A 55,969-nucleotide genomic window follows, 5' to 3' on the forward strand; every position below is an offset into this window, starting at 1 on the left:
CGTCACCGTGGTGCCGTAGGTCGTGCGTGCCTCCGGAGCCGCCGTCAGTGCGCATGCGCGTGCCCGCCGTGGTGATGATGGTGGCCGTGGTGGTCGCCGTCGTCGTCGGGATGGAAGTGCGGCTGCTGCGGCAGCCCCACCTTGTCCTCGAAACCGGGCATCGCGATCCGGTACACACACGAGTCGCAGTTCATCCGCACCTCGCCGGCGGCCGCCTCCCGGTACCGCTCCATCACCAGGTCGAGCAGCTCCGGCTCGGGCCCGATGACGTCCGCCGAGCGCACCTCGGCCTCGGGGTGCGCGGCCGCCCAGCCCTCGGTCTGCTGCCGCACCCGCTCCGGCAGGATCCCGGTGAACAGGAAGTACGGCAGGACGACGATCCGGCGCGCCCCCAGTTTCAGGCACCGGTCGAGTCCGCTCGGCACGTCGGGCGCGGCCAGCGACACGAACGCGGTCTCCACCCCGGCGTACCCGCGCCCCTCCCACAGCAGCCGCGCCGCCCTGTGCACCTCGGCGTTGGCGTCGGGGTCCGTGGAACCCCGGCCCACCAGCAGCACGGTCACGTCCGCCCGGTCCATCGGGGCGCGTCCCCCGCCGTCGCCCAGCGCCTCGTCCAGCCGCCGCTCGAGCACGGCCAGCAGCGAGGGGTGCGGGCCCAGCGGACGCCCGTACGTGTACGAGATCCCCGGGTGCCGTTCCTTCTCCCGGGCCAGCGCGGCCGGGATGTCGCCCTTGGCGTGGCCGGCGGAGACCAGCATCAGCGGAACGGCGGCGAACCGTCGTACCCCCCGCTCGACCAGCTCGGTCACGGCCTCGCCCAGCGGGGGCGGGGACAGCTCGATGAAGCCGCCGGCGACGGGCAGTTCGGGGTGGCGGCGCCCCAGCTCCCGTACGAAGTCGCGGAACGCCTCGGCCCCGGCTTCGTCCCGGGTGCCATGGCCGGCGATGAGCAGGGCGGGCGGGGTGGTCACAGCGTCTCCTCGGAAGTGGGGTGGTACAGCAGGGCGTTGAGCGCGGCGGCGGCGACCGCCGAACCGCCCTTCTCGGACACGTTGCTCACGGCGGGCAGCCCGCTCTCGCGCAACGCGGCCTTGGACTCGGCCGCGCCGACGAAGCCGACGGGCAGGCCGATGACGAGCACGGGGGAGGCGTCCAGTGTCAGCAGTTCCTCCAGGGCGGTCGGCGCGTTGCCGATCACCCAGAGCGCTCCGGGCCCCACCTGCTCGTACGCGAGGCGGATCGCGTGCGCGGAACGGGTCAGGCCGGGACCGGACTCGGCGTCCTTCAGCCGGCACACGGTCTCCCGGCGGGTGATCCCGGCGGCGACCATCTCCACGTCCACGACGACCGGCGCCCCGGCGTGCAGCGCGGCATGCGCCTTCGCCAGGTCGCCCTCGTCGGTCACGAGGTCGCTCGCGTACTCCAGGTCGGCGGCGGAGTGGATGACCCGTTCCACCACGGCGCGGGTCAGCGGCGGGAAGTGCGAGGTGTCCAGGCGGGCCCGCAGCCGCCGGAAGGACTCCTCCTCGATGGGGTGGACGACCCGGTTCACTCGGCCCCCTCCGGAACGCTTTCCTGCCAGCGGTAACCGCGCGGCGTGACCATGCGCCCGGCGATGTTCCGGGTCGCGGTGTTGCCCACCGTCACGACGGTCATCATGTCGACCCACGCCGGGTCCAGCGCGCCCAGGGTGGTCACCCGGCTCGACTCGTCGGGGCGCGAGGCGTTGCGTACGACACCGACCGGCGTCGTCGGCTCGCGGTGCTCGGCGAGGATCGCGAGCGCCTTCGGCAGCTGCCAGTCACGGCCCCGGGAGCGCGGGTTGTAGAAGGTGACCACGATGTCCGCCTCGGCGGCGGCCCGCACCCGGCGCTCGATGACCTCCCACGGCGTGTGCAGGTCGGACAGGCTGATGGAGACATGGTCGTGGCCGAGCGGCGCGCCCAGGATCGCCCCGGCGGCGAGCGCCGCGGTGACGCCCGGGACGCCGACCACGTCGATGTCGTCGGAGGCCTCGGCGAGCGCGGGGGAGGCCATCGCGTACACGCCGGCGTCCCCGCTGCCGATCAGGGCGACGGCATGCCCGGCCCGCGCCTCGGCGACCGCGGTCCGCGCCCGCTCCTCCTCGGCGCCGAGACCCGACTCCAGGACGCGGGTACCGGGCCGCAGCAGGTCGCGGATCTGGTCGACGTACTGGTCGAGCCCGACGAGCACGGAGGCGCGCCGGAGTTCGGCCTTGGCGCGCGGGGTGAGCAGATCGCGGGCGCCGGGTCCGAGCCCGACGACCGCGAGCCGCCCGCGCGCGAGTCGCCGTACGACGGCACAGGTCGCCATGGCGGGCCGGCCGTCCGCAGGGGCCGACTTCCGCTTGGGGACGAGCAGTTCGCCGCCGCGCACCAGGGCCGCGGCCTCCGCGACGGACGGGGTGCCGACGGCGGTCAGGGGCGCGTCGGAGGGGTTGGGCACCGCTACCGCGGCCAACTCCTCGGCGGCGTACGTCACCAGGGGGACCCCGAGCCGGGCGGCCGCCTCGACGATGCCGGGCTCCTCGGCCTTGGCGTCGACGGTGGCGAGTTCGGCGATGCTACGAGGGGAGAGCCCCGCGTCCCGCAACGCCTCCTCGACGAGGGTGAGCACCTCGTCGACGGGAGCGCCCTTGGAGGCGCCGACGCCCACGACGAGGGACGGCGGGCGCAACAGCACCTCGCGCTCGGCGGGTTCGACCGCCCGGTCGGTCAGCCGGACCGTGTACGCGCCCTCCCCGGCCAACGGCAGCGGGGGCAGCGGCCACGTCAGCTCGGTGCGCAGGGCGACCGGTTCACCGTCCAGCAGGGCCCGTGACACGGTCGCCACCGAGCCCTCGACCGGGAAGCCCAGGGTGTCGAGGCCGGGCAGTCCGACGGAGTCCGTCGCGGTGGTCACCACCGGCCGCGCGGCCAGTACCTCGCCCACCTCCCGGGCGAGTTCGTTCGCGCCGCCCGCGTGCCCGCCGACCAGGGACACGGCGAACCGCCCGCCCTCGTCGACGCACACCACACCCGGGTCGGCCGTCTTCTCGCCCAGCAGCGGGGCGATCAGCCGGACCACCGCCCCCGTGGCCAGGAAACACACCAGTTGCCCGCACTCCGCGAACGCGGACCGCACGGCGTCCCCGACCGGGCCGTCGTACACCCGCGTGCGGTCCGGCCACGCCGCGGCCAGCCGGTCGCGTGCCGCCGCCCCCGCCGCGGTGGCGGAAATGAGGCCGATCACTGAGCAACTCCTTCTTCGGAAAGGGGGATTCGGGACCCCCACAGCAGGAACACGGGATTGGCCGCCGCCAGCCGGGTCACGTCACCCGGCAGCGGCGCGAGACGCGAGGACTGCAGCAGCACACCGTCGCAGGAGAACCCGGCACCGGTCAGCGCCTCGCGCGCCGCCGGTACCCGGTCCAGGGCGGCCAGCGCGACCACCACCGACCGCCGGGCCCGCAGCGCGCAGGCGCCGACCACGGCGGGCAGCTCCTGGCCCCCGCCGCCGACGAACACGGCGTCGGGATCCGGGAGTCCGGCCAGGGCCTCGGGCGCCGTACCGTGCACCACGTCCACGTACACGCCGTGCGCCCGCGCGTTGGCGGCGATCCGCTCGACCCCGTCCGCGGCCTTCTCCACGGCGACGACGGCCGCCCCCAGCCGGGCGCACTCCACCGCCACCGACCCGGAACCCGCGCCGACGTCCCAGACCAGGTCGCCGAGGCGTGGTCCGAGCCGGGCCAGCGCCAGCGCCCGGACCTCGAACTTGGTGATCATCGAGTCCCGGTGCGCGAACTCCCGCTCGTCCAGGGCCCATCGGGCAGGCCCGGCGGGCACCCCGGCGACGGTACGCACCGCACCGAGCGCCCGCGCCGGGTCCAGACACAGCACCACGCTGACGTCCGCTCCCCAGTCCCGGCCGGCGGCCTCGGCGGGCGTGACCCACTCGACGCGCTCCCGCTCGGGATCACCGAGCGCGCTCGCGACGACGAGCCGCCGGTCCGCCGGTACCGCGGCCCCCAGCTCCGCCGGGCCCGCCCCGGGACCCGTCAGCACCGCCACCTTCGGATGCGCCCGGCAGACGTGGACCGCCGTACGCGGCTCCCGCCCGTGCGCGCTCACCACCACCGCGTCGTCCCACGGCAGCCCGACCCGTGCGAACGCGGCGGCGACGGACGACACCCCCGCCCGCACCTCCAGCCGCTCCGGCCCGAACCGCTCGGCCAGCGCCCGCACGATCCCGAAGAACCCGGGGTCGCCGGAGGCCAGCACGGCCACGGCCCGGTCCTTGCCGGCGTACTCCTCGATGGCGTCGAGCGCGGGCGCCAGCGGCCCGAGGACGATCCGTTCGGCCCCCTCCGGCAGCCGGACCGCGTCCAGGTGCCGCCGGCCGCCGACCACCAGCTCGGCCCCGGCCAGCGCCTCCGCAGCCAGGGGCGCCCCCGTCCCCGTACCGATGACCGTGATCATGTACTGGCCCCCCGCTCGCGCAGCGCCTTCCGCGCCTCCGGGTCGGCCTTGCGGAAGCCGTGGAAGTGGCCGGGGTGGTAGAGGTGCGAGCGGGTGCCGTGGGCGTCCAGGGCGGGGCCGACCAGGAACAGGGTGTGCTTCCAGAGCTTGTGCTCCTTGACCGTCTCCTCCAGCGTCTCGATCGTGCACCTCACGACCAGTTCCTCCGGCCAGGTCGCCTGGTAGGCGACGACCACCGGTGTCGACGTCGGATAGCCGCCCTCCAGCAGTTCCCGCACCAGCTGCCCGCTGCGCGCGGCGGAGAGGAAGATCGCCATGGTGGTGCCGTGCCGGGCGAACTCCCGTACCTCCTCGCCCGGCGGCATCGGCGTCTTGCCGCCGCCGAGCCGGGTCAGGACGACGGACTGGGCGACCTCGGGAATGGTCAGCTCGCGCTGGGCGAGCGCGGCGACGGCCGAGAAGGAGGACACGCCCGGCACGATCTCGACCTCGACGCCGATCCCGGCACACCGGTCGACCTGCTCCTGGGTACCGCCCCACAGGGCCGGATCGCCGGAGTGGATCCGGGCGACCCGCAGCCCCTGCGCCCGGGCCCGCTCGTAGACGGCGACGACGTCCTCCAACGACATCGTCGCCGAGTCGAGGATCTCGGCGTCCTCGCGCGCGTGCTGCAGGACCTCCGCCTGGACCAGGCTCGCGGCCCAGATCACCACGTCGGCCTCGGCGATCGCACGCGCGGCCCGGAACGTCAGCAGATCGGCGGCGCCGGGGCCGGCCCCGACGAAGGTCACCTTGCCGGTGGGGGCGGCGCCGAAGGCAGTGGCCGCGACAGCGGCAGAGGCAGCGGCATCGGCCATGGAAAATCGGTCCTCTCTGGACAAACGGTGTTACGGGTGCTGCAGGATGTGCGCTGGGGCGGTTCGATCGGATAGCAAGGGCACATGGCGGTCTTCGTCGCGCTCGGCGCGTTCCTGATGACGCTGGCCGGCGGCTGGACGGCACAGCGCGTGACCGACCGTCGCCATCTGGTCCTGGGCCTGGCCGGCGGCCTGATGCTCGGGGTGGTCGGCCTCGACCTGCTGCCGGAGGCCCTGCACGCGGCCGGCCGGGAGATCTTCGGCGTACCGGCCGCTCTGCTGCTCTTCGTGGCCGGGTTCCTGCTGGCCCATCTGGTGGAACGCACGCTGGCCCTCCGGCAGGCCGCGCACGGCGGCGCCGAGCACGGTCACCGGGCGCCCGAGGTGGGCCTGACGGCGGCCGGTGCGATGGTCGGGCACAGCGCGATGGACGGCGTGGCGATCGGCGCGGCCTTCCAGGTGGGCGGCGGCATGGGCGCGGCGGTCGCGCTGGCCGTGATCGCGCACGACTTCGCGGACGGCTTCAACACGTTCACCATCACCAGCCTCTACGGCAACGCCCGCCGCCGGGCGATAGGCATGCTGATCGCCGACGCGTGCGCGCCCGTCCTGGGCGCCCTGTCGACCGTCTTCTTCACCATCCCGGAGACCGTGCTCGGCGGCTATCTCGGCCTCTTCGGCGGTGTCCTGCTCTATCTGGCCGCCGCCGAGATCCTCCCCGAGGCCCACCACGAACACCCGGCCCGCTCCACCCTGCTGTGCACGGTGGCCGGGGCCGCCTTCATCTGGCTGGTGGTGGGCATCTCGGGCTGAGGCGCTCACAGTTTCCCGCCTCTGCCACCGTCCCGGCGCGGCGGGGCGATGAGCGTGGAGAGATACGGCAGCGGGGAACCGTCGAGGTCGGCGGCGGGCCTGATGGACTCCTCGTCAAGCCCCAGCGCCGACCCCCACACGGCGTCCGCGATCCGCCCGGTCTCCCGCAGCGCCTCGGCGACCGCACCGGCCTGCCGCCCGAACTTGTACGCCACGACCGTCCCCGGCCCGCTCAGCGCGTCCTTCAGCACCTCGGCGCCCGCCGTCACCGGCACCAGCGTCAGCGGCTCGGTCCCCTCGGTGAGCACGGCACCGGAACGGGCGGCGAGGTCCTGCATCGCGGTGATGCCGGGCACGGTCTCCACGACCACGCCCGGCACCAGCCCGGCGATGGTCTGCGCGAGATAGGTGAAGGTCGAGTAGACGTTCGGGTCCCCGATGGTGGCGAAGGCGACGGACCCGTGCTCGCGCAGCAACTCCGCGACCTTGGCGCCCGCCGCGTCCCAGGCGGCCTCGCGCCGCCCCCGGTCAGTGCGCTCGTTCAGCGCGAACACGACCCGGACGACCTTGTCCGCGGCGACGTAGTGCAACACCGTCGCCTCGGCACGCCCCCGCTCACCCGTGTCCATCACGGGTACGACGACGACATCGGCCGCGCGCAGGGCGTTGACCCCCTTGACGGTCACCAGCTCGGGATCGCCGGGACCCACCCCGACTCCGGTCAACCTGCTGCTGCTCATGACGTCCGGCACCTCTCCACGAACCTTCGGGCCACACCGGGCTCGGCCGCCCAGTGCGTGTGCAGATAACTCGCGTGCACACCCTGCTGTACAAAACCCTCGACCCGCGGCCGGGGGGTGCGCACACCCCACGCGGGCGCCGCACCGGCCCCCGGCTCGACCGCGGTCCGGTGAAACTCGTGCCCCCGCATCCGCGTGCCGGCGACGGCCAGCACACTGTCGCTCACGGCGACCGCGTCCCGGTAGCCGAGAGTCAGCCGCTCGGTCATCCGCGCGCGGACGTCCAGCACGCCGCACATCGCCAGCCCGTCCAGCTCCCGGCACAGATAGAGCAGACCGGCACACTCGGCGGCGACCGGAGCACCGCTCTGAGCGAGGGCACCGACGGCCTTGCGCAGCGGCTCGTTGGCGGACAGCTCGGCGGCGTACACCTCGGGGAACCCCCCGCCGACGACCAACCCCCGTGTGCCGTCCGGCAGTCGCTCGTCCCGCAGCGGATCGAACGGCATGACCTCGGCCCCGGCGGCGACCAGCAACTCGGTGTGCTCGGCATAGGAGAAGGTGAAGGCGGCCCCGGAGGCAACAGCGACCACGGGCCGCGCACCCCCGGCATTCAGCCCGTCCGGCGTTTGAGGACGAGGCCGTTCAGGCCGAAGCGGGGGTCCGGGGGCGGCAGCCCCCGAAGCCGGGGCCGAAGGGGCGCCCGCCCCTGGTGAGGATGGGGGTCCCCCCGCTCGAGCGAAGCCGAGAGTGGGGGAGGGTAGGGGCGGCGGGGGCGAGGAAACCACGGAAGCCAAGGCCGCACCCGCATCCCACGCCGCACCCGGCACCACACCGGCCCCCCGGGCCAGCCCCAGCAGCGCTTCCAGGTCACACCCGTCGGAGACCCGCGCGGCCATCGCCCCCACCGCGTCCACCGCCTCACCCCGCCGCTCGGCGACCGGCACCAACCCCAGATGCCGCGACGGCGTAGCCACCTGAGCCACCCGCCGCAGCACGCCGAACACCGGCACCCCGGAAGACTCCAGCGCCTCCCGCAGCAACTCCTCGTGCCGGTCCGACGCCACCTTGTTCAGGATCACGCCCCCGACCCGCACCTCCGGATCCCAGGACGCGAACCCGTGCACCAGCGCAGCCACCGACCGCGACTGCGACGACGCGTCCACGACCAGTACCACCGGCGCCCGCAGCAACTTCGCGACATGAGCGGTGGACGCCAGCTCACCTTCCCCGGCGGCCCCGTCGTACAGCCCCATCACACCCTCGACCACGGCGACGTCGCAGCCGCGCGCACCGTGCGCGAACAGCGGCCCGATCAGCTCCGGCCCGCACAGATACGCGTCGAGGTTCCGCCCCACCCGCCCGGTCGCGAGCGCGTGGTACCCGGGGTCGATGTAGTCCGGCCCGACCTTGTGCGGGGACACGGCGAGCCCCCGCGCGGCGAACGCGGCCATCAACCCCGTGGCAACGGTGGTCTTGCCGCTGCCGGACGACGGCGCGGCGATGACCAGCCGTGGGACGGAAGACATCACCACTCGATGCCCCTCTGCCCCTTCTGCCCCACGTCCATCGGGTGCTTGACCTTGGACATGTCGGTGACGAGGTCGGCGAAGTCCACCAGCCGCTCCGGCGCGTTCCGCCCGGTGATCACGACATGCTGGTTCCCGGGACGGTTCCGCAGCACCTCGACGACCTCGTCGGTGTCCACCCACCCCCAGTGCATGGGGTACGCGAACTCGTCGAGCACGTACAGCTGGTACGTCTCCGCCGCCAGGTCCCGCTTGACCTGCTCCCAGCCCTCCCGGGCCTTCTCCTCGTTGCTGTAGTTGTCCCCCTGGAGATCCCGCTGCACCCAGGACCACCCCTCGCCCATCTTGTGCCAGGCGACGGTCCCGCCCTCCCCGGAGTCGCCGAGCACCCGCAGCGCCCGCTCCTCGCCGACCTTCCACTTCGCCGACTTGACGAACTGGAACACCCCGATCGGCCACCCCTGGTTCCAGGCGCGCAGCGCCAGCCCGAACGCGGCGGTGGACTTGCCCTTGCCGACGCCCGTGTGCACGACGACAAGAGGCCGATTACGACGCTGACGGGTCGTCAGTCCGTCGTCCGGTACGACACTCGGCTGTCCCTGCGGCACTACGCGGCCCTCCTTGAACGACTCTGCACGTCCTTGACCAGCCCGGCGATCGAGTCCGCCCGCAACTCGTCGAGCGTCACCGCCGTACCGCCCAGCTCACCGGCCAACTGCCTGGCGAGCCCGAGCCGTACCGGCCCCGACTCGCAGTCCACGACCACCGAGGCGACCCCGTCGGCCGCGAACAGCCGCGCCGCCCGCCCGGCGAGCGCGACCGGCTCCGGCCCACCGGTGGCCCGCCCGTCCGTCACCACGACGACGAGCGCCCGCCGCGCCGGATCCCGCAACCGCTCCACCCGCAGCACGTCATGCGCCTTGAGCAACCCGGCGGCGAGGGGCGTACGCCCCCCGGTCGGCAGCGCCTCCAGCCGGGCCGCCGCCGCGTCCACGGACGAGGTCGGCGGCAGCGCCACATCGGCGGCCGAGCCCCGGAAGGTCACCAGCCCCACCTTGTCCCGCCGCTGGTACGCGTCGAGCAGCAGCGACAGCACGGCCCCCTTCACGGCGCTCATCCGCTGCCGGGCCGCCATCGACCCGGACGCGTCGACCAGGAACAGCACGAGGTTGCCCTCCCGCCCCTCCCGGGCCGCCTGCCGCAGATCGTCCCGCCGGACCACCAGGCCAGGACCGGACCGTCCACGCGCCCGCTGGTGCGGGGCGGCGGCCTGCACGGTCGCCGCCAGGTGCAGCTTGGTCAGGGCACCCCGGGGCCGCCGCGCACCCGTCGTACGGCCGTGCTCGGTGCGTGCCCGGGACCGCCGGCCGGCGGCGCCGGTGCCGATCCCCGGCACGGTCAGCACCTTGGTGCGGAAGGGCTCGGCGGCCCGCGTCGGCGCCTGCTCGCCCGAGCCGCCGCCGGAGGCCTGCGGCTCGCCGTCCTCCCCGGCCTCGGGCCGCGCACCCGTGTCGCCGCCCTGCGGGTCGCCGTCGTCGGGCGCCGGCCGGCCGCCGCCCCCGCCGGGACCGTCCGGATCGGGATCGTCGTCCTCGGACTCCCCGGAGAACTCCTCCAGCGTCTGGTCCAGCTTGTCCTCGTCGAGGCCCGGCGCGTCGAAGGGGTTACGGCGCCTGCGGTGCGGCAGCGCGAGCAGCGCCGCCTGCCGGACGTCCTCCGCCAGCACCTCGGTCCGCCCGGCCCACGCGGCCAGCGCGGTCGCCGTCCGCGCCATCACGATGTCGGCGCGCATACCGTCGACCTCGAAGGCCGCGCAGGTCGCCGCTATCTGCCGCAGCGCCCCGTCGCCCAGCCGCACCGACGGCAGCAACGCCCGTGCCGCCACGATCCGTTGCCGTACGGCGGCCTCCTCGTCGGCCCAGCGCGCCGCGAAACCGGCCGGATCGTCGTCGTACGCGAGCCGTCGCCGTACGACCTCCACCCGCTGGTCGGGCTCGCGGGAGGCGGCCACCTCCACGGTCAGTCCGAACCGGTCCAGCAACTGCGGCCGCAGCTCGCCCTCTTCGGGGTTCATGGTGCCGACGAGCAGGAACTTCGCGGCGTGCCGTACCGAGACACCCTCGCGCTCCACGTACGAGGCGCCCATCGCGGCCGCGTCCAGCAGCAGGTCGACCAGGTGGTCGTGGAGGAGGTTGACCTCGTCGACGTAGAGGATGCCCCGGTGGGCGTCGGCCAGCAGGCCCGGCTCGAAGGCCTTCACGCCCTCCGCCAGGGCCCGTTCGATGTCGAGGGCGCCGACCAGCCGGTCCTCGGAGGCGCCGACCGGCAGTTCGACCATGCGCGCCGGGCGGGACTCGAAGGCACCGGGCTCGTGCGGTCCGTCCGGGCAGGCCGGGTCCGGGGCGGCCGGGTCGCAGGAGAAGCGGCAGCCGGCGACGACGTCCACGGCCGGCAGCAGCACCGAAAGGGCGCGTACTGCCGTGGACTTGGCGGTGCCCTTCTCGCCGCGCACCAGCACGCCGCCGACCGCCGGCGACACGGCGTTCAGCAGCAGCGCCAGCCGCAGGTCGTCCTGGCCGACGACGGCCGTAAAGGGGAAGGGGGTGGTCACTGGTCGCCCTCCAAGTCGCCTTCGAGCTCCAGGTAGGTGGCGCGCAGCCGCTCCAGGGTGTCCGAGTCCGGCTCGGCCCACAGGCCCCGGTCGGCGGCCTCCAGGAGCCGTTCGGTGATGCCGCGCAGCGCCCACGGGTTGGACTTCTTCATGAAGTCCCGGTTCTCCGCGTCGAAGACGTACTCCGCGCTGAGCTTCTCGTACATCCAGTCGTCCACCACCCCGGCCGTGGCGTCATAGCCGAAGAGGTAGTCGACGGTCGCCGCCATCTCGAAGGCGCCCTTGTAGCCGTGCCGGCGCATGGCCGCCATCCAGCGCGGGTTGACCACCCGGGCCCGGAAGACGCGGTGCGTCTCCTCGCCGAGGGTGCGGGTCTTCACCTGGTCGGGCGTGGCCGAATCACCCACGTACGCCTCGGGGTTGGTGCCGGTCAGATGGCGCACCATCGCGACCATGCCGCCGTGGTACTGGAAGTAGTCGTCGGCGTCGACCAGGTCGTGCTCGCGCGTGTCCACGTTCTTCGCGGCGACCGCGATCCGCCGGAACGCGGTCTCCATGTCCCCGCGCGCCGCCCGCCCGTCGAGTCCGCGCCCGTAGGCGTAGCCGCCCCAGACGGCGTACACCTCGGCGAGGTCGGCGTCGGAGCGCCAGTTGCGGGCGTCGATCAGCGGCAGCAGGCCCGCGCCGTACGCGCCCGGCTTGGAGCCGAAGATACGGGCGGTGGCGCGTCGCCGGTCGCCGTGCTCGGCGGTGTCCTCGTCGGCGTGGGCGCGCACGTAGTTCCGGTCGGCGGGTTCGTCCAGTTCGGCGACCTTGCGCACGGCGTCGTCGATCAGCCCGACCACGTGCGGGAACGCGTCCCGGAAGAAGCCGGAGATCCGGACCGTGACGTCGATGCGCGGCCGGCCCAGTTCGTCCAGCGGGACCACCTCGAAGCCGGTCACGCGCCGCGACGCCTCGTCCCAGACCGGACGGCAGCCCAGCAGTGCCAGGATCTCGGCGATGTCGTCGCCCTGGGTGCGCATCGCGGAGGTGCCCCACACCGTCAGCCCGACGGACTTCGGGTACGCACCGGTGTCCTGGAGGTACCGCTGCACCAGCGAGTCGGCGAGGGACTGGCCGACCTCCCAGCTCAGCCGGGAGGGAATGGCCTTGGGGTCGACCGAGTAGAAGTTGCGGCCGGTCGGCAGGACGTTGACCAGCCCACGGGTGGGGGAGCCGGACGGCCCCGCCGGTACGTAACCGCCGTCGAGTGCCTTGAGGATGTGGCCGATCTCGTCCGTGGTGCGGGCCAGCCGGGGGACCACCTCGGCGCAGGCGAACTCCAGCACGGCGACGGCCTCGGGGAGTTCGGTGCCGAGGACGTCACGGATGAGGGAACGGCTGTCCGAGACGGCCCAGTCGCGCTCCTCCATCCCTTCCGCGATCCGTCGGCAGAGCTGCTCCAGCAGGTCGATGGCGTCGGCGGCCGTGCGGGCCGGACCCTCGACGAGATCGGACAGCTCGACCGGCACCTTCACCGGCGCACCCGGCTCGGCGAGCAGCTCCTTCTCGGCCAGACCGAAGTGCGCGGCCAGCGAGGCCCTGAGCCCCGGCAGCGCGTTGGCCTGCCCGCCCCACACCTGCGAGGCCCGCAGCACGGCCAGCACCAGGTTCACGCGCGCCTCGCCGACCGGACCACCGCCGAGGATGTGCAGGCCGTCGCGGATCTGCACGTCCTTGATCTCGCACAGATAGCCGTCGATGTGCATGACGAACTCGTCGAAGTCGGCGTCGTCCGGCTGGTCGTCCACATGCAGGTCGTGGTGGAGCTCGGCCGCCTTGACCAGCGTCCAGATCTGCGCCCGCACGGCCGGTGCCTTCGTCGGGTCCAGGTCGGAGACCAGCGCGTACTCGTCGAGCAGCTGTTCCAGCTTGGCCAGGTCGCCGTAGGTGTCGGCACGGGCCATCGGCGGGACCAGATGGTCGACGACGGTGGCGTGTCCGCGCCGCTTGGCCTGGGTGCCCTCGCCGGGGTCGTTGACGATGAACGGGTAGATCAGGGGCAGCTCGCCGAGGACCGCGTCGGGTGCGCAGCCGGCGCTCAGCCCGAGCCCCTTGCCGGGCAGCCATTCCATCGTGCCGTGCTTGCCCATGTGCACGACCGCGTCCGCGCCGAAGGAGTTCTCGAGCCACCGGTAGGCCGCCATGTAGTGGTGCGACGGCGGCATGTCCGGGTCGTGGTAGATCGCGATCGGGTTCTCGCCGAAGCCGCGCGGCGGCTGGATCATCACGACGACGTTCCCGAACCGCAGGGAGGCGAGGACGATGTCGTCGCCGTCGACGTAGAGGGAGCCCGGCGGCTCGCCCCACGCCTCGGTCATCGCGTCCCGCAGCTGAGGGTCGAGCTTCTCGAACCACGCCCGGTAGTCCGCGAGCGGCACCCTTGCGGGCGCCGAGGCCAGCTGCTCCTCGGTCAGCCACTCCACGTCGTGCCCGCCGGCCTCGATCAGACGGTGGATCAACTCGTCCCCGCCGGAGGGGTATTCGGTGACGCCGTAGCCGGCCTCCTTGAGGGCGTCCAGGACCCGCACCGCCGAGGCCGGCGTGTCAAGACCGACCGCGTTGCCGACCCGCGAGTGCTTGGTCGGGTAGGCGGTGAAGACCAGCGCGACGCGCTTGTCCGCGTTCGGTTTGTGCTTCAACCGCGCGTGCCGCAGGGCGATTCCGGCGACCCGTCCGGCCCGCTCGGGGTCGGCGACGTACACCGGGACGTCGGCTCCGTCGTCGTCGACCCGCTCCTTGAAGGAGAAGGGGACCGTGATGAGCCGTCCGTCGAACTCCGGGATGGCGACCTGCATCGCCGCGTCCATGGGGGAGAGGGCGGCGTCGGATCCGTCCCAGGTGCTCTTCGACGAGGTCAGGCAGAGGCCCTGCAGCACCGGGACGTTCAGATCGGCGAGCGCCCCGATGTCCCAGGCCTCCTCGTCACCGCCGGCCGAGGCCTGCGAGGCGTGGGTGCCGCCGGCCGCCAGCACGGTGGCGACCAGCGCGTCGGCTCCGGCGAGGATCTCGTACAGCCCGGCGTCCGCCCCGCGCAGCGAACCGCAGTACACCGGAAGGGCGTTGGCGCCCCGCGCCTCGATCGCGTCGCACAGGGTGTCCACGAAGGCGGTGTTGCCGCTCAGTTCGTGGGCCCGGTAGAAGAGCACCCCGACCGTGGGGCGGCCGGCCCGGATCTCGTAGGAGCCGTGCACCCCGAACTCGGGCATCTTCTGCGGCTCGGCGAACCCCTCGCCGGTCAGCAGCACGGTGTCGGACAGGAACCGGGACAGCTCCAGCAGGTTCGCGGGGCCGCCCTCGACGAGGTAGCGCAGCGCCTCCGCGACCACACCGGCCGGCACCGACGACTCGGCCATCAACTCGGCGTCCGGCACGGTCTCGCCGCCCAGGAGCACGGTCGGCACACCGGACGCCCGGAGCGCGGCGAGCCCGTCCTCCCAGGCCCGCTTGCCGCCGAGCAGCCGTACGACGGCGATGTCCGCGCCCTCGATCAGCGCGGGCAGCTCCTCCGTGACGTCGACGCGCGTCGGATTGCCGATCCGGTAGTCGGCACCGGAGGCGGCCCGGGCCGCCAGCAGATCGGTGTCGGCGGTCGACAACAACAACACAGTGCTCATGCGGGCGCTCCCGGTGGGATGAAGGGCAGTCCTTGCGGCGCGCCCGACTCGATGAGCCGCCAGAGCGCGTCGGTGTCCGCGTGCTGTTCGATCAGGTCGCCGAGCCGGTCGAGCTGCTCCTCGCGCAGCGCGGCGAACGAGGTGTCGGGGGCCGGCACGAACCGGCGGCCCGCGGCGGCCGCCACCTCGCGCAGAAAGGCCCGGCGGAAGCCGTCCGACTCCAGGGAGCCGTGCCAGTGGGTGCCCCAGGTCTGCCCGACCCGGCAGCCGTCCAGGAAGGCTTCCCCTCCGGTGACTTCGGCGACTCCGTGATGGATCTCGTACCCCTCGACGCGCTCGCCGAGGGCCTCGCCGACGGGCCGGGTGAGGGTCTTCTCCCGGGCGAACCGAACCCGTACGGGCAGGACCCCGAGACCGGCCACCTGCCCGCGGCGGCTCTCGACCTCGTCCTCGATGTGCTCCCCGAGGACCTGGAAGCCGCCGCAGATGCCGAGCACCGGCCGCCCCTCGGCGGCCCTGCGCCGCAGGGCGTCTGCGAGCCCCCGTTCCCGCAGCCACTCCAGGGCCCGGACCGTCCCCCGGGTCCCCGGGATCACGACGAGATCGGCGTCGGCGAGTTCCTCGGGCCGGTCCACGAACCGCACCACGACACCCGGTTCGGCGGCCAGCGCGTCCACGTCCGTGAAGTTGGACATCAGGGGGATGGCACAGACGGCGACCCGCAGCACGTCCGCACCGACGGGCGGGGCCGTGTTCGACTCCCGGACGGTCCCGCGCAGCGAGACCCTCCCCCACGCTCGGCTTCGCTCGCGCGGGGGGACCCCCATCCCGTCCTCCTCGTCGATCCCGAGCCCGTGCCGGAAGGGGAGCACGCCGTAGGTGTGCCGCCCGGTGAGGCCGTGCAGCATGTCGAGGCCGGGCTCCAGCAGGGAGACATCGCCCCGGAACTTGTTGACGAGGAACCCGGCGACGAGGGCCTGGTCCTCCGGCGAGAGCAGGGCCACGGTGCCGAAGAAGGAGGCGAACACGCCCCCGCGGTCGATGTCCCCGACGACGAGCACCGGGATCCGCGCGTTGCGCGCGATTCCCATGTTCACGATGTCGGTCCGGCGCAGATTGATCTCCGCCGGACTGCCCGCCCCCTCACAGATCACCGCGTCATACGTGCCCCGCAACTCGGCGAGACAGTCGAGCACGGTCCCGAGCAGCTTCTGCTGCCGCCCGCCGTGATAGCCGCGTGCACTGAGCTCGCCCACCGGCTTCCCGAGCAGCACGACCTGGCTGCTCTGCTCGCCGCCCGGCTTGAGCAGCACGGGGTTCATCAGCGCGGTCGGCTCGACCCGGCAGGCCTGTGCCTGCATGGCCTGGGCCCGCCCGATCTCGGCGCCCTCCCGCGTGACGAAGGAGTTGAGGGACATGTTCTGCGCCTTGAACGGCGCGACCTTGACGCCCTGCCGCACCAGCCACCGGCAGATACCGGCGGTGACCACGCTCTTCCCGGCGTCGGAGGTGGTACCGGCCACGAGGAGACCGCCGCCGTTCATGACGCACCCCCCGACCGCTGTGCCGGGCGCCGCGAGAGCGCCCCGCGCAGCAGGGCCCCGGCCGCGCCGGCCCCGAGCGCCAGCCATCCCACCCGCCGCGACAACCGCACCGCCCGTTCGATGTCCGCGACTTCCACGGTCCGTCCCTCCCTGTTCAGCACAGGCCGATGCTCGACCCGGCCGCCGTACGACAGAGTCCCGCCGAGCCGTACTCCCAGCGCCCCGGCGAACGACGCCTCCACCGGCCCGGCGTTGGGACTCGGGTGCTGGGCCGCGTCGGCCCGCCAGGCCCGTACGGCCCCCCGCCCGTCGTCCCCGGCCAGCGCGGCCAGTACGGCGGTGAGCCGGGCCCCCGGCCAGCCCGCCACGTCGTCAAGCCGCGCCGAAGCCCACCCGTACCGCCGGTACCGGGCCGACTTGTGACCCACCATGGCGTCCAGGGTGTTGACGGCCCGGAACCCGAGCAGCCCCGGCACCCCGCCCACGGCCCCCCACACCAGCGCACCCACGACCGCGTCACTGGTGTTCTCGGCGACGGACTCCACGACCGCCCGGGCGATCCCGTCGGCGTCCAGGGCCTGCGGGTCCCTCCCGCACAGATGCGGCAGCCGGGCCCGCGCGGCCTCGACGTCCCCCGCCTCCAGGGCGCGCCCGATGGCACCGGCCTCCCGGGCGAGTGAAGTGCCCCCGACGACGGCCCAGGTGGCGGTCGCGGTGAGCGCGACGGACGCGGCGGTGGACGGTCGTACGAGCCGCTGGGCCAGGGCCCCCAGAGTCACGGCGCCGCCGGCGCACACCGCGGTGTGCAGCGCGCCCCACCCGCGGTGGTCCCGCCACAGCACCTGTTCGACGGCTCCGGCCGCCCGCCCGAACGCGGCGACCGGGTGCCCGCGGCGCGGATCGCCGAGCAGCAGATCGCCGAGAAGGCCGGCGGCGGCGCCGTACGCGAAGACGCGACCGGCACCCATCGGCTCAGCCCGCCGCGGGGGCGGGAACGGGCCTGGTACTCAACCTCGAACGGCAGCCGCGCATGGCGATATGTCCTCACTCAGGGTGTCCACGCCCTGGTTCGACGAGACCGGCGGTGAGAGTTCCTGGCTCCCGGGGATTGCTACCCCGGTGACAGTGGCGGGACCGCGCCGGATTCGCACCGGCTTCCTCTCTTGCCGCCGTACTTGGCTCCGGAAGTCCACCACGCCTCCGGAAGACCCGTCAACTTGCCGTTGACCTGCGAGGGGAGTGTGTGGGAAGGCCCACACCGGTGGTTTAGCGGGGCTGGTGGGACATGCCGAAGGCTCCTCCCGAGCGGGTCGGGGAGGAGCCTTCGGCGGCCGCGGGCGGTCGGCCCGGTCAGGCCTTGGCCACGATCAGGTGGATGCCGTAGGCCACGGCGGCCGCGCAGGCCGCGAAACACAGGTAGGCGGCGGTCACGGCCAGGGCCGCGGAGTTGCCCTGGGCCGTGGCGCGTTCGCGGGCGGAGAGGCCCTTGATGCCGAGGGTGAAGAGGGCCACCATGCCCACGGTGACCACGAGGCTGACGCCGAAGACGGAGCCGATGGCTGCCCAGTCGATGTTCATGTCGGTTCTTCCTCGGGGGTCAGACGGTCGCGGCCGGGTCGGTGGCGGCGGCCGGCGCGGGTGACGGGGCGGGGGACGGGATCGTGGCGGTGAGGTCGTCGGTCACCGTGCCCGCGGGCGGCGGGGTCACGGCGGCCATCGCCGCGGTCACCACGCCGGCCGGCTCCGCGCCGTCGGTGTCGTTGACGTTGGCGCTGTCCACCACTTCGCGGCGGGAGAGCTTCCAGATCGCGCCGCTGGAGGCGACGAGGAAGACGGCGACGACCGCCGTGCCCCAGTCGCCGAGGTCCGTCACGGACTCGGCGAGCGCGCCGACCAGCGCGGCCGCGGGGAGGGTGAGCACCCAGGCGATCATCATGCGGGTCGCGGTGGACCAGCGGACCGCGCCGCCCTTGCGGCCCAGGCCCGCGCCCATCACGGAACCGGAGACGACGTGCGTGGTGGAGAGGGAGAAGCCGAGGTGGGACGAGGCCAGGATGGCGGTGGCCGCGCTGGTCTGGGCGGCGAAGCCCTGCTGCGGCTGGAGGTCGGTCAGGCCCTTGCCCATGGTGCGGATGATCCGCCAGCCGCCGATGTAGGTGCCGAGCGCGATGGCGAGGCCGGCGGAGAGGATGACCCAGGTGGGAGGGTTCGAGTCGGGTGCGACGGCACCGCCCGCGACCAGCGCCAGGGTGATGATGCCCATCGTCTTCTGCGCGTCGTTGGTGCCGTGCGCGAGTGAGACCAGGCCGGCGGAGGCGATCTGGCCGGCGCGGAAGCCCTTGCGGGTGGCGTTGTCGTCGGCGTTCTTGCCGATCGCGTACGACAGGCGGGTGGAGAGCATCGCCGCGAGGCCCGCGACCACGGGGGCGGCGACCGCGGGGAGCAGGACCTTGGTGACCAGTACGTCGCCGTGGACCGCGCCGAAGCCGGCGGAGGCGACGGTGGCACCGATCAGACCGCCCATCAGGGCGTGCGAGGAACTGGAGGGCAGGCCCACCAGCCACGTCACCAGGTTCCAGAGGATCGCGCCGACCAGGGCGGCGAAGATGACCTCGGGGCGGATGCCGTTCTCGTCGACCAGGCCTTTGGAGATCGTGTTGGCGACCTCCACGGAGAGGAAGGCGCCCACCAGGTTCAGCGCGGCGGACATGGTCACCGCGATCTTGGGCTTGAGTGCGCCGGTCGAGATGGTCGTGGCCATCGCGTTGGCGGTGTCGTGGAAACCGTTCGTGAAATCGAACGCGAGTGCGGTCACCACCACAATCGCGAGGATCAGCGAGAAGTTTTCCATTTACCCAGACAATCTATAGAGGTCATCGGCCGTTGGACCGTAGGCAATCTGGATGAACGGAAGGTGAACTGAGGTGGTCTCTGTGGTGTCTGTGATCGGACGCGAGGTAATCGCGTGCGGGGACGGGCGAGGCCGCCGTCCCGTTTCCGGTCCGGCGGCCCGGTCGCCCCTTGGCTAGGAGCCCTTGGCGAACGACTTCAGCCGGCTCGCCGACCCGTTGAAGAGATTCTGGTCACCCGGCAGGCTGCCGCTGTTGTCGTACTGCCAGAAGGTCCAGTGCGACCATCCGGCCGGCAGTGCTCCCGCGTCCGCCGAGCCGTGGCGGGCGATCCACAGGGCGTGGCTCGCCGCGAAGGCGCTGCTGCCGCCGGTGCAGAGGTTCCACCAGTGGGTGGTCGTGTAGATCACCGGCCGCTGACCGGTCTCCCGCTTCAGTTCGTCGCTGAAGGACTTGATCCACTTGATCATCGTGGAGTGGCTCAGCCCGTAGCACCTGTGCTTCTTGTCGTACGGGTTGTACTCGATGTCGAGCGCGGGCGGCAGGGTCCAGCCGTCCGCGGTCCAGGTGCCGCCATGGCCCGCGAAGTACGCGGCCTGCCGGGCGCCCGACGACTTGTTCGGCAGGGCGAAGTGGTAGGCGCCCCGCATGATTCCGGCCTCGCGTGAACCGTTGTACTGCTGGCCGAAGTACGGGTTGCGGTAGGTGGTGGACTCGGTCGCCTTGATGTAGACGAACGTGGCGCCTTTCGCCTTGGCGCCCGACCAGTCGACGTTCTCCTGGTGCGAGGAGACGTCGTGCCCCTTCGGCAGGCTCGCCGCGGACGCCGTCGGCCCGGCGAACACGGTCGCGCCGCCCGAGAGGGCGAGCGCGGCCACGGCCGCCGCGAGGCCGCGGGCGAGGTGACGGTGGTGGTGGCGTCGGTGGCGTCGGTGGCGCGACGGAGAGCGGTCACGGGCCATGTTTCCCCCCGGAATGGCGACGTGTACGAAAAATCGTCCAGAGATTATTGGAAGATCGGCGTATCGTCGGCGATCTTCGGCCAAGCCATGAAATGGGGTTTTTGTGCCGTTTTGCCCTCTACTGGATTCGGGACGTCCGGCCTAAAGTGCCCGCCGTACAAGCCGGTTGAGGCGCTGCCTGACAGGATCGGGCCATGGCTGAGCAAGGGCGGCACGAGCGCGACGGACGGGACGGACGCGGCGGCGCGCAGGGTGTGTCGGAGCCGCGAAGGCGGGGTGTACGCGCGGAGGAGGCGAGCGCCTGGCGCGAACTCGTCGCCACCGCCCGCCGTACGGTGGCCGACGGACTGGTCGTCGGCACCTCCGGCAACGTCTCGGTCCGCGTCGGCGACACCGTGCTGGTCACACCGTCGGGCGTGCCGTACGAGCGGCTCACCCCCGACGACGTGACGGGCGTCGACCTCACCGGCCGCCAGGTCCTCGGCACCCTGGTCCCGACCAGCGAACTGCCGATGCATCTCGCGATCTACGGCGGTACGGACGCCGGTGCCGTCGTGCACACCCACGCCGTCCACGCGACGGCCGTCTCGACGCTGGTCCCCGAGCTTCCGGCGATCCACTACATGTCCGCCGCGCTCGGCGGTGCCGTCCGGGTTGCCCCGTATGCGACATACGGCACCGAGGAGTTGGCCGAGAACATGCTCCGCGCCTTGACCGACCGCTCCGGCTGCCTCCTCCAGAACCACGGCACGATCACCTACGGCACCACGCTGACCCAGGCCTACGACCGCACGGCCCAACTGGAGTGGATGTGCCGCCTGTGGCTGACGGCGTCCTCGGTGCCGGGTCTGACCCCGACCCTGCTGTCACCGGAACAGGTGGCGGAGGTGGGGGAACGGCTGCGGGGGTACGGCCAGCAGACGGGGTGAACCCCGATGGGCCCGCTTCCTCTCGTCGGACTCCTTGAGCTTTTCCGCCGCGAGGGCGCCGGGCCGTGGGTCCGTGCCGGCGTGCCCGCCTTCGTCCTGCAGCGCTGCCCGAGTTCTGTCCGTCCCGAGGGTGCCGGGCCGCGACGCCCGTTCGTGACGGCGTGCCGCCTCCTTCTCGTCGCGTTCTTCTGGCCGCACTGCTGCCTTCCTTCGCCGCGAAGGCGCCACGCTTCGACGGCGCCACGCTTCGACGGCGCCACGCTTCGACGGCGCCACGCTTCGAGGGCGCCACGCCGCGACGTACCTTTCCGGCGGTGCCGAACCCGTGGGCCCGCTCTCGAAAGCTCCGCCCGCGCGACACTCGGCCCCCTTCTCCACTGGCCGCCGTCCCGGTCCGCCCCGACACTGGACAGGTGCGCCCAGTCAAAGTCACGGCTGCCGCCGTCGGTGCCGTACTCGCCGCCGGTGCGGCCGGCGTGGCCGCGGGGAGGTTCGCCAGTGGCGCCGCGCTGAAGGCGCCGCCGGGCCGGCCCCTGCCCACCGAGCCCCGGCTCACCGTGCACGGCGCCGCGGCCGACCGCGTCACCCTCACCCGGGACCTCGCCTCGCTGCGCCCCGGCACCTACGGCCTGGCCGGCGACGGCTCGCACGCGGTCGTCGGCGCCGTCCTGGAGTCCGCCGCGAGCACCCCCGACACCGTCGTACGGCGGCTGGAGCAGGTGACCCACGGCACCCTCGAGACCGGCGACAAGGTCTGGCTCACCCCCAACGTCCACATCGGCAACCCGGGCTCCGCCCTGGGCCTGGACCACGCCGACGTCGACCTGCCCGGCGAACTCGGTTCGCTGCCCGCCTGGTTCGTGCCCGGCTACCGGGACACCTGGGTGATCGCGGTGCACGGTCTCGGCACCACCCGCGAACTCCCCATGAACGTCATGCGGTTCCTGCACGGCCGGCGCCTGCCCGTCCTCGCCCTCGCCTACCGCGGCGACCTCGGCGCCCCGCGCTCCCGGGACGGCCTGAACCACCTCGGCGAGAGCGAGTGGCGCGACCTGGACGCGGCGATCCGCTACGCCGTCCGCTACGGCGCCCGCCGTGTCGTCCTGTACGGCTGGTCCACCGGCGCCACCATGGCGCTGCGCGCCGCCGCCCACTCGGCGCTGCGCGAGCGCGTCTCCGGGCTGGTCCTGGACTCGCCGGTGCTCAGCTGGGAGGCCACCCTGCGGGCCCTCGCCCAGGCCCGGCACACCCCCGAGCCGCTGCTGCCGCTCGCGGTGCGCGCCGCCCAGGGGCGTGCCGGCCTGCACGCCGACCACGTCGGCGCCCCCGTCGACCCGGAGCAGCTCACCGTGCCCACGCTGATCGTCCACGGCCCGGACGACGCGGTGGCCCCTTGGACGTACTCCCGTCGGCTCGCCGCCCGGCGCCCCGACCTCATCGCCCTGCACACCGTGCCGGACGCCCCGCACAGCGCCATGTGGAACGCCGATCCCCAGCAGTACGAGGAGCGCCTGCGCCGGTTCCTCACGCCTCTGATGTGATGTCCCCTCTCGTGCGAGATGGCGCCCTTGATGTGATTTTCTCCGCACGCGCGGCCCTTCCCTGACCAGGCCCCGACGCAAGCCGGAAGCCCCGATTCCAGTCGGTCCCGAGGGTTCCGTTTAAGGCCGTACCACTGGCCTGAACATGTCTCCTCGCCTCCCGTCGGGCCCCGTGCGTTGGCCAGCCCCGTCGCCCGCCGTGACATTCCGTTTGGGTTTTCGGACCGTCAACCGGAAGACTGCACCCGTGACGTCCCGTATCCCGCGCGACTCAAGGCTTCGACTCGTCCGAACGCGACCCCTGGCCGCCGCCCCCCGAGCGATGAACCAGCGGCCCGCGCGCCGCCCCGCACCCCGCCCGCCCGAGGGCACCCCGGCCCCCGCCGAACTGGCCAGAATGGCGCGGTCCGGGCTGGCCGGGGCGGCCCGAGTCGCCCGGTGGGCCGACACGGCCCTCGGGCCGGGCAGCGACGGCGCGACCGCCGACGGCAAGGCCACTCTCTCCGAGGCGTCCGCCGAACGCGCGTCCGGCGATCTGGGCCTGACCCTGGCTCAGGTCCGCGCCGACTGGGACACCGCCCGACTCGCCGGACTGGTCGAGGTACACGGCGACAGCGCACGCCCCGGCTGGCGCCTGCGCGCCTGGGATCGCGACGACAGCGCCGTGCTGCGCGGCTGGGTCGCCCTCTTCGACGCCTGGTCGCTCGCCCATCCGGAGCCGGCGGAGTTCGAGGCCGCCGCCGTCGCCGAGGTGGTCTCGGCCATGCCCCAGGTGCTCTCCTTCCTCCAGCTGTCCGCCGGCCCCGTCCCGGTCGAGCAGCTCCTGGACCTGCTGCGACAGCGGGTCACCGAACTGCGCACCGAGCGCTGCGAGGTCCCCTACGAGACGGAGACCGGGATCGGTGGCGGGTCCGGGTCCGCCGTTCCCGTCGCCGCCTTGTCCCACGCCCGCACGGACCTGGTGGACCGCGCACCGGCCGACGATCCCGCCCCCGCGGAGGACGCCGAGCTCGCTCCCCTCCTCGACTGGTCCCTGCACGCGCTCGCCTCCGTCGGCGCGCTGACCTACGGCGGCGGTCAGGCCACCCTCACCCCGCTGGGCAGCTGGGCGGTCTGGGTCAAGCTGGAGCAGATCTGCGTGGCCGCGCAGAGCCCCGCCGGGAACATCGAGGTCGCCGCCGAGGAGATGCTGCGCGGCTGCGCCCAGCTCCGCCCCAACGCGGCCCGCGCCGAGTACCGCGCCTGGCTCGCCGCCCGCCCCGTCGGCAGCGCCGTCGCCGAACTCGTCGCCGCCGCCCGCGGCGAGGACGCTCTGCTGCGCGGCCTCGCCTTCGAGGCGCTGCGTGTGGTCGGCGCCCCCGCCGAACCGGACGTCCGCGCGGTCGTCGACGAGCCGACCCTGCGGCCGTACGCCCTGCTGTGGCTGGCCGAGCACGACGGGGTCGATCCGGAGGACGCCCACGAGGTGCTCACCCGCGAAGAGGCCACCTGGCTCTGGGTGGACACGGCCGCCGCGGTCGCCGACCACGGTGAGGCACCGCTGCTGGTCCGCCATCTGGAGTCGGCGCTGCAGCCCACCGTCCCCGCACTGCTCGACGAGGTGCGCGCCGTCGGTCACCCGCGCACCGTGCAGGTCCTGGTCGCCCTCGCCGCCGCCCACCCCGACCCGGCGCTGGCCAAAGCCGTCCGCCGGGCCGCCTTCCAGGTGCACACCGGCGGATGACGGCGGAGGCGGGTCGGGAGGGTCAGGCCGCTATCTCCGGGGCGTAGGTGCCGAAGCTCCAGATGTTGCCCTCGACGTCACGGGCCATGTAGTCCCGCGAGCCGTAGTCCTGGTCCGTCGGGGGCATCAGGATCTCGGCGCCGTGGTCCACGGCCCGCTGGTGGTGTGCGTCGACGTCGTCCACGACGATGTACACCCCGGTCGGGCCCGCGCCCTCCATCGCCGCGTCGAAACGGCCGCCGCGGCCCTGGGAACCCAGCATGATCGCGCCGTTGCCCTGCACCAGCTCGGCATGGAGCACCATGCCGTCCTCGCCCTCGTACACCGACAGTTCGGTGAAGCCGAAGGCCTCCGTCAGTTGCTTGATCGCCGCCTTCGCATCCGCGTAAAGCAGCGACGGATAGATGCTCGGCCGTCCGCCGGTCGTGCCTGCCATGCCGATCACTCCCCTTGTGTGCCGGTCCCCCGAAAGCCTTCGTCCGGTCTGCTGCACAGTCTGGCACCCGGCACTGACAACGCCCCCGGCCCGCGCCGCCGGTGCAGGCCGGCGACCCCATGGCTCAGCTGTTCATCGGTTCATCTCATCAGTTCACTCAGCGGTTCATCGGAAGGTGTTGCACTGCGCCATGTCTCCGGTCCGGTACCCCTGGTAGAACCACTGCTGGCGCTGCCGTGCCGATCCGTGCGTCCAGGTCTCCGGCGTCACCCGTCCCTGGTACCGCTCCTGGATCCGGTCGTCGCCCACGGCCGCCGCCGCGTCGAGACCGTCCCGGATGTCGGCGTCCGTCAGGCTGGTGATCAGGGGCCTGCCGGTCGACTCGTCCTTCGTGGTCGTCGCGTGCCGCGCCCACACCCCGGCGTAGCAGTCCGCCTGGAGCTCCACCCGTACCGCGTTGCTGTTCACACCCGTCAGGTTGTCCTGCGACCTGCTCAACGTGCCCATCAGGTCCTGCACATGGTGCCCGTACTCGTGCGCCACGACGTACGCCTGGGCGAACGGGCCGCCGGTCGCGCCGAACTTGGACCGCAGCTCGTCGAAGAAGCCGAGGTCCAGATAGACCTTCCGGTCGCCCGGGCAGTAGAACGGCCCGACCGCCGAGGTCGCCGTCCCGCACGCGGTGCCGACTCGCCCGCCGAAGAAGACGGTCGGGGCGTTCGTGTAGGTGCCCCGGCGCTCCTGGAACTCCTGCCTCCAGAAGTCCTGCACGCTGTTGACCACCGCCACCATCCGGCAGTCGTCCTTGGTGTTCGCGTCCCGTCCGGTACGGCAGCTCTGCTGCACCTGCGCCAGAGAGGAGGAGGTGGGAGCGGGCGAGCTGTCACCGGAGGAGAGGCCCAGCTGGTCGGGGCCGATACCGAGGAACAGGGCGAGGAGCAGTGCGATGAGGCCGGCCAGGCCGCCGCCGATGGTCGCCTTTCCGCCCGGGACGCGGCTGCCGCGCACGTCCTGGACTTCGGAGGTGTCCAGGTTCGCATCGTCGTCGAACTGCATGGGGCACCGCCTTCTGCTCGCACCGTCCTCCGCATCCACCTTGCGCCATCCCGGCCGCCACTTCGCGCCGATGGCCCGACGAACGCCCGATCGGGCGACGTCCCGCCCCACCCCCGCGTCACGCCCATCCCCGCCTCGCGGCCGTGACTACGCTCTGCGCCTGATCCATGGGACAAGGACGCCCACCCGGGCGCCGAAGGGGGTAGCGGTGCCCGTTCTGCCACACAGGACGACCCCACCGCCCGGCACAGCCGACGGCTTCCGCACCGAGGCCCCCGGCACGGACGGCCTCCGGGCCGCGGTCGCCACAGTCGACGGCCCCCGCAGCCCCGTCCCCGCGATCGGCGGCCTCCTGGAAGCGGCCCCCACCACGGACCCCTCGCGGGCCCCTGCCAACGGCGCCCGGAACCAGGCCCCTGCAGCCGCCCCCATCAGGGCCCCGGCCTCCGTTCCCCATGGCCTCCGGCCTCCGGCCCCGGTCCCCGCTCCCGACTGCCTCCGTGCCCCGGCCTCGGTTCCCGACTGCCTCCGGCCCCTGGCCCCCGTACCCGTACGCCCACCTGACGGTCCCCGCATGTCCGCCCCATCGCCGCCTCCCGCCGATGTCCACCCGGCCTCCTTCCCCTCAGCCCTCGCCTCACGCCGGCCCCCCACCCGCCACCGCCTTCCCGTCACCCTCGCTCGCCACCTCCTCCGCCTCGCTCTCGCCGCGCTCCTCGCCGGTGTCCTCCTCTGCGTGGTTCAGCAGGTTCGGCCCGCGCCCTACGGCGACCACCTCACCCCCGGTCCGGCGGCGCACAGTGCACGCGCGCGTGGGGCGGTGGTCGAGGCGTATGAAGGGCGGACCCTGCGGTGGCGGTACGCGCGCGTGGGGCGGCGTCCGCTGAGCGTGCTGCCCGCGCGCGGGCACGCGTTCGCCGTCTGGGACGACGGGCTCGTCACCGACACCGACGGCCGTTCCGTGCGCTGGCACCGCGCCCTGCCCGCGGCCACCGGCTGGCTCCGGCGACAGGGCGGCACCGGCGTCCTGCGCCCCCTCGGCCGCGGCGTCCTCGCGGTCGTCACCCCGGCCCGCATCGCCGCGTACCGCACCTCGGACGGCGACCTGCGCTGGGTGCTGCCCGCCCGCGCGGGCTGTGCGTTCCGTCCCGAACGTGCCGTACGTCACGGCCCCGCCCTGCTCGTCGCCCAGCCCTGCGCGCACGGCGCCTGGACCGCGCAGCTCATCGCCGTGGACGACCTCGGCCGGATCGCCCCGCACCGCGCACCCCTCGGCAACGATCTCCCCGGTAGCCGCCCCGAACACCCGCACGCCGAAAAAGCGCTTGCGCCGCCCCGTTAGACTTGGCCCATGGCCATTCTCCTCGCGCATTAGACGGCGGGAACGCCCTCAGCCGCCCACCCGTCAAACCCCGTACGCACTGGAGTCTGTCCGTGATCTCCGCCTCCGGTATCGAGTTGCGCGCCGGTGCGCGCGTCCTCATCGAGAACGCCACCTTCCGCGTCGCCAAAGGCGACCGCATCGGTCTGGTCGGCCGCAACGGCGCCGGCAAGACCACCCTCACCAAGGTCCTGGCCGGCGACGGCATCCCCGCCGCGGGCACCGTCACCCGCTCCGGCGAGGTCGGCTACCTCCCGCAGGACCCCCGCACCGGCGACCTCGACGTCCTCGCCCGCGACCGCGTCCTCTCCGCGCGCGGCCTCGACGTGCTGATCCGCAAGATGCGCGAGAACGAGCAGCGCATCGCCAACGGCCAGGGCGCCACCCGCGAGAAGGCGCTGCGGCAGTACGAGCGCCAGGAGACCGAGTTCCTCACCAAGGGCGGGTACTCCGCCGAGGCCGAGGCCGCCACCATCGCCGCCGCGCTCAACCTGCCCGACCGGGTGCTCGGCCAGCCCCTGCACACGCTCTCCGGCGGTCAGCGCCGCCGTATCGAGCTGGCCCGGATCCTGTTCTCGGACGCGGACACGCTCCTGCTCGACGAGCCGACCAACCACCTGGACGCCGACTCGATCGTCTGGCTGCGCGACTACCTGAAGACCTACCGCGGCGGCTTCATCGTGATCTCCCACGACGTCGACCTGGTCGAGACGGTCGTCAACAAGGTCTTCTACCTGGACGCCAACCGCTCCCAGATCGACGTCTACAACATGGGCTGGAAGCTCTACCAGCAGCAGCGCGAGGCCGACGAGAAGCGCCGCAAGCGGGAGCGCGCCAACGCCGAGAAGAAGGCGGCCGCGCTCCACTCGCAGGCCGACAAGATGCGCGCCAAGGCCACCAAGACGGTCGCCGCGCAGAACATGGCCCGCCGCGCGGACAAGCTGCTGGCCGGCCTGGACGCCGTCCGGGTCTCCGACAAGGTCGCCAAGCTCCGCTTCCCGGACCCCGCGCCCTGCGGCAAGACCCCGCTGACCGCCGAGGGCCTGTCGAAGTCGTACGGCTCGCTGGAGATCTTCACCGACGTCGACCTGGCCATCGACAAGGGCTCCCGGGTGGTCATCCTCGGCCTCAACGGCGCCGGCAAGACCACCCTGCTGCGGCTGCTCGGCGGCGTCGAGCAGCCCGACACCGGCGAGGTGCTCGAGGGCCACGGCCTCAAGCTCGGCTACTACGCCCAGGAGCACGAGACCCTGGACCCGGAGCGCACCGTCCTGGAGAACATGCGCTCGGCGGCACCCGACATGGACCTCGTCGAGGTCCGCAAGGTGCTGGGCTCGTTCCTGTTCTCCGGCGACGACGTCGACAAGCCGGCCGGTGTCCTCTCCGGCGGTGAGAAGACCCGGCTCGCCCTGGCCACCCTGGTCGTCTCCTCGGCGAACGTCCTGCTCCTCGACGAGCCGACCAACAACCTCGACCCCGCCAGCCGCGAGGAGATCCTCGGCGCCCTGCGCACCTACAAGGGCGCGGTCGTCCTCGTCACCCACGACGAGGGCGCCGTCGAGGCGCTCCAGCCCGAGCGGATCATCCTGCTCCCCGACGGTGTCGAGGACCTGTGGGGCGCCGACTACGCGGACCTGGTCGCGCTCGCCTGAGAACGGGTCCTGTCGTCCTCGCTTGATCGAATGCCTGATCCACTGGCTATGGATCATTCGGCTTAGCGGTGATCCATCATCTGAGTGAGATCTCCTCGTATCGAGGTGTGTCCTGCACCGATTTCGCGGCCGATCCCTTTGTCGACAAGGGGTCGGCCGCTTTCCGTGTCTGACCTGGTACTTCGTGGAAGAACCCGTTCGGCCCCATGGGCAGCACCCCCAGGAATCATGGATTCCGCTTGTGGGGATGCGCTCCTGTCGTCACAACGATGTCTCACGGACCTTGCCGAATGGGTGGCCATCGCGCCCCGGAGGGGTGATCATGAGGGGACCAGAGCGCACTTCCCATGAGGAGGCACGGGTGGCCGAGACTCTGAAGAAGGGCAGCCGGGTAACCGGCGCCGCGCGCGACAAGCTCGCGGCAGACCTGAAGAAGAAGTACGACTCCGGTGCGAGCATTCGGGCACTGGCCGAGGAAACCGGCCGCTCGTATGGCTTCGTCCACCGGATGCTCAGTGAGTCGGGTGTCACGCTGCGTGGGCGTGGCGGGGCGACGCGGGGAAAGAAAGCCGCGTCCTGACCCCGGGCGGCCCACCGCTTCGATGGTGGCCACCCGGTCGGCCGACTGATCGGCCGGGTGGTTACTGTGCAGTCACTTAGCATGCCGTACGGCAATGCGTGATGACCGCACACATCGGAGGCGCCCCATGGCTTCGCCCGACCAGGATCTCGTTCCTGTTCTCGACAAGGACGGCGTACGGCTCACCGTGGACGACGCGCTCGCCACGGTGACGTTGACCAACCCGGCCAAGCGCAACGCCCAGAGCCCCGCGCTGTGGCGGGCGTTGGCGGAGGCCGGGCGGTCGCTGCCGGGGTCGGTCCGCGTTGTCGTGCTGCGCGGTGAGGGCCAGTCCTTCTCCGCGGGCCTCGACCGGCAGATGTTCTCGCCGGAGGGGATCCCGGGCGAGCCGACCTTCGTCGAACTCGCGCGCCGTGACGACGCCGGACTCGACGCGACCATCGCCGAATACCAGCAGGCGTTCACCTGGTGGCGACGCAACGACCTCGTGTCGATCGCCGCCGTGCAGGGTCACGCCATCGGGGCCGGCTTCCAGTTGGCTCTCGCCTGTGACCTGCGCGTCGTCGCGGACGACGTGCAGTTCGCCATGCGCGAGACCAGCCTCGGCCTGGTGCCCGACCTCACGGGCACGCACCCGCTGGTCTCCCTCGTCGGCTACGCCCGCGCGCTGGAGATCTGCGCGACCGGACGGTTCGTACAGGCCGAGGAGGCGGTGACGTCGGGGCTCGCCAACCTCGCGGTGCCCGGTGCCGAACTCGACGCCGCCGTGCGGGACCTGGCCGCGGCGCTGCTGGCCGCGCCCCGGGACGCGGTGGTGGAGACCAAGGCGCTGCTGCGGGGCGCCGGCGACCGTACCTACGAGGAGCAGCGGGCCGCTGAGCGGCAGGCTCAGGCTCGGCGGCTGCGGGACCTGGCGGGCGTGGGCGAGTAGTTCGGTGCGGGCGGGTGGGGGGCTGGTCGCGGCCACGCGGCGACAGCCGCGTATCGACACAGTCCCGCGCCCCTTTCGGGAGGCTTCAGCCGACGCCCGTCACCAGCACGGCCACCGTGGGGTGCTCCTCCAGTGCCGCGCCGACCGCTGAACGGACCCTCCTGGCCACGTCCACGGCCCTGAGCCCGTCGGTCAGTGCCACCTCCACCCGCACATGCCGACGCGGCAGCGCGGCCTCGAAGTGCACCTCCCGGCTCAGCGCCCCCGTCACCCGCACCACCCCCGGCACCGCCAGCGCCGCCGTCGTCACCCGCGCCCCGTCCGGATCGGCGCCCTCCCGGACCGACGGCGGCCGAGGCGGACGTACGGCCTCCGGCTCCGCCCGGTCCGCCGCCAGCAGGTCGGTCACCCGCAGGTCCACCTCGGCCACCGCCAGCCCGAGCCGTGCCGTCGCCGCGGCCGCCAGGACCCGGCGCAGTCGGGCCGCCGTGGTCGGCAGCGGCTCGTCGGCGGTCGCCGCGAAGTCCGCCGACAGCCGCAGCGGCCCCGGCGGCACGGCACCGGGCGGTGGCGGTACGACGGGTTCCGCCACGTCCTCCGGATCCGCCGGCGCGATCCGCACCGCCCCCAGCCGTACCCCCGGCACCTCGGCCGCCGCCCGCCGCAGCACCGCGTCGGCCGCCGCCTCCGTGAGCCACGCCCCGTCGTGCGGGCCGCCCAGCGGGAGCAGTCTGCCGAAGCCCAGGGGATGCCGTACCGCGTCTGTCCACCGGTCCGCCGTCATTGCTCCAGCCTGCCGCATCACCGGGGCGTGACAGGGCATCCGCACTTACCTTGGTCGCAGGACGACCACCGGAAGGGGCGCACGGCGATGACGGAGTTGGCGGCGGAGCCGGAAAAGGACCCGAAGGACCCGACGGCAGGGACCCGGAAGACCGTCAGACGCGGTGGCGGTGACCCGTCGACCAGGGGCCGGACCACGATCGCCGACGGGGTGGTGGAGAAGATCGCCGGACTGGCGGCCCGGGACGTGGTCGGTGTGCACGCGATGGGTAGCGGACTCGCCCGCACCTTCGGTGTGGTGCGCGACCGGGTGCCGGGCGGCTCCAAGTCGGTCACCCGGGGTGTGAAGGCCGAGGTCGGCGAGGTACAGACCGCGCTCGACCTGGAGATCGTCGTGGACTACGGCGTCTCGATCGCGGACGTGGCCCACGCGGTGCGGGAGAACGTGATCGCGGCTGTGGAACGCATGACCGGGCTCGAAGTGGTCGAGGTCAACATCGCGGTGAGTGATGTGAAGCTGCCCGAAGAAGAGGAAGAGGAGCCGGAGTCCCGGCTTCAGTGACGGCTGAGGGGAACGCACCATGAACTTGGCCGTGGTCGGCATGATCGCCGGCATGGCGCTGGGCTTCGCCGGATACTTCGGCGGGTTCGGCGCCTTCCTGCTGGTGGCGGCGCTGGGCGCCGTCGGGTTCGTCGTCGGCAGGTTCGCGGAGGGAGACCTCGAACCCGGCGACTTCTTCCGCGGTCGCGACGACCGGCGTGACCGGCGGCGATGACCACCACGAGCGGTGAGACGCGCAGGCCTGCGACGGTCGTGGCGCCCGGCGAGCGCGGTGCCGTCCGGATCGCCGACCGGGTGGTGGCGAAGATCGCGGCACAGGCGGCCCGCGAGGTCATCGGCCCCCTCCCGAAGGACGCCGTGGCCCCGCACGCCACGGTGGCGGTCCACCACGGCACCGCCCGCGTCCGGGTCCACCTCGAACTGGACTATCCGTCCGACATCGCAGCCCGCTGCGCGGCCGTGCGTCGGCATGTGGTCGAGCGGGTAGGCGCGTTGGTGGACATGGAGGTGCGGGAGGTCGCCGTGCACGTCGAACGGCTGCACCCGGCCCAGAGACAGGGGAGGGCAGGATGAGCACCGAGCAGACGCAGGTCATCGAGAAGCCACCCGAGGCCGCGCCGCCGCCGGCCGGCCACGAGGCCCGCTTCTGGTCGCCGCGCCGGGCACCCGCGGCCCTGGTCGCCGTCCTGCTCCTGGTGACGGCGGCCGCCTTCCTGTACGACATCGCGGCCGTACGGGCCCACCACCCCGCGATGCACTGGCGCCGCGAACTGGCCCGGCAACTCGCGCGGCAGCCCCTCGACGACATCTGGGTCCTGGTCGGCGCGGGCCTCGTTGCCGCCCTCGGCGCCTGGCTGCTGACCCTGGCCGTCACGCCGGGCCTGCGGGACGTCCTGCCGATGCGCCGCAGCCACCCCGACGTGCGCGCCGGGCTGCGCCGCGACGCGGCCGCGATGGCGCTGCGCGACCGGGCCATGGAGATCTCGGGCGTACGCCGGGTGCGGGTACGACTGCGCCGCTCCCGTGTCCATGTCCTCGCCGTCTCCCACTTCCGTGAACTCGACGAGGTGCGGGCCGACCTGGACGCGGCACTCGCCGACGCGCTCCACGGCCTGGGGCTGGCCCACCCGCCCAGGCTGACCCTGCACGTCGTCCGCCCCGGCCGGAAGGGATGAGCCATGCTCACGGCGATCAACCGCGTACTGACCGGTCTGGCGGGCCTGGTGCTCCTCGCCCTGGGCGGCGCGGTCCTGGCCGTCGGCCTCGGCGCCCCGGCCCCCTCCTGGTGGATCCACGACGGCCGTCACGACGTCCTCCTCACCACCGCCGAACGCACCCACTGGCGTGGCGCCGGCTGGTGGTGGCCGACGGTCCTGGCCGCCCTGGCGGTCCTGCTTCTGCTGTCCCTCTGGTGGCTGACCGCGCAACTGCGCCGACGCCGTCTGACCGAGGTCCTGGTGGACACCGGGGACGGCGAGGGCGCGTTGCTGCGCGGCAGGGCCCTGGAGACGGTCCTGGCGACCGACGCGGCCCACCAGCAGGGCGTGACTCGCGCCCAGGCGGTCCTGAGGGGCAGGCGGACGGCTCCGGAGGTACGGGTGTGGCTCCAGCTGGACCCGGACGTGCCACCGCGCGAGGCCCTGGACGACCTCACCACGCGGGCGCTGGCCCACGCCCGAGACTCGGCGGCCCTGAAGAGACTCCCGGCGGAGGTCCGGCTGACATCGGTGAAACACCGCGCGGAGCGCGTCACCTGACACCCCGCCCGGCGGACCGGCTCGGGTCACGGGAATCTCCGCCCGCCAAACCGGGTTGCTTGCCGTTGCCATGATGACGACGGGAAGGGGACGGGCGCCGATGAGCCTTCGTCAGTTCGAGTACGCCCTGGCCGTTGCCGAGGAGGGCTCGGTGACCGCGGCCGCGGAGCGGCTGCACGTCGCCCAGCCGTCGATGTCCCAGCAGATCCGCGCCCTGGAGCGGGAACTCGGCGTGGAACTGTTCGCCCGTACGCCGACCGGACTGGTGCCCACCGTCGTCGGCCGTGCGTTCCTGCGGGAGGCGGAGGCCGCGGTGAGCGCGGCCCGGCGGGCGAGGGCGACGGCGCGGGCCGGCGCCGACGAACTGGCGGGCGAGCTGGTGGTGGCGGTGCAGATGGGCTTCGGCACCCGGCAGCTGCCGCGTGCGCTGGGCGCGCTGCGCCACCGCTACCCGCGCCTGGAGATCACCGTCTTCGAGGAGCCGGGCGCCGCCGAGCTGGAGCGGCTGTGCCGCCAGGGCGTGCTGAACCTCGCCCTGATGGCGGCGTGCCGGCGGACCCCCTCCGACGCCCACCACCTCGGCGACGAGGAGCTCGTCGTGGTGCTGGGCGCCGGGCACCGGCAACTCGCCGCGGACCGCGTCGACCTGCGGGAGCTGGCGGGGGAGCCGTGGGTGCGGTTCGACCGCGACAGCGCGCTCGACGCCCTACTGCTGGACGTGCTGCGGACCAACGAACTGGCCCCGGCCACGGCCGCGCGGGTGTCCCAGACGGCGACCGCGGTGCGCTGGGCCGCCCACGGGCTCGGGGTGACGCTCGTCCCGGCCTCCGCGGTGCCCGCCGGCCACGAGCACCTCGTACGCCCGGTGTTCCCGGCCGTGACCCAGCCCGTCGTCGCCGTGCTCCGGCCCGGCGCGGGCCCGGCGGAGACGGCCCTGCTCGAATTCCTGCGCAAGGAGACCTGGTCCGATTCCGCTTTCTTCGCACCGGTTTCCGCACCGGTTTCCTGAGTCCCGAGAAGGATGCGGGCGTCACCGGATTACTTCTGCGGAAAACGGTGTTCCGGAATTCCGCCGGAATTCCGCCGGAATTCCGTGGGCGTCAGCCCCGGGGGAATTCGCCGCCGTCCACGATGAGATTGCTCCCGGTCAGCCAGCTCGCCCGTTCGGACGCGAGGAACAGCACCGCGTGGGCGATGTCGTCGGGCCGGCCGTCGCGCCCCAGCGGCGCGGTGTCGCCGGCGTTGACCGTGCCCGGCTTCAGGTCCAGGCGTGCCCACTGCTCCCGTGTCTCCTGACCGCCGGGAGTGGCGACCCTGCCGGGAGTCACGGTGTTGACCCGGATCCCGAACGGGGCCTGCTCCGAGGCCAGCCCCCGGCTGTAGTTCTCCAGTGCCGCCTTCGCCGCCGTGTAGTGCAGGAACGGCGCCACCGGGGTGAGTACCGCGGCCGAGGAGACATGCACGATCACCCCCGAACGCCGCTCCCGCATCCCAGGCACCAGCAGCGCGTCCAGCCGTACCGACGCCAGGAAGTTCAGGTCCAGCGCCTCCTGCCACTCCTCGTCGGGGATGGCCGTGGTGCCTCCGTACGGCCGCCCCCCGCCCGCGTTGTGGACCACGATGTCCACCCCGCCGAGCACCTCCTGCGCGGCCGCGGCCAGGGCCTCCGCGCCGGCCCGGGTCCGCACGTCGGCCGCCACGAAGGCGGCCCCCTCCGGCACCGTGCCCGTCGCCGACCTGGCGGTGGTGAGCACCTCGGCGCCCGCGTCCAGGAATCGGCGCACCACAGCCGCGCCGATTCCGCGAGAACCCCCCGTGACGAGTGCCCGCTTTCCGGCGAGTTCCCGCGTTCCCGATCCGTTCTCGATGGTGGCCATACCACCCGTTCCTTTCCCTCGCGTTTCCGTTCGCTGTTCACGGTACGGAGGGAAAAGAACCAGAGGCAAAGACGAAATAGCAGCGGCTGCCATAGGGAATCCCTATGGCGTCCCGACCGTCAGAATCCGTGCCGCATGCCCCCGTCGACCGGCACCATGATCCCCGTCAGATAGGACGCCCCCGGCGACAGCAGAAACGCGCCCACCCGCCCGAACTCCTCCGGCGTCCCGTACCGCCGCAGCGGAATCCGGGACTCGTTCTCCATCCGCGTCGCCGCGGGGTCGGCCGACAGCGCGTCCAGCGCCCGCGCCCGGTCCGTGTCGATCCGCGACGGCAGCAGCCCCACCACCCGGATCCCGCGCGGCCCCAACTCGTCCGCGAGTGACTTGGCGAACCCGGCGAGCCCCGGCCGCAGCGCGTTCGAGATCGTCAGCCCGGGAATCGGCTCGTACACCGACCCGGACAGCACGAACCCGATGACGCCGCCGTCCTCCAACTCGCCCGCGGCCGCGCGCGCGAGCCGAACGGCCCCCAGGAACACCGCCTCGTAGGCGGTCTGCCACTGTTCGTCCGTGTTGTCGGCGACGAACCCGGCCGGAGGCCCACCCACGCTCACGAGAATGCCGTCGAAACGCCCGAACCGCTCACGGGCCGCCGCGATCACCCGCTCCGGCGCGTCCTCCTCCGCGTTGTCGACGGCGATGCCCGCCGCGTTCGGCCCCAGCTCGGCCACCGCCTCGGCGACCCGCTCCTCGTCCCGTCCGGTCACCACGACCTTCGCCCCGTCGGCGACCAGTTCGCGCGCGGTCGCGTTGCCCAGCCCGCGGGTCGCCCCGGTGACGACGTACACCCGGTCCTTCAGTCCAAGATCCATGCGCCCTATCCTGCCTCTTCGCCGCCGAACAGTGTGAGGGCGGTGTTCACCAGCCCGATGTGGCTGAACGCCTGCGGGAAGTTGCCCAGCTGGCGCCCGAGTTTCGGTTCGTACTCCTCGGAGAGCAGTCCCACGTCGTTGACGAGTCCCACCAGCCGTTCGAACAGTTTCTTCGCCTCGTCGGTACGGCCCGTCATGTGCAGCGCGTCGGCCAGCCAGAACGAGCAGGCCAGGAAGGCGCCCTCGCCGCCCGGCATGCCGTCGACGCCGATCGCGTCGGTGTCGTAGCGGCGCACGAAGCCGTTGTGGCCCAGGTCGTCGCGGATCGCGTCCACCGTGCCGATCACCCGCGGGTCGTCCGGCGGCAGGAAACCGAAGCGGGGGATCAGCAGCAGGGCGGCGTCGAGTTCGCGCGAGCCGTAGTACTGGGTGAAGGTGTTGCGCTTCGGGTCGTAGCCCTTCTCGCACACCTCCCGGTGCACCTCCTCGCGGAGCGCGCGCCAGCGCTCCAGTTCGCCCTCCAGCTCCGCGTGCTCCTCCAGGGTGCGTACCGCGCGGTCCGCGGCCACCCACACCAGCACCTTGGAGTGCACGAAGTGCCGGCGGCCGCCGCGCACCTCCCACAGGCCCTCGTCCGGCTGACGCCAGATCTTCTCCAGGAACTTCATCAGCGAGCACTGGATGGCCCACATGTGCGGCCTGGTGGGCAGGCCGGCGTTGCGGGACAGCGACAGCGAGTCCATGACCTCGCCGTACACGTCCAACTGGAGCTGGTCGACGGCGCCGTTGCCGACGCGCACCGGCGCCGAGTCGGCGAAGCCGGGCAGCCAGGGCAGTTCGAACTCGGGCAGTCGGCGCTCACCGGCCAGGCCGTACATGATCTGCAGGTCCGCCGGGTCGCCGGCGACCGCGCGCACCAGCCAGTCGCGCCAGGCCTGGGCCTCCTTGTGATAGCCGGCCGACAGCAGGGCGCCGAGGGTGAGGGTGGAGTCGCGCAGCCAGCAGAAGCGGTAGTCCCAGTTGCGCACCCCGCCCAGCTCCTCGGGCAGCGAGCTGGTGGCGGCGGCGACGATACCGCCGGTCGGCGTGTACGTGAGCGCCTTGAGCGTGATCAGGGAGCGCATCACGGTGTCCCGGTGGGGGCCCTCGTAGGTGCAGCGCGCGCTCCACCGTCGCCAGCCGGTGACGCTGGAGCGCAGCGCCTCGTACGGGTCCACCAGCGGGGGCCGCGGCTCGTGCGAGGGGTGCCAGGTGAGCACGAACGCGACCCGCTCGCCCTGCGCGACGGTGAACTCCGAGTGCGTGCCGAAGTCCTCGCCCCAGGTCCGTACGGACGGTTCGCTGCGCAGCCACACCGAGTCGGGACCGGCGACGGCGACCCGGTTGCCGCCCGAGCGGCGCATCCAGGGGACGACCGAGCCGTAGTCGAAGCGGAGTCGGAGCGTGCTGTGCACGGTGACGTGGCCGCTGACGCCCTCGACGATGCGTACCACGTCGGGCGCACGGTCGCGCTGGGGCATCAGGTCGGTGACGCGGACCGTGCCCTCGGGGGTCTCCCACTCGGTGTCCAGGACCAGCGTGTCGGGCCGGTAGGCGCGCCGGGTGCACGTGCCGGCGTCCTTCGGGGCGATCCGCCAGTGGCCGTTGTCCTCATCGCCCAGGAGCCTGGCGAAGCAGGCGGCCGAGTCGAACCGGGGCACGCACAGCCAGTCGATGGAGCCGTCCCGGCCGACCAGGGCGGCGGTCTGTTCGTCGCCGATGAGGGCGTAGTCCTCGATGCGTCGGTCCACGGGTTCCGGTTTCCCGCCGGGCCGGTGGGCCAATCAGGGGATGCGCCGGGGGAGTGACACCGGGCTCAGACGGCGGCCGCCGGTTCCGCTTCCGCCGCGGGCTCTTCCTTCGCCGCCTCCTCGCGGGCGCGGGCCTCACGGCGGACCAGCACGAACCAGCCGTAGGGGACGCCCGCGGCGAACAGCCACCACTGGATCATGTACGCGTAGTTCAGCGGGGCGTCTTCCTTGCCCGGGTCGGAGATCTGCTCCGGGGTGTCGCCCTTGGGCTCGGGCGCGGTCTGCTGGATGTAGCCGCCCAGCACCTGCTTGCCGAGCCTGCGGGCCTGTTCCTCGCTGTTGATCAGCATGATCTGCCGGTCGGGCAGGCCCTTGAGGTCCTTGATGCCGCTCGCCGCGGTGGTCTCGTCGGGCATCAGCCGGCCCTGGATGGTGACCCGGCCGGCCGGCGGGGCCGGGACCTTCGGGAACGCGGTCTGGCTCGGGCCGTCCGAGGAGATCCAGCCCCGGTTGACCAGCATTACCTTGCCGTCGGCCAGCACGAACGGGGTGAGGACGTGGTAGCCGACCTCGTCGTCGGAGTTGGTACGACGCCGGACGACGACCTCGTGGGCGGTGTCGAAGGTGCCGGTCGCGGTGACGGTGTGGTACCGCTCCTTGCGGGTCACCGCGTGCCCCGGCTCGGTCACCTGCTCCACCGGCACCGGCTTGGCGTCGAGTGCCTGCGCCACCAGGGCGTTACGGGCGCTGCGCTCCTCGTACCGGTGCTTCTGCCAGAACCCCAGGCGGATCATCGTGGGGATCAGAAGCAGGGAGATCAGGGTGAGGATCACCCACTGCCGGGTCAACAGGAAGCGGTACACGAACAAAGACCGTACCCCTCGCGTATCGGCCCCCTGAGGGAGGGTCCCCCAGAGGGCCGGCGACATCCCTGTCTCGGCGGTCACACGCGGTCGACGATGCCCGCCTTCCCGGCCGCGCGGGCGCAGTGGGCACCGCAGTACCACTGGTTCTCGGCCTCGACGCCCTGGCCGATGATCGAGACCTGGCAGTGCTCGCAGACGGGGGCCATGCGGTGGATCGCACAGGAGAAGCAGTCGAAGACATGGACCGCGCCCTGTGCGTGCACCTCGAAGGTCATTCCGTAGTCATTGCCGCAAACTTCACATTTCGCCATATGGCACAGGGTGGGCGGTCGGCTCCCCGCGGGCGAGCGGGCGCCGGGCGAGTCGCCCGGCAATCACCCGTCCGTACGGCCCCGGCGCGCGGTCACTTCTCCGCTGCCGGTGTGGATGCCGGCGCCACGTCCCGCAGCAACTGCCCGAAAGCCGCCTCGTCGACGACCGGCGTGCCGAACTGGCGCGCCTTGACCACCTTCGAGGTGCCCGAGTCCGGGTCGTTGGTGACCAGCAGACTGGTGAGCCGCGAGATGCTCGTCGACACATGCAGACCGGCCTCGACGGCCCGGTCCTCCAGGAGCTCCCGCTCGGTCGAGGTGTCCCCGGAGAACGCCACCCGCATGCCCTGCCTGAGCGGCCTGCCGTCCTCGTACCGCCCCGGGTTCGGATACGGACAGGCCGGCCGCTTGCGGGCCGGACGCCAGCTGGTCGGACGGTAGCCGCCGCCGTAACCGCCGCTCACCTGCTGCCCGATCCGGGGCGTCTCCGACCACTCCGTCAGCGGCCGGCACTCGAGCAGCGGCAGCCGTACGTTGCCCGCCGCCGCGGCCCGCAGACTGGGCCGGAACGCCTCCGCCAGCACGCGCGCGTCGTCCAGCGCGTGGTGCGCCCGCCGCTGCACCACGCCGAAGTGCGCGGCCAGGGTCTCCAGCTTGTGGTTGGTCAGCGGCAGCCCCAACTCCTTGGAGAGCGCGATCGTGCACAGCCGCTGCTTCACCGGGGGCTCGCTCTTCGCGCGTGCGTACTCGCGCGCGATCATCTGCCAGTCGAAGACCGCGTTGTGCGCCACCAGCACCCGGCCGTCGAGCCGGGCCGCGAACTCCTCGGCGATGTCGGTGAAGAGGGGCGCCCCTTCGAGCACCTCGCTCGTCAGACCGTGGATCCACACCGGGCCCGGGTCGCGCTCGGGATTGACCAGCGTGTACCAGTGGTCCTCGACCTCGCCGCGCCCGTCCAGCCGGTAGACGGCCGCGGAGATTATCCGGTCGTCCCGGGCCAGTCCGGTGGTCTCCACGTCGACGACCGCGTACCCCTCGGGATACGCGGCCGGCCACGGGGCGCCGGCGGAGACTGCGGTCGTCAGGTCTTCGAGCATGGTCATTGAGGATACGGGCCCCGGCCGACAGTCCGGTCCGTCAGGTCGCCCGTAGCCACCGCCCGTTCGCATGTCCTGATTGCCCTTCGCGTGGCTATGGACCTTTTCGCCGCCCGGTGCGACCGTGCACCCCGCCCGCCGCTGACGCGGCGACGACTCCGCGGCGCTCGGCACCGCCGAGGGCTGGTATCCGCTGGTGATGCCGATGACGCACGAGCGCTTCCTCACCGGCGGCCGTGAGGTCTTCGCGGAGCCCGAGAAGCTCGGTGAGGTGACCGTGGGGCGCGAGGGCGGCCGGTGTCCCCTTCGTCGGCGCCGGCTTCATGCGCCCGCACGAGGTGCCGCTGCGCGACCGCATCGGCCTGGACAGGTCATGTGGGCCAGCGACTACCCGCACGACAAGGGCACCTAGCGTTCCTGGAAGACGAGGGCACCTACCGTTCCTGGAAACTGAGCGGGAGTGAGTTCTGTTGCCAGAACGTGTGCTTCAAGCACCCTCGCTCGTCAACTGTTCACCACCCCTACACCCGTGAGGGCCTGCGCTTCGCCTGCGCGGGCGTACCGCGCGACGAGGTCGCGGCGATGCTCGGCGGCAACGCGGCCCGCGGGTACGGCTTCGACCTCGACCTCCTCGCCCGATCGCGGCCGAGGTGGGACCGAGCGTGGCGGAGATCGGGGAACCGCTGCGGGAGTCGCCGGCGGACGCCACGAGTCCGGTGTTCGCGCGGGGGGCCTAGGTGCGGGTCTGGTGACGTCGGTACTCCCCACGCCGGGGCCGGGGTGCGATCCTCCGTGTCGTGACGGAACAGACGCACGACAACGAGGCCCACGGGGGCGCGCTCGGCTCCCGGCTGAACTGGCTGCGGGCGGCCGTACTGGGCGCCAACGACGGCATCGTGTCGACGGCGGGCATCGTCGTCGGCGTCGCGGGCGCCACCGACGACCGGGGCGCCCTGCTGACGGCGGGCCTGGCGGGGCTGCTCGCCGGGTCGATGTCCATGGCGGCGGGGGAGTACGTGTCGGTGTCCACCCAACGCGACTCGGAACTGGCCGCGCTCGCGCTGGAGAAGCGCGAGCTGAAGGAGCAGCCCGAGGCGGAACTGGAGGAGCTGACCGAACTGCTGGAGCGGCGCGGGCTGTCCCGGGAGGTGGCGCGGGAGGCGGCGGTCCAGCTCACCGAGCGGGACGCGCTGAAGGCCCACGCGAGCGTGGAGCTGGGTATCGACCCGGACGAGCTGACCAACCCGTGGAACGCCGCGCTGGCGAGCTTCCTGGCGTTCACCGTCGGGGCGCTGCTGCCGCTGCTGGCGATCGTGCTGCCGCCCGCCGACTGGCGGCTTCCGGTGACCGTGGGGTCGGTGCTGGCCGCGCTGGTCCTGACGGGATGGAGCAGCGCGCGGCTGGGGGCGGCGGCGGTGGGTCCGGCGATGGTGCGGAACGTGGTGGGCGGCGCGCTGGCCATGGGCGTCACCTATGCGGCGGGGACGCTGCTGGGGGCGGCGGGGGTCTAGCGGCCGCCCGGTTGGGGGAGATCGCCAACAAGCAAGCGCATACCGCAGGTAATACTTGTGGGTAACAACGTCTAGCCGCAGCCCACCAGCGGTTCTACGGTGCCCCCATGCCGAACCTGCCCGATGTCGTGCTGTGGTCGATACCCGCCTTCGTGCTGCTCACCGTGATCGAGGTGATCAGCTACCGCATCCATCCCGACGAGGACACCGACGGGTACGAGGCCAAGGACGCCGCCACCAGCGTCGGCATGGGGCTCGGGTCGCTCGTCTTCGACTTCGTCTGGAAGATCCCGATCGTCGCGATCTACACGGCGGTCTACGAACTCACCCCGCTGCGCGTTCCCGTCCTGTGGTGGACGGTCCCGCTGATGCTGTTCGCGCAGGACTTCTTCTACTACTGGTCCCACCGCGGTCACCACGTCATCCGCATCCTGTGGGCCTGCCACGTCGTCCACCACTCCAGCAAGAAGTTCAACCTCACCACCGCACTGCGCCAGCCCTGGACCTCGCTGACGGTCTGGCCGTTCTACGTCCCGCTCGTCGCCATCGGTGTGCACCCGGCCGCGCTCGCCTTCTGCTCCTCCGCGAACCTCGTCTACCAGTTCTGGATCCACACCGAACGCATCGACAAGATGCCCCGGTGGTTCGAGTTCGTGTTCAACACGCCGTCCCACCACCGCGTGCACCACGCCTCCCAAGGCGGTTATCTGGACCGCAACTTCGGCGGGATCCTGATCATCTGGGACCGGTTGTTCGGATCGTGGGTGCCGGAGGTCGAGCGGCCGGTGTACGGGTTGACCAAGAACATCAACACGTTCAACCCGATCAAGGTGGCCACCCACGAGTACCTGGCCATCGGCAGGGACCTGAAGGCCGCGCGCAATTGGCGGGAGCGGGCCGGGCGACTGTTCCGGGGGCCCGGCTGGGCGCCGGCGCCCGCCGTGGAGCAGGCCGAGGAGTCCGTGGCCGCGTGAGCGCGTCCCGGGCGCTGCTCGCCGCCTTCGCTCTCGCCGCCGCGGCCGACCTCGGCTGCCTCGCCGCCGGCTTCCACCCCGGGCACGTGGTCGCCAAGGTGCTCCTGATGCCGCTGCTCGCCGCCCGGGCCGCCCGCGCGGGCGGCCCGCGGCTGCTCGTCGCCGCCCTGCTGTGCGGCTGGGGCGGCGATGTGCTGCTGCTCTCCGACGCCGACCCCGCCTTCATGGCGGGGATGGCCTGCTTCGCCGCCGGACACGTCTGTTATCTCGTCCTGTTCCGCCGCCAGGGACCGGCACACGCGCGTGCCCACGTTCTCGCCGTCGCCTACGCCGCCGCCCTCGTCACCCTGGTCGCGCTGCTGTGGCCGGACCTGCCCGCAGGCCTCCGTGTCCCCGTCGCCGGCTACAGCACCCTGCTCACCGCCATGGCGTACACGGCGGTCACCCGGCTCGGCCCGGTCGCCGGGCTCGGCGGTGCGCTCTTCATGCTCTCCGACACCCTCATCGCGACCGGTGTCGCCGACTGGCCGCAGCTCCCCAGACCCGACTTCTGGATCATGCTGACCTACGTGACGGGGCAGTTCCTGCTGGTCCGGGGCACCCTCGACGCGCGGCTCGCACCGGCCACGGCGTACCGTGAAGTGCGCCCGACCACCCCCTGAGCGCACCCACGACACCGCACGAGAGGGATCCTCGCCATGCGCGCCACCACCATCCACGCCCCGTACGACATGCGCGTGGAGGACGTGCCCGACCCGGTGGTGCAGCTGCCCACCGACGCCGTCGTACGGGTGCTGCGCGCCTGTATCTGCGGCAGCGACCTGTGGGCCTACCGGGGCGAGGCGGCCCGGCAGCCGGGGCAGCGCATCGGGCACGAGTTCCTGGGCGTCGTCGAGGAGACCGGCTCCGAGGTGGGCACCGTCCGGCGCGGCGACCTCGTGGTGGCCCCCTTCATGTGGTCCGACGGCGTCTGCGACTACTGCCGCGAGGGTCTGACCACCTCCTGCGAGCACGGCGGCTTCTGGGGCTCGGTGGGGTACGACGGCGGCCAGGGCGAGGCCGTGCGCGTCCCGTTCGCCGACGGCACCCTGGTCCAGCTGCCCAAGGACGCGGCCTCCGACAACCACCTGCTGACCGCCCTGCTGACCCTCTCCGACGTCCTCGGCACCGGCCACCACGCGGCCCTCGGCGCGGGCGCCCGTCCCGGTGCCACGGTCGCCGTCGTCGGGGACGGCGCGGTCGGCCTGTGCGCCGTGCTGGCAGCCAAGCGGCTGGGTGCCGAGCGGATCATCGCGCTGGGCCGGCACGAGGTCCGCACCGACATCGCGCGCCGTTTCGGCGCCACCGACGTCGTCGCCGAGCGCGGGGACGCGGCCGTGGCGGCCGTCCGCGAACTCACCCGGGGCCAGGGCGCGCACTCCGTCGTGGAGGCCGTGGGCACCGAACAGTCCATGCGGACGGCCGTCGAGATCACCCGGGACGGCGGCGCCATCGGCTTCGTCGGCGTCCCGCACGGCAGTGGCACCGGTCTGGACCTCTCCGTCATGTTCGACCGGAACATCGCCCTGCGCGGCGGAGTCGCCCCGGTCCGCGCCTACATCCCCGACCTGCTGCCCGACGTCCTCGCCGGCACCGTCGACCCCTCGCCGGTCTTCGACCTGACCGTCGGCATCGAGGGCGTGCCCGACGGCTACAAGGCGATGGACGAGCGCACCGCCCTCAAGGTGCTCGTCACCAACGACTGAACCAACGTCCCGGCCCGGTCAATGGTCGATCAAGTCCATCTGATCGGCACCGGCAGCGCCGTCAGTACTCCCGACACCGCGACCACCACCCCCAGCACGGCCACCTCGGCCCGCGCGGGGACGTACGCGGTGAGCGGGTCGGCCGCCCGGCGCAGCCGGAACCGTGCCCACAGCGCGAGCGCGGCGACGGCGGCGACGAGGACCACCTTGGCCAGCAGGGTGCGCCCGAACGCCGTCGTCGTCAGCTGGTCCAGGATCGTGCCCGCGGGCATCCGCCGCAGCGAACTCCACACGCCCGTCGCGGTGATGGCCGCGAGCAGTACGGCGGCCACGCGCGCGTAGAGACCGAGCAGCGCCGCCCCGGCCTCCCTGCCGCGCCACCGGCGCAGCAGGCGCAGCGCGTGCAGCAGACCGCCCGCCCACAGCGTCGCGCAGGTCAGATGCACCAGGGTCAGCGCGGAGCCGAGCAACGGGCGGTGCTCGGGCGCGGGATGGGCGCGCAGCGCCTCGGCGACGACCACCGCGGCCAGTGGCCACACCTGGAGCGCCGGGCGGCGCGCGCGGGCGCACAGAGCGGCCAGCGGAAAGGCGTTGACCTCGATCAGCGCCAACTTGCCGTCACGTGACTGGTACAGGCCGCCCACGTCGACGTCGGCGAGACCGTGCGGCACCAGGTTGCCCGTCGACACGACCGACGCGAGCCCCAGCGCGGCGACGAAACCGACGGCGGCCGCGAACACCGCCCGGCTGGGCGGCCGTTCGGGCGGCAGGTCCGGCAGCCGGCGGGCCAGCCGGTCCACGAACAGCTCGCCCGACGGCACGCACAGCGCGGCGAACAGCACCCCGCGCAGCAAGGCGATGCCGGCCACCCCCGGCGCCGCGGCCTCCCCGGTGTCGTGCAACGCGACGGACGGCCCGATCAGTGGCACCACCAGCGCGCCCAGCGCCACCAGAACCAGGACGGCGACGGCCCGGCCGGTACCGGGGCGTCTCGGGGGGCCGTTCGCGTCGGCCGCTTCGGTGGTCGGTCGTGTCGCCGTCACCCCACGATCTTCGCCAGTCATGACAGAACCGGGCAAGTAGCGGAAAACAGCTGACGGAGCGTCATTCCGCCTCTTCGCGTGTTTCCGGCCTCTCGGGCGGTGCGGTCAGGCCCACGTGGCCGGATCCGACCCCCATGGGACCGGCGGTCGCGCCCAGTCGGCCGGTCCGCCCGCGAAGGACACCGGCGGCCGTGCGTACCGCAGCCGTCCCAGCGCGCTGTCCGTCTCGGCGAGCCAGGCGTCCGGGCCCTCGTACGGCTCGCCGCCCTCGGGTCCCGGCTCCAGCTCCGCCGTGAGCCACCGCGCGGTGCGCGCCAGCGCCAGCCGCACGAACCTGCTCCCGCCGTCGTACGACTGCTCGGTCACCGCTCGCAGCACTCCCGCCGCCAGCAGATACCCGGTGCCGTGGTCGAGCGCCTGCGCGGGCAGCGCGCCCGGCCGTTCCGCCGAACCCTCGGTCTCCGCGATGCCGGTGGCGACCTGCACCAGGCTGTCGAAGCCGCGCCGGCTGCCCCACGGCCCGTACGCACCCCACGCCGACACCTGGGCCACGACCAGCCCCGGCCGCCGTTCGGCCAGTGCCTCGGGGGAGAGCCCGAACCGGTCCAGGGCGCCCGGCCGGTAGCCGGTGACCACGACGTCCGCCGAGGCCAGCAGTTCCTCGAAGACCGCCTGGTCCGACGGCAGGTCGAGCGTCGCCGAGCGCTTCCCCGAGCCCGTGTCGGCGTGCTGGTCGGGGAGTTCGGGCAGCCAGGGCGCGTCCAGGCGCAGGACGTCCGCGCCCAGCAGCGCCAGGGTGCGGGTGGCCACCGGGCCGGCCAGGACCCGGGTCAGGTCCAGGACGCGCAGCCCGGCGGCGGGCAGCAGGGGAGCGGCGCCGACGTCGAGCGGCGGGAGCACGCGCGCGTGGGCCGCGTCCAGGCGGCCCCGCTCGACGAGGGGGCGCGCGGCCACCTCGGCCGCCTGCTCGTGCGCGGCCCACTCCCCGGGTGAGCGCAGCGCCACGGCGAGCCCGCCGGCGCTGTAGACGGCGGTCTCGACCGCCAAGGCGGGCCGCTCGGCGATCCGGGCCGCCACGTCCTCGGTGGAGGCTCCCTCCGGCAGCCCCAGCCCGGCCAGCAGTCGGGCCCGGTGGTGCGGGTAGTTGGCGTGTGTACGCACCCATCCGTCGGCCGTGCGCCAGAACCGCGAGAGCGGGGCGAACTGCAGGGGAGCCCGCCCGTCGACCAGGACCCGCCGCTCGCTGGTGAACGCCGTCGCCACCGCCCCGTCGTCCACCCGAACGCCCGGCACCCGCGCGGAACCGGTCCGGCGCGCCCCCAGCTCGGCGGCGGCCAGCGCGCACGCTCCGACGCACGCGCGAGCAAGCCGTCGCACGGGAAGGCGCGACGGGAGCGTGTCCGCGCGTGCCACGGTCGTGATCCGCGCGGGCAGCGAGGGATCGCCGCCCAGCGCGGACCACGCATAGTTGATTGCAGTCATGACTGCACTATGCAGTATTGACTGAATCAATATATGTACCTACCGGTGCACCGCCGCAAGCGCGTCCGCCGTGCCCCAGCCGGAGAAACCGTTGTGGTTCTTCGAGCCCTCGCACACCGCGTCGACCTTGCCGTCGCCGTTGATCGGGAAGTCCTGCTGGGGGGTGGTCACTTGACCGCGCGGAGCGCGTTCACGACCCCCGAGCCGTAGAAGCCGTTGACGTGTTTTCCGCCCACGCAGACGGCGTCCACGACACCGTCGCCGTCCCCGTCGTAGGGGCCCGCCGGGCAGCCCGGGTTGTCCGCCTCGGCCTTCAGCAGCGCCTGGAGCCGGGCCGGGGAGGCGTGCGGGTGGGTCGACTTCAGCAGCGCGGCGACCGCGGCCACGTGCGGGGACGCCATCGAGGTGCCCTGAAGGAAGCCGTACTGGCCGTTCGGCAGGGTGGACAGGATGCGGCCGTTGTGCGACGGCGTGTCCGGTATCTGGTACTTGTCGCCGCCCGGGGCCGCCACGTCGACGACGCCCTGTCCGTAGCTGGAGTAGGAGGATTTGGTGTTGTTGACGCCGACCGCACTCACGGTGACCACACCGGGCAGCTGGGTCGGCACGTCGAGGCACTCGTGCGGGTCGACCGTGCGGGTCGTGGCCGTCGAGTCGTCGGGGCTGGAGTCGTCCGTGAGGGCGTCCGCGTCGAGGTCGTCGTTCGAGTTGCCCGCCGAGGCCACATTGAGCGTGCCCTTGCTCTGGGCGTACAGCTGCGCCCTGTTGACCGCGTCGACAATGGCACGTTGATCCGGGTCGTCCATGCAGTTGTACAGCCATGGATCAACGTAGTAGCTGTTGTTGGTGATTTCCACGCCGTGGTCGGCGGCGAACACGAAGGCGCAGACCACGCTCTCCGGGAAGAACAGCTGCGTCGAGTCGGGCTGGGCCACGGTGATGCTCGCGACCTTCACCCCCGGTGCCACGCCCGCCACGCCGATGCCGTTGCGGGCGGCGGCTATCTCACCGGCGACATGGGTGCCGTGGGCGTGGTCGGCGTCCGCCGGCCGCCAGGCGCCGTACGTGGTGTCGGCCTTGCCGCTCACGCAGTTGGCGGACTGCGCGGCGGAGAAGTTGGGGGCGATGTCCGGGTGGGTGTCGTCGACGCCGGTGTCGATGACGCCGACCGTCACCGACCGGCTCCCCGGGTTGACCGCGGCGGCCTTGTCGGCACCGATCGTCCGCAGGTCCCACTGGTCGGCCTCCAGGGGCTCCTGGCCCGCCGCCGACCTCTTCTCGACCTGCGCGGCCTCCGCCTTCGACAGGACCTGCACGGCCCCCTCGGCCGTGGTCCCCGCCGCGCTCAGCGGAGCCGTCCGCGTCGCCCCCGCCGACCGCACCCCGCGCACCCCGCGCATCGCGGCACCGAAGTCCGGGTTCGCCGAGTGCACGACGATCACGCCGATCCTGTCGTACGACGCGACGATCGTGCCGCCGTTGCGGGTGATCGCCCGCTGCACCGACTCGATCGTGCGGTGGTCCGTCCTGGTGTTGACGACATAGGCCAGGTTCGGCCCGTCCGCCGCCGGCGTCGCCGAGGCCGTCAGCGGTGCGGCCGAGGCCGCCGCCGGCAGCAGTCCGAGCGAGGCGGTCAGTGACAGGGCGATCGGTACGGCGAGCGCCAGCGTGCGTCTGGAACGCAGATGAGCCATGGGGTCTCCACATCATCCGGAACATGAACCGAAAACGGGCCCACCCGAGCCGTGAGTGCCGCTTGGGCAGGTACATGACGGGTGGTGCAGGGCGAAGCTATCTCCCCCACTCGCCGGCCAGCAATGACCGGAGATCGGTCACGCGAACGACTTCCGAAAGAACTCGGGCGAGTTGAACCTGTCCACGCGTGGCGCCGTGACCTTGAGGAGGGAGCCACAGCAGGATCGAGGCCCCCTGTCGGAATCACCTTCCGGAGTCGTCACATCACTCCGGGTAGGCGATCCAAGTGTCTGTGAGGTCAGAATCCGCATGTCCGTATCGCGAGGAGACTCCGTGGCTACCGAGACACCACCGCCCTCGAAAACGCAGACCCGGCTCCCCTCCAGCGAGGAGTTCACCGAGGTGCAGCAGAGTCCGGAGTTCGCCGAACTGCGGCACTCCTACCGCTCCTTCGCCTTCCCGCTGACCGTCGGCTTCATCGCCTGGTACCTGCTGTACGTCCTGCTCTCCAACTACGCGGGCGACTTCATGGGCACCAAGGTCGTCGGCAACATCAACGTGGCCCTGGTCCTCGGCCTCGCCCAGTTCCTCACCACGTTCCTCATCGCCTGGTGGTACGCGCACCACGCCGCCGCCAAGCTCGACCCCAAGGCCGAGGCCATCAAGTCCCGGACGGAGGGCGGCGCATGAGCCCCGCGATCACCTTGGCGGCCGGCGAGGCCAGCGAGCACCGGACGCTGATCATCACCCTCTTCGCGGTGTTCGTCGCCGCGACCCTCGTCATCACCGTCTGGGCCGGCCGCCAGACCAAGGACGCCGCCGACTTCTACGCGGGCGGCCGACAGTTCACCGGCTTCCAGAACGGCCTGGCCGTCTCCGGCGACTACATGTCCGCCGCGTCCTTCCTCGGCATCGCCGGCGCCATCGCCCTCTTCGGCTACGACGGCTTCCTCTACTCCATCGGCTTCCTGGTCGCCTGGCTGGTCGCCCTGCTCCTGGTCGCCGAGCCGCTGCGCAACTCCGGCCGCTACACCATGGGCGACGTGCTGGCGTACCGCATGCGCCAGCGCCCGGTCCGCACGGCGGCCGGCACCTCGACGATCGTGGTGTCGATCTTCTACCTGCTGGCCCAGATGGCCGGAGCGGGCGTCCTCGTCTCCCTCCTGCTCGGCATCACCAGCGACGGCGGCAAGATCGGCATCGTCGCCCTGGTCGGCGTCCTGATGATCGTCTACGTCACCATCGGCGGTATGAAGGGCACCACCTGGGTGCAGATGGTCAAGGCCGTGCTGCTCATCGCGGGCGCCCTGCTGCTGACCTTCATGGTCCTGGCCAAGTTCGACTTCAACATCTCCGACCTGCTCGGCAAGGCCGCCGACAACAGCGGCAAGGGCTCCGCCTTCCTGGAGCCCGGCCTCAAGTACGGCGCCACCGGCACCAGCAAGCTGGACTTCCTCTCCCTCGGCATCGCCCTGGTCCTCGGCACCGCCGGCCTGCCGCACATCCTGATCCGCTTCTACACCGTGCCCACCGCGAAGGCCGCCCGTAAGTCCGTGCTCTGGGCGATCGGCCTGATCGGCGCCTTCTACCTGATGACCCTCGCCCTCGGCTTCGGCGCCGCCGCGCTGATCAAACCGGACGAGATCATCGCCTCCAACAAGTCGGGCAACACCGCGGCCCCCCTCCTCGCCCTCCATCTGGGCGGCGTCGACTCCAACTGGGGCGCGATCCTGCTGGCCACCATCTCGGCGGTGGCCTTCGCGACGATCCTCGCGGTCGTCGCGGGCCTCACCCTGGCCTCGTCGTCCTCCTTCGCGCACGACATCTACGCCAACGTGATCAAGAAGGGCCAGGCCTCCGAGAAGCAGGAGATCAACGCGGCCCGCTACGCCACCGTCGGCATCGGCGCGGTCTCGATCGTGCTCGGCGCCCTGGCCCGCGACCTCAACGTCGCCGGCCTGGTCGCGCTCGCCTTCGCGGTCGCCGCCTCCGCGAACCTGCCGACCATCCTCTACAGCCTCTTCTGGAAGCGCTTCACCACCGCGGGCGCCCTCTGGTCGATCTACGGCGGCCTGGTCACCGCGGTCGGCCTGGTCCTCTTCTCGCCGGTGGTGTCCGGCAAGGAGACGTCGATGTTCCCGGACGTCGACTTCCACTGGTTCCCGCTGGAGAACCCCGGCATCATCTCGATCCCGGTCGGCTTCCTCCTCGGCGTCGTGGGCACCTACCTCTCCAAGGAGGTCCCGGACGACGCGAAGTACGCGGAACTGGAGGTGCGGTCCCTCACCGGCACCGGAGCGCACTGACCTTCGTACGACTGGCCGCGTCGACGGGATCGTAGGGTCCTACGACGCGGCCGCGTCGTACTCGTGGCATCGGGCCTCTCGCGATGTCGGTGCTGTCACGTAGGCTCGCCAGTGACGGAAGAGATCCGATCCGTAACGAGGGAGGGGGCCCACGTGCTCATCGATACCTACGGCCGGGTGGCCACCGACCTGAGGGTCTCGCTGACCGACCGGTGCAATCTGCGCTGTACGTACTGCATGCCCGAGGAGGGCCTGCAGTGGCTGACCAAGTCCGACCTGCTCACGGACGACGAGATCGTCCGCCTGATCGACATCGCCGTCCGTCTGCTGGGCATCGAGGAGGTCCGCTTCACCGGCGGCGAGCCCCTGCTGCGCCCCGGCCTGGTCGGCATCGTGGAGCGGGTGGCGGCCCTGGCCCCCCGCCCCCAGATGTCCCTGACGACCAACGGCATCGGCCTGCGGCGCACCGCCACGGCCCTGAAGGCGGCCGGTCTGGACCGGGTCAACGTCTCCCTGGACACCCTCCGCCCGGCGGCCTTCAAGATCCTCACCCGCCGCGACCGCCACCAGGACGTCCTCGACGGCCTCCAGGCGGCCCGCGACGCCGGCCTCACCCCCGTCAAGGTCAACTCGGTCCTGATGCCGGGCCTGAACGCGGACGAGGCCCCCGACCTGCTGGCCTGGGCGGTGGAGCACGACTACGAGCTGCGCTTCATCGAGCAGATGCCGCTGGACGCCCAGCACGGCTGGAGGCGCGACGGCATGGTGACGGCGGGCGACATCCTCGCCTCCCTCCACACCCGCTTCGACCTCACCCCCGAGGACGCGGCCGAGCGCGGTGCCGCCCCGGCGGAGCGCTGGCTGGTGAACGGCGGCCCGTACCGCGTCGGCGTCATCGCCTCGGTCACCCGCCCGTTCTGCGCGGCCTGCGACCGCACCCGTCTCACGGCCGACGGCCAGATACGCAACTGCCTGTTCGCCAGGGAGGAGACGGATCTGCGCGGCGCACTGCGCTCGGGCGGATCCGACGAGGAGATCGCCCGCATCTGGCGACTGGCGATGTGGGGGAAGAAGGCGGGGGCGGGCTTGGACGACCCGTCGTTCGTACAGCCGGACCGGCCCATGTCCGCGATCGGGGGCTAGAGCGCCTGCTCAGTCCCCTCGCTCCGTCCACTCCCGCAACAACACGACATCCTTCAAGAAGCCCCGCACCCCCAGAAACTGCGAAAGGTGCTCCCGGTGCTCCTCGCAGGCGAGCCAGGTCTTCCGCCGCTCGGGGGTGTGAATCTTCGGGTTGTTCCAGGCCAGCACCCACACCGCAGCAGCGCGGCAGCCCTTGGCGGAGCAGACGGGGGAGTCGGGTTCGGAACCGGGGGCATTCGGGATCACGTCGACGACCCTAGCCGAGGCCCCGATCAGTGCCGTCGTGCGGTCGTCCCGCGTCCGGGCCTGACATGTGGTTCTCCGCCTGAAATGGCGACGCCGAGCAGCCACGGGGGGAGCTGCCCGGCGTCGGTCCGTCGCTCCGACGGGGGATGCGGAGCGCGTACGCAGTATGTCATGGGTCACCCGCCGCCCGGCACCGGAACTGCATGATTGATCTGAGCTTTTCTTGAGCTTTGTACGTGGCAGCCGTCCGCCCACGCCGCATCCCTGATGCTCAGACCGGCCCCGGCTGCTCGTCGCGCACCCCTGCCGCCGGTTCCGCCACCCCGTCCTCCGGGACGGAGTCCACGTGCGGGTCCTCCGCGCGCGGCGGCGTGATCATCAGCCGGGTCGGCGCGACACCGAATGTCGACGGGAGCGAGGGCGGACGTTCCCGGCCCGCGTTGGCGATGACCACCGCGACATAGGGGAGCAGCGCTCCCAGCACCAACGCGACGACGGCGACATAGCGTTCGACGTTCCACAACGCGACCGCGAGGATCACCGACATGGTCCGGACGGTCATCGAGATGACATACCGTCGCTGCCGGCCGCGCACGTCCTCCGCGAGGCCGGTGCGCGCTCCGGTGATCCGGAACACCTGGACGCCGCCGCCGCGCTGCTTCCGCATCACATTCCACCATCCGCCCGCATCGGACTCCCCGGCCCGTACCCTGTCCGCACCCGTACGGGGAACCGGGCCGACACACCTCTTACGTTACGCCGCGCCTGCGCCGCCTTCGAGACCGGGTCGCCCTCCCGCCTGCGTGAACGACCTGCGCCGTACCGCCTACGGGCGCACCGACATGCGCCGTACGGCGTACGGGTCGAGACTTGGCGTAATGCTCACGTCGAGCCGTACGAGGAGGCAGCCATGGGCTGGTTGTGGGCGATCATCGTGGGATTCGTGCTGGGCCTGATCGCGAAGGCGGTCATCCCGGGGAAACAGCACAGCCCCCTGTGGCTGACGACCATCTTCGGCATGCTGGGCGCGATCGCCGGCAACGCGATCGCCCGCGCGGCGGGGGTGGCGGCGACGCCGGGCATCGACTGGACCCGCCACATCTTCCAGCTGGTCGCCGCGATCATCATCGTCTTCCTGGGCGACATGCTGTACATGGCGACGCTGGGCAAGCGAAGGCACCGGGTCTGAGCTGAGCGCGAACGCCCCAAAGGGGCACGGGGAACCGCGCGACCAGCCACGACGCACGCGCGGCACGCAGAAACCCGCACCCCACGGCGCCTACGAACCGACGACCTCCACAGCCGCCAGATTCTTCTTGCCCCTCCGCAGCACCAGCCACCGCCCGTGGAGCAGTTCCGCAGGATCCGGCACCGCGTCCTCGGCGGTCACCTTCGCGTTGTTCACGTAGGCCCCGCCCTCCTTCACGGTCCGCCGCGCGGCGGACTTGCTCGCCACCAGCCCGACCTCAGCGAACAGGTCGACCACCGGCCCCAGTTCGGCGACCTGGATGTGCGGCACCTCGGAGAGCGACGCGGCCAGAGTCCTCTCGTCCAGCTCCCCCAGCTCCCCCTGCCCGAAGAGCGCACGGCTCGCGGCGATCACCGCGGCCGTCTGGTCGGCGCCGTGCACCAGCGTCGTCAGCTCCTCTGCCAGCGCCCGCTGGGCCGCTCGCGCCTGCGGACGCTCCTCGGTCTGCTTCTCCAGCTCCTCGATCTCGTCGTGGGACCTGAAGCTGAAGATCCGCAGGAACTTGGAGACGTCCCGGTCGTCCGCGTTCAGCCAGAACTGGTAGAAGGCGTACGGCGTGGTCATCTCCGGGTCGAGCCAGACCGTGCCGGACTCCGTCTTGCCGAACTTGGTGCCGTCGGCCTTGGTGATCAGCGGCGTGCCCAGCGCGTGGACCACGGCGTCGGGCTCGACCTTGTGGATCAGGTCGGTACCCGAGGTGAGGTTGCCCCACTGGTCGCTGCCGCCGGTCTGCAGCGTACAGCCGTACCGCCGGTACAGCTCCAGGAAGTCCATGCCCTGGAGGATCTGGTAGCTGAACTCCGTGTAGCTGATGCCCTCCTGGGACTCCAGGCGCCGGGCGACGGCCTCCTTCGCGATCATCTTGTTCACGCGGAAGTGCTTGCCGATGTCCCGCAGGAACTCGATGGCCGACAGGCCCTGCGTCCAGTCCAGGTTGTTGACCATGACGGCCGCGTTCGGCCCCTCGAAGTCCAGCAGCGGGGCGATCTGCGCGCGCAGCCGCTCGACCCACTCGGCGACGATCTCGGGCGCGTTCAGCGTGCGCTCGGCGTTCGGCTTCGGGTCGCCGATCAGGCCCGTGGCGCCCCCGACCAGGCCCAGCGGGCGGTTGCCCGCCTGCTGGATCCGGCGCATCGTCAGGATCTGCACGAGGTTGCCGAGGTGCAGGCTGGGCGCGGTCGGGTCGAAGCCGCAATAGAACGTGACAGGACCGTCCGCGAACGCCTTGCGCAATGCGTCCTCGTCCGTGGAGAGGGCGATGAGCCCCCGCCACTTCAGCTCGTCGACGATGTCCGTCACGGTTCTCGTATCTCCTTGGGCGATCTTCGGCAGATCTCTGGGTGATCTTGAGGTGGTCGAGCGACCACCGGCTACGAGGTTATACGCCCTGACTGACAGAGCTCATATTGAAGTCGGGCACGCGCAGCGCGGGCATCGCAGCCCTGGTGAACCAGTCGCTCCACTCCCTCGGCAGCGTCTTTTCCGTGCGCCCGGCCTCCGTGGCCCGCCCCAGCAGGTCCACCGGCGACTCGTTGAACCGGAAGTTGTTCACCTGCCCGGTGACCTGGCCGTTCTCCACCAGGTACACGCCGTCCCGGGTCAGGCCGGTGAGCAGCAGCGTCGCCGGGTCGACCTCGCGGATGTACCAGAGGCAGGTCAGCAGCAACCCGCGCTCGGTGGCCGCGACCATGTCCTCCAGGGAGCGGTCCTGCCCGCCGTCCAGGATCAGGTTGCCGCCCGCCGGGGCGACCGGCAGCCCGGTCAGGCCCGCCGTGTGCCGGGTGGTGGTCAGGTGCTTCAGCTCGCCGCCCGCGACCCACTCGGTGGCGGCGATGGGCAGCCCGTTGTCGAAGACCGACTGGTCACCGCCGGAGGAGTGCGCCACGACGAACGGCGCGGACTCCAGGCCCGGCTCGTTCGGGTCGCTGCGCAGGGTCAGCGGCAGGTCGGTCAGCCGCTCACCGACGCGGGTGCCGCCGCCCGGCTTGGAGAACACCGTCCGCCCCTCGCTCGCGTCCCGTCCGGACGCCGACCACAGCTGGTAGATCAGCAGGTCGGCCACGGCGGTCGGCGGCAGCAGTGTCTCGTACCGGCCCGCCGGCAGCTCCACCCGGCGCTCCGCCCAGCCCAGCCGTACGGCCAGCTCGGCGTCGAGCGCGCCCGGGTCGACGTCCTTGAAGTCCCGCGTGGACCGCCCGGCCCAGGCCGACCGGGTACGGTCCGGCGACTTGGCGTTCAGCTCCAGCGTGCCGGTGGGCTGGTCGTGGCGCAGCCGCAACCCGGTCGAGGTGCCCACGTACGTCGAGACCAGCTCGTGGTTGGCGAAGCCGTACAGCTCGCGGCCACCGGCACGCGCCCGTGCGAAGGCCTCGCCGAGCGCCGG

Annotated in this window: 55 protein-coding genes, 2 pseudogenes and 1 riboswitch (2 of these 58 running past the window's edge); of the genes and pseudogenes, 24 read left to right on the plus strand and 33 right to left on the minus strand. The window is 72.4% G+C overall.

All coding sequences use genetic code 11. The annotated features are described in order from the left end of the window. The 6 genes in view from cobC to cobM are tightly spaced (each overlapping or abutting the next) and all read right to left on the minus strand, a layout consistent with a single transcriptional unit that may run on beyond the window. A protein-coding gene (cobC, locus tag AB0N16_RS22025) for an Rv2231c family pyridoxal phosphate-dependent protein CobC (RefSeq protein WP_365799131.1) crosses the window boundary here: on the minus strand, positions 1-55 show its 5' end (the start). Its footprint begins 1,022 nt before the window's first position; 55 of the gene's 1,077 nt are visible here — the first part of the coding sequence; it begins with the start codon at positions 53-55; the stop codon falls past the left edge of the window. Further along, complete coding sequence (locus AB0N16_RS22030; RefSeq protein WP_365799133.1) at positions 45-971, minus strand: sirohydrochlorin chelatase; 927 nt, start codon at positions 969-971, stop codon at positions 45-47. The genes cobC and AB0N16_RS22030 overlap by 11 nt, the downstream gene beginning before the upstream one ends. Continuing rightward, positions 968-1,552, minus strand: coding sequence for a precorrin-8X methylmutase (locus AB0N16_RS22035; protein WP_365799135.1), 585 nt, complete (start codon positions 1,550-1,552; stop codon positions 968-970). Before AB0N16_RS22035 ends, AB0N16_RS22030 begins: the two co-directional genes overlap by 4 nt. Beyond that, positions 1,549-3,252, minus strand: a complete 1,704-nt coding sequence (cobJ, locus tag AB0N16_RS22040; protein ID WP_365799137.1) for a precorrin-3B C(17)-methyltransferase — start codon at positions 3,250-3,252, stop codon at positions 1,549-1,551. The genes AB0N16_RS22035 and cobJ overlap by 4 nt, the downstream gene beginning before the upstream one ends. Next, positions 3,249-4,481, minus strand: a complete 1,233-nt coding sequence (gene cbiE, locus AB0N16_RS22045) for a precorrin-6y C5,15-methyltransferase (decarboxylating) subunit CbiE (RefSeq protein ID WP_365799139.1) — start codon at positions 4,479-4,481, stop codon at positions 3,249-3,251. Before cbiE ends, cobJ begins: the two co-directional genes overlap by 4 nt. Then, on the minus strand, positions 4,478-5,338 hold the full coding sequence (gene cobM, locus AB0N16_RS22050) for a precorrin-4 C(11)-methyltransferase (protein WP_365799141.1): 861 nt from the start codon (positions 5,336-5,338) through the stop codon (positions 4,478-4,480). Before cobM ends, cbiE begins: the two co-directional genes overlap by 4 nt. 84 nt (positions 5,339-5,422) lie before the next feature. Between cobM and AB0N16_RS22055 the strand changes: the two genes are divergently transcribed. Next, on the plus strand, positions 5,423-6,151 hold the full coding sequence (locus tag AB0N16_RS22055; protein WP_365799143.1) for a ZIP family metal transporter: 729 nt from the start codon (positions 5,423-5,425) through the stop codon (positions 6,149-6,151). A 5-nt stretch (positions 6,152-6,156) separates the two neighbouring features. Here AB0N16_RS22055 and cobI read toward each other — a convergent pair whose 3' ends face one another. The 10 genes from cobI to AB0N16_RS22105 all read right to left on the minus strand — a co-directional run bounded on the left by cobI (position 6,157) and on the right by AB0N16_RS22105 (position 20,045). Next, on the minus strand, positions 6,157-6,903 hold the full coding sequence (gene cobI / locus AB0N16_RS22060; protein WP_365799145.1) for a precorrin-2 C(20)-methyltransferase: 747 nt from the start codon (positions 6,901-6,903) through the stop codon (positions 6,157-6,159). After that, on the minus strand, positions 6,888-8,420 hold the full coding sequence (locus AB0N16_RS22065; protein WP_365799147.1) for a cobyrinate a,c-diamide synthase: 1,533 nt from the start codon (positions 8,418-8,420) through the stop codon (positions 6,888-6,890). Before AB0N16_RS22065 ends, cobI begins: the two co-directional genes overlap by 16 nt. Further along, positions 8,420-9,028, minus strand: coding sequence for a cob(I)yrinic acid a,c-diamide adenosyltransferase (cobO, locus tag AB0N16_RS22070; protein ID WP_365799149.1), 609 nt, complete (start codon positions 9,026-9,028; stop codon positions 8,420-8,422). The genes AB0N16_RS22065 and cobO overlap by 1 nt, the downstream gene beginning before the upstream one ends. Continuing rightward, positions 9,028-11,031 (minus strand): putative cobaltochelatase, encoded by a 2,004-nt coding sequence (locus AB0N16_RS22075; protein WP_365799151.1) that lies wholly within the window; start codon positions 11,029-11,031, stop codon positions 9,028-9,030. The genes cobO and AB0N16_RS22075 overlap by 1 nt, the downstream gene beginning before the upstream one ends. Next, positions 11,028-14,690, minus strand: a complete 3,663-nt coding sequence (gene cobN, locus AB0N16_RS22080; RefSeq protein ID WP_365799153.1) for a cobaltochelatase subunit CobN — start codon at positions 14,688-14,690, stop codon at positions 11,028-11,030. Before cobN ends, AB0N16_RS22075 begins: the two co-directional genes overlap by 4 nt. Continuing rightward, positions 14,687-16,234 carry a cobyric acid synthase gene (locus AB0N16_RS22085; RefSeq protein ID WP_365799155.1) on the minus strand — a complete coding sequence of 516 codons (1,548 nt, stop codon included), beginning with the start codon at positions 16,232-16,234 and terminating at the stop codon, positions 14,687-14,689. The genes cobN and AB0N16_RS22085 overlap by 4 nt, the downstream gene beginning before the upstream one ends. Then, positions 16,231-17,202, minus strand: a complete 972-nt coding sequence (locus AB0N16_RS22090; protein ID WP_365799157.1) for a cobalamin biosynthesis protein — start codon at positions 17,200-17,202, stop codon at positions 16,231-16,233. Before AB0N16_RS22090 ends, AB0N16_RS22085 begins: the two co-directional genes overlap by 4 nt. A gap of 100 nt (positions 17,203-17,302) precedes the next feature. Continuing rightward, positions 17,303-17,443, minus strand: a riboswitch (cobalamin riboswitch). 141 nt (positions 17,444-17,584) lie between these two features. Next, the gene (locus tag AB0N16_RS22095) at positions 17,585-17,812 is read right to left on the minus strand and encodes a hypothetical protein (protein WP_365799159.1); all 228 of its coding nucleotides are present in this window, start codon (positions 17,810-17,812) and stop codon (positions 17,585-17,587) included. Between the two features lie 19 nt (positions 17,813-17,831). After that, positions 17,832-19,085, minus strand: coding sequence for an inorganic phosphate transporter (locus AB0N16_RS22100; protein WP_365799161.1), 1,254 nt, complete (start codon positions 19,083-19,085; stop codon positions 17,832-17,834). A gap of 174 nt (positions 19,086-19,259) precedes the next feature. Further along, the gene (locus AB0N16_RS22105; RefSeq protein WP_365799163.1) at positions 19,260-20,045 is read right to left on the minus strand and encodes a lysozyme; all 786 of its coding nucleotides are present in this window, start codon (positions 20,043-20,045) and stop codon (positions 19,260-19,262) included. A 194-nt stretch (positions 20,046-20,239) separates the two neighbouring features. On the opposite strand from AB0N16_RS22105, the gene AB0N16_RS22110 reads away from it, so the two are divergent. From AB0N16_RS22110 to AB0N16_RS22120, 3 genes are all read left to right on the plus strand, one after another. Further along, positions 20,240-20,974 carry a class II aldolase/adducin family protein gene (locus AB0N16_RS22110; RefSeq protein ID WP_365799165.1) on the plus strand — a complete coding sequence of 245 codons (735 nt, stop codon included), beginning with the start codon at positions 20,240-20,242 and terminating at the stop codon, positions 20,972-20,974. A gap of 413 nt (positions 20,975-21,387) precedes the next feature. Further along, on the plus strand, positions 21,388-22,515 hold the full coding sequence (locus tag AB0N16_RS22115) for an alpha/beta fold hydrolase (protein ID WP_365799167.1): 1,128 nt from the start codon (positions 21,388-21,390) through the stop codon (positions 22,513-22,515). 322 nt (positions 22,516-22,837) lie between these two features. Further along, the gene (locus AB0N16_RS22120) at positions 22,838-24,238 is read left to right on the plus strand and encodes a hypothetical protein (protein WP_365799169.1); all 1,401 of its coding nucleotides are present in this window, start codon (positions 22,838-22,840) and stop codon (positions 24,236-24,238) included. A 22-nt stretch (positions 24,239-24,260) separates the two neighbouring features. Here AB0N16_RS22120 and AB0N16_RS22125 read toward each other — a convergent pair whose 3' ends face one another. Next, a complete protein-coding gene (locus tag AB0N16_RS22125; RefSeq protein ID WP_362568351.1) occupies positions 24,261-24,674 on the minus strand; it encodes a VOC family protein in 414 nt (137 codons plus the stop codon). 165 nt (positions 24,675-24,839) lie between these two features. Further along, positions 24,840-25,730 carry a neutral zinc metallopeptidase gene (locus AB0N16_RS22130; protein ID WP_365799171.1) on the minus strand — a complete coding sequence of 297 codons (891 nt, stop codon included), beginning with the start codon at positions 25,728-25,730 and terminating at the stop codon, positions 24,840-24,842. A 736-nt stretch (positions 25,731-26,466) separates the two neighbouring features. Here AB0N16_RS22130 and AB0N16_RS22135 point away from each other — a divergent pair. The 4 genes from AB0N16_RS22135 (at position 26,467) to AB0N16_RS22150 (ending at position 30,274) form a co-directional block, all read left to right on the plus strand. Continuing rightward, the gene (locus AB0N16_RS22135) at positions 26,467-27,072 is read left to right on the plus strand and encodes a hypothetical protein (RefSeq protein ID WP_365799173.1); all 606 of its coding nucleotides are present in this window, start codon (positions 26,467-26,469) and stop codon (positions 27,070-27,072) included. 92 nt (positions 27,073-27,164) lie between these two features. Further along, positions 27,165-28,763, plus strand: a complete 1,599-nt coding sequence (locus AB0N16_RS22140; RefSeq protein WP_365799175.1) for an ABC-F family ATP-binding cassette domain-containing protein — start codon at positions 27,165-27,167, stop codon at positions 28,761-28,763. Positions 28,764-29,124: 361 nt separating this feature from the next. Beyond that, the gene (locus AB0N16_RS22145) at positions 29,125-29,343 is read left to right on the plus strand and encodes a helix-turn-helix domain-containing protein (protein WP_046727957.1); all 219 of its coding nucleotides are present in this window, start codon (positions 29,125-29,127) and stop codon (positions 29,341-29,343) included. 127 nt (positions 29,344-29,470) lie between these two features. After that, on the plus strand, positions 29,471-30,274 hold the full coding sequence (locus AB0N16_RS22150) for an enoyl-CoA hydratase/isomerase family protein (RefSeq protein WP_365799177.1): 804 nt from the start codon (positions 29,471-29,473) through the stop codon (positions 30,272-30,274). A gap of 85 nt (positions 30,275-30,359) precedes the next feature. Here the strand turns inward: AB0N16_RS22150 and AB0N16_RS22155 are convergent, their stop codons facing one another. Beyond that, the gene (locus AB0N16_RS22155; RefSeq protein WP_365799179.1) at positions 30,360-31,058 is read right to left on the minus strand and encodes a nucleopolyhedrovirus P10 family protein; all 699 of its coding nucleotides are present in this window, start codon (positions 31,056-31,058) and stop codon (positions 30,360-30,362) included. An 87-nt stretch (positions 31,059-31,145) separates the two neighbouring features. On the opposite strand from AB0N16_RS22155, the gene AB0N16_RS22160 reads away from it, so the two are divergent. From AB0N16_RS22160 to AB0N16_RS22185, 6 genes are all read left to right on the plus strand, one after another. After that, positions 31,146-31,619 (plus strand): Asp23/Gls24 family envelope stress response protein, encoded by a 474-nt coding sequence (locus tag AB0N16_RS22160; protein ID WP_365799181.1) that lies wholly within the window; start codon positions 31,146-31,148, stop codon positions 31,617-31,619. 19 nt (positions 31,620-31,638) lie between these two features. After that, a complete protein-coding gene (locus AB0N16_RS22165) occupies positions 31,639-31,833 on the plus strand; it encodes a hypothetical protein (RefSeq protein ID WP_365799183.1) in 195 nt (64 codons plus the stop codon). After that, positions 31,830-32,192, plus strand: a complete 363-nt coding sequence (locus AB0N16_RS22170) for an Asp23/Gls24 family envelope stress response protein (RefSeq protein ID WP_365799185.1) — start codon at positions 31,830-31,832, stop codon at positions 32,190-32,192. Before AB0N16_RS22165 ends, AB0N16_RS22170 begins: the two co-directional genes overlap by 4 nt. After that, on the plus strand, positions 32,189-32,794 hold the full coding sequence (locus tag AB0N16_RS22175) for a DUF6286 domain-containing protein (protein ID WP_365799187.1): 606 nt from the start codon (positions 32,189-32,191) through the stop codon (positions 32,792-32,794). The genes AB0N16_RS22170 and AB0N16_RS22175 overlap by 4 nt, the downstream gene beginning before the upstream one ends. A gap of 3 nt (positions 32,795-32,797) precedes the next feature. After that, positions 32,798-33,376, plus strand: coding sequence for an alkaline shock response membrane anchor protein AmaP (gene amaP / locus AB0N16_RS22180; RefSeq protein WP_365799189.1), 579 nt, complete (start codon positions 32,798-32,800; stop codon positions 33,374-33,376). 100 nt (positions 33,377-33,476) lie between these two features. Beyond that, positions 33,477-34,385 carry a LysR family transcriptional regulator gene (locus AB0N16_RS22185; protein WP_365799191.1) on the plus strand — a complete coding sequence of 303 codons (909 nt, stop codon included), beginning with the start codon at positions 33,477-33,479 and terminating at the stop codon, positions 34,383-34,385. Between the two features lie 91 nt (positions 34,386-34,476). Here the strand turns inward: AB0N16_RS22185 and AB0N16_RS22190 are convergent, their stop codons facing one another. The 6 genes from AB0N16_RS22190 to AB0N16_RS22215 form a co-directional block, all read right to left on the minus strand. Then, positions 34,477-35,253 (minus strand): SDR family oxidoreductase, encoded by a 777-nt coding sequence (locus tag AB0N16_RS22190; RefSeq protein WP_365799193.1) that lies wholly within the window; start codon positions 35,251-35,253, stop codon positions 34,477-34,479. Between the two features lie 119 nt (positions 35,254-35,372). After that, positions 35,373-36,128: an SDR family oxidoreductase gene (locus AB0N16_RS22195; RefSeq protein WP_365799195.1), complete on the minus strand. Its 756-nt coding sequence runs from the start codon at positions 36,126-36,128 to the stop codon at positions 35,373-35,375. Between the two features lie 5 nt (positions 36,129-36,133). Beyond that, complete coding sequence (locus AB0N16_RS22200) at positions 36,134-37,918, minus strand: glycoside hydrolase family 15 protein (RefSeq protein WP_365799197.1); 1,785 nt, start codon at positions 37,916-37,918, stop codon at positions 36,134-36,136. Between the two features lie 65 nt (positions 37,919-37,983). After that, positions 37,984-38,781 (minus strand): SURF1 family protein, encoded by a 798-nt coding sequence (locus AB0N16_RS22205; protein WP_365799199.1) that lies wholly within the window; start codon positions 38,779-38,781, stop codon positions 37,984-37,986. Positions 38,782-38,861: 80 nt separating this feature from the next. Next, positions 38,862-39,095: a hypothetical protein gene (locus tag AB0N16_RS22210; RefSeq protein WP_365799201.1), complete on the minus strand. Its 234-nt coding sequence runs from the start codon at positions 39,093-39,095 to the stop codon at positions 38,862-38,864. 92 nt (positions 39,096-39,187) lie between these two features. Further along, on the minus strand, positions 39,188-40,192 hold the full coding sequence (locus AB0N16_RS22215; RefSeq protein WP_365799203.1) for a DEDDh family exonuclease: 1,005 nt from the start codon (positions 40,190-40,192) through the stop codon (positions 39,188-39,190). A gap of 178 nt (positions 40,193-40,370) precedes the next feature. On the opposite strand from AB0N16_RS22215, the pseudogene AB0N16_RS22220 reads away from it, so the two are divergent. The 6 genes and pseudogenes from AB0N16_RS22220 to AB0N16_RS22245 form a co-directional block, all read left to right on the plus strand. After that, positions 40,371-40,484: pseudogene (locus tag AB0N16_RS22220) on the plus strand (acetoacetate decarboxylase); the annotation flags it as partial. Positions 40,485-40,708: 224 nt separating this feature from the next. Then, positions 40,709-40,929, plus strand: a pseudogene (locus AB0N16_RS22225) (amidohydrolase); the annotation flags it as partial. Positions 40,930-40,989: 60 nt separating this feature from the next. Next, positions 40,990-41,703, plus strand: coding sequence for a VIT family protein (locus AB0N16_RS22230; RefSeq protein WP_365799205.1), 714 nt, complete (start codon positions 40,990-40,992; stop codon positions 41,701-41,703). 107 nt (positions 41,704-41,810) lie between these two features. Continuing rightward, positions 41,811-42,677, plus strand: coding sequence for a sterol desaturase family protein (locus AB0N16_RS22235; protein WP_365799207.1), 867 nt, complete (start codon positions 41,811-41,813; stop codon positions 42,675-42,677). Continuing rightward, complete coding sequence (locus AB0N16_RS22240) at positions 42,674-43,339, plus strand: lysoplasmalogenase (protein WP_365799208.1); 666 nt, start codon at positions 42,674-42,676, stop codon at positions 43,337-43,339. Before AB0N16_RS22235 ends, AB0N16_RS22240 begins: the two co-directional genes overlap by 4 nt. A 36-nt stretch (positions 43,340-43,375) precedes the next feature. Continuing rightward, a complete protein-coding gene (locus tag AB0N16_RS22245) occupies positions 43,376-44,422 on the plus strand; it encodes a zinc-dependent alcohol dehydrogenase family protein (protein WP_365799210.1) in 1,047 nt (348 codons plus the stop codon). A 29-nt stretch (positions 44,423-44,451) separates the two neighbouring features. Here AB0N16_RS22245 and AB0N16_RS22250 read toward each other — a convergent pair whose 3' ends face one another. The 4 genes from AB0N16_RS22250 to AB0N16_RS22265 all read right to left on the minus strand — a co-directional run bounded on the left by AB0N16_RS22250 (position 44,452) and on the right by AB0N16_RS22265 (position 48,641). Then, a complete protein-coding gene (locus AB0N16_RS22250; RefSeq protein ID WP_365799212.1) occupies positions 44,452-45,465 on the minus strand; it encodes a CopD family protein in 1,014 nt (337 codons plus the stop codon). A 105-nt stretch (positions 45,466-45,570) separates the two neighbouring features. Beyond that, positions 45,571-46,947, minus strand: a complete 1,377-nt coding sequence (locus AB0N16_RS22255) for a CoA transferase (protein WP_365799214.1) — start codon at positions 46,945-46,947, stop codon at positions 45,571-45,573. A 39-nt stretch (positions 46,948-46,986) separates the two neighbouring features. Next, positions 46,987-47,118, minus strand: coding sequence for a hypothetical protein (locus tag AB0N16_RS22260; RefSeq protein ID WP_365799216.1), 132 nt, complete (start codon positions 47,116-47,118; stop codon positions 46,987-46,989). Then, complete coding sequence (locus tag AB0N16_RS22265; RefSeq protein ID WP_365799218.1) at positions 47,115-48,641, minus strand: S8 family serine peptidase; 1,527 nt, start codon at positions 48,639-48,641, stop codon at positions 47,115-47,117. The genes AB0N16_RS22260 and AB0N16_RS22265 overlap by 4 nt, the downstream gene beginning before the upstream one ends. A gap of 334 nt (positions 48,642-48,975) precedes the next feature. Between AB0N16_RS22265 and AB0N16_RS22270 the strand changes: the two genes are divergently transcribed. The 3 genes from AB0N16_RS22270 (at position 48,976) to moaA (ending at position 52,091) form a co-directional block, all read left to right on the plus strand. Next, positions 48,976-49,332, plus strand: coding sequence for a DUF485 domain-containing protein (locus tag AB0N16_RS22270; protein WP_365799220.1), 357 nt, complete (start codon positions 48,976-48,978; stop codon positions 49,330-49,332). Next, positions 49,329-50,948 (plus strand): cation acetate symporter, encoded by a 1,620-nt coding sequence (locus AB0N16_RS22275; protein ID WP_365799222.1) that lies wholly within the window; start codon positions 49,329-49,331, stop codon positions 50,946-50,948. The genes AB0N16_RS22270 and AB0N16_RS22275 overlap by 4 nt, the downstream gene beginning before the upstream one ends. 153 nt (positions 50,949-51,101) lie before the next feature. Then, positions 51,102-52,091, plus strand: a complete 990-nt coding sequence (moaA, locus tag AB0N16_RS22280; protein WP_365799224.1) for a GTP 3',8-cyclase MoaA — start codon at positions 51,102-51,104, stop codon at positions 52,089-52,091. Positions 52,092-52,100: 9 nt separating this feature from the next. Here moaA and AB0N16_RS22285 read toward each other — a convergent pair whose 3' ends face one another. Both AB0N16_RS22285 and AB0N16_RS22290 read right to left on the minus strand, forming a co-directional pair. Beyond that, positions 52,101-52,337: a hypothetical protein gene (locus tag AB0N16_RS22285; protein ID WP_362568450.1), complete on the minus strand. Its 237-nt coding sequence runs from the start codon at positions 52,335-52,337 to the stop codon at positions 52,101-52,103. Positions 52,338-52,608: 271 nt separating this feature from the next. Then, positions 52,609-53,004: a DUF3099 domain-containing protein gene (locus AB0N16_RS22290; protein WP_365799226.1), complete on the minus strand. Its 396-nt coding sequence runs from the start codon at positions 53,002-53,004 to the stop codon at positions 52,609-52,611. A gap of 243 nt (positions 53,005-53,247) precedes the next feature. Between AB0N16_RS22290 and AB0N16_RS22295 the strand changes: the two genes are divergently transcribed. Further along, positions 53,248-53,526, plus strand: a complete 279-nt coding sequence (locus AB0N16_RS22295) for a GlsB/YeaQ/YmgE family stress response membrane protein (RefSeq protein ID WP_365799228.1) — start codon at positions 53,248-53,250, stop codon at positions 53,524-53,526. A gap of 90 nt (positions 53,527-53,616) precedes the next feature. Here AB0N16_RS22295 and tyrS read toward each other — a convergent pair whose 3' ends face one another. Continuing rightward, complete coding sequence (tyrS, locus tag AB0N16_RS22300) at positions 53,617-54,885, minus strand: tyrosine--tRNA ligase (RefSeq protein ID WP_365799230.1); 1,269 nt, start codon at positions 54,883-54,885, stop codon at positions 53,617-53,619. Positions 54,886-54,964: 79 nt separating this feature from the next. Continuing rightward, positions 54,965-55,969, minus strand: partial view of a metallopeptidase TldD-related protein gene (locus AB0N16_RS22305; RefSeq protein ID WP_365799232.1) — the 3' portion only. It continues 390 nt past the right edge of the window; the window shows 1,005 of its 1,395 coding nt (coding positions 391-1,395); its start codon lies beyond the right edge, outside the window; the stop codon is at positions 54,965-54,967.

The organism is Streptomyces sp. NPDC051105 (genome assembly GCF_040682795.1).
Lineage (GTDB): Bacteria > Actinomycetota > Actinomycetes > Streptomycetales > Streptomycetaceae > Streptomyces.

Excerpts from the sequence above, each read along its gene's own strand:
- cbiE (WP_365799139.1), bottom strand. The coding sequence starts at position 4,481 with ATGATCACGGTCATCGGTACGGGGACGGGGGCGCCCCTGGCTGCGGAG.
- cobM (WP_365799141.1), bottom strand. The coding sequence starts at position 5,338 with ATGGCCGATGCCGCTGCCTCTGCCGCTGTCGCGGCCACTGCCTTCGGC.
- AB0N16_RS22055 (WP_365799143.1), top strand. The coding sequence starts at position 5,423 with ATGGCGGTCTTCGTCGCGCTCGGCGCGTTCCTGATGACGCTGGCCGGC.
- AB0N16_RS22065 (WP_365799147.1), bottom strand. The coding sequence starts at position 8,420 with ATGTCTTCCGTCCCACGGCTGGTCATCGCCGCGCCGTCGTCCGGCAGC.
- cobN (WP_365799153.1), bottom strand. The coding sequence starts at position 14,690 with ATGAGCACTGTGTTGTTGTTGTCGACCGCCGACACCGATCTGCTGGCG.
- AB0N16_RS22085 (WP_365799155.1), bottom strand. The coding sequence starts at position 16,234 with ATGAACGGCGGCGGTCTCCTCGTGGCCGGTACCACCTCCGACGCCGGG.
- AB0N16_RS22090 (WP_365799157.1), bottom strand. The coding sequence starts at position 17,202 with ATGGGTGCCGGTCGCGTCTTCGCGTACGGCGCCGCCGCCGGCCTTCTC.
- AB0N16_RS22095 (WP_365799159.1), bottom strand. The coding sequence starts at position 17,812 with ATGAACATCGACTGGGCAGCCATCGGCTCCGTCTTCGGCGTCAGCCTC.
- AB0N16_RS22100 (WP_365799161.1), bottom strand. The coding sequence starts at position 19,085 with ATGGAAAACTTCTCGCTGATCCTCGCGATTGTGGTGGTGACCGCACTC.
- AB0N16_RS22105 (WP_365799163.1), bottom strand. The coding sequence starts at position 20,045 with ATGGCCCGTGACCGCTCTCCGTCGCGCCACCGACGCCACCGACGCCAC.
- AB0N16_RS22110 (WP_365799165.1), top strand. The coding sequence starts at position 20,240 with ATGGCTGAGCAAGGGCGGCACGAGCGCGACGGACGGGACGGACGCGGC.
- AB0N16_RS22120 (WP_365799169.1), top strand. The coding sequence starts at position 22,838 with ATGAACCAGCGGCCCGCGCGCCGCCCCGCACCCCGCCCGCCCGAGGGC.
- AB0N16_RS22125 (WP_362568351.1), bottom strand. The coding sequence starts at position 24,674 with ATGGCAGGCACGACCGGCGGACGGCCGAGCATCTATCCGTCGCTGCTT.
- AB0N16_RS22130 (WP_365799171.1), bottom strand. The coding sequence starts at position 25,730 with ATGCAGTTCGACGACGATGCGAACCTGGACACCTCCGAAGTCCAGGAC.
- AB0N16_RS22150 (WP_365799177.1), top strand. The coding sequence starts at position 29,471 with ATGGCTTCGCCCGACCAGGATCTCGTTCCTGTTCTCGACAAGGACGGC.
- AB0N16_RS22155 (WP_365799179.1), bottom strand. The coding sequence starts at position 31,058 with ATGACGGCGGACCGGTGGACAGACGCGGTACGGCATCCCCTGGGCTTC.
- AB0N16_RS22160 (WP_365799181.1), top strand. The coding sequence starts at position 31,146 with ATGACGGAGTTGGCGGCGGAGCCGGAAAAGGACCCGAAGGACCCGACG.
- AB0N16_RS22165 (WP_365799183.1), top strand. The coding sequence starts at position 31,639 with ATGAACTTGGCCGTGGTCGGCATGATCGCCGGCATGGCGCTGGGCTTC.
- AB0N16_RS22170 (WP_365799185.1), top strand. The coding sequence starts at position 31,830 with ATGACCACCACGAGCGGTGAGACGCGCAGGCCTGCGACGGTCGTGGCG.
- AB0N16_RS22175 (WP_365799187.1), top strand. The coding sequence starts at position 32,189 with ATGAGCACCGAGCAGACGCAGGTCATCGAGAAGCCACCCGAGGCCGCG.
- amaP (WP_365799189.1), top strand. The coding sequence starts at position 32,798 with ATGCTCACGGCGATCAACCGCGTACTGACCGGTCTGGCGGGCCTGGTG.
- AB0N16_RS22185 (WP_365799191.1), top strand. The coding sequence starts at position 33,477 with ATGAGCCTTCGTCAGTTCGAGTACGCCCTGGCCGTTGCCGAGGAGGGC.
- AB0N16_RS22190 (WP_365799193.1), bottom strand. The coding sequence starts at position 35,253 with ATGGCCACCATCGAGAACGGATCGGGAACGCGGGAACTCGCCGGAAAG.
- AB0N16_RS22195 (WP_365799195.1), bottom strand. The coding sequence starts at position 36,128 with ATGGATCTTGGACTGAAGGACCGGGTGTACGTCGTCACCGGGGCGACC.
- AB0N16_RS22210 (WP_365799201.1), bottom strand. The coding sequence starts at position 39,095 with ATGGCGAAATGTGAAGTTTGCGGCAATGACTACGGAATGACCTTCGAG.
- AB0N16_RS22215 (WP_365799203.1), bottom strand. The coding sequence starts at position 40,192 with ATGCTCGAAGACCTGACGACCGCAGTCTCCGCCGGCGCCCCGTGGCCG.
- AB0N16_RS22235 (WP_365799207.1), top strand. The coding sequence starts at position 41,811 with ATGCCGAACCTGCCCGATGTCGTGCTGTGGTCGATACCCGCCTTCGTG.
- AB0N16_RS22245 (WP_365799210.1), top strand. The coding sequence starts at position 43,376 with ATGCGCGCCACCACCATCCACGCCCCGTACGACATGCGCGTGGAGGAC.
- AB0N16_RS22255 (WP_365799214.1), bottom strand. The coding sequence starts at position 46,947 with ATGACTGCAATCAACTATGCGTGGTCCGCGCTGGGCGGCGATCCCTCG.
- AB0N16_RS22265 (WP_365799218.1), bottom strand. The coding sequence starts at position 48,641 with ATGGCTCATCTGCGTTCCAGACGCACGCTGGCGCTCGCCGTACCGATC.
- AB0N16_RS22275 (WP_365799222.1), top strand. The coding sequence starts at position 49,329 with ATGAGCCCCGCGATCACCTTGGCGGCCGGCGAGGCCAGCGAGCACCGG.
- AB0N16_RS22290 (WP_365799226.1), bottom strand. The coding sequence starts at position 53,004 with ATGCGGAAGCAGCGCGGCGGCGGCGTCCAGGTGTTCCGGATCACCGGA.
- AB0N16_RS22295 (WP_365799228.1), top strand. The coding sequence starts at position 53,248 with ATGGGCTGGTTGTGGGCGATCATCGTGGGATTCGTGCTGGGCCTGATC.